This window comes from Erwinia sp. JH02 (assembly GCF_013074405.1).
Classification (GTDB): domain Bacteria; phylum Pseudomonadota; class Gammaproteobacteria; order Enterobacterales; family Enterobacteriaceae; genus Erwinia; species Erwinia rhapontici.
Genome location: NZ_JABANZ010000009.1, coordinates 115,343 through 166,998 on the forward strand (window position 1 = coordinate 115,343; position 51,656 = coordinate 166,998).

Sequence of the window (51,656 nt, forward strand, 5' to 3'; positions counted from 1 at the left end):
CAGCGTATGCGCTGATTTTTTGCCTTTCAAATCTTCGAAGGATTTGATACTGGTGTTATCGCTGCGCACAATCAGCACGCCTTTTGAGGCGATGTAGGGTACAGAGAAATCATATTTCTGCTGACGCTCCGGAGTGATAGACACCTGGTTAATCACTGCTTCATAACGCCTGGCATCCAGCCCTGCGATCAGACCATCCCACTTCCCTTCCACGAATTCCGCTTTCACGTTCAGGCGTTTAGCCACTTCGCGGCCGATCTCGACATCAAAGCCGGTTAACGCGCCGGAAGCATCGTGGTAAGTAAACGGTGGATAGGTTCCTTCCGTACCAATTTTCAGCACGCCGGCCGACTGAATCTTAGCGAGATCAGTTTCTGCCAGTGCGGCAGAGGAGAAGCTCAGCTGGACCAGGCCTGCCAATAACAACGTTGCGATCTTTTTCATTAAAAACTCCTGAATGCTGTCTGTGATGGGGTCTTAAATTATATTTCCCAGGAATCGGGCAGGGTGTCGGTCAGGGTCGAGATAAAGGCTTTCGTTCTGGGTTTCTCGGCGCGGGTAAACAGATCGCGGGAGGTTCCCGTCTCCACGATCTCCCCCGCTTCGAGAAACACCACGTGGTTAGCAATATTGGCGGCCAGACGCAGGTCGTGCGTTGCCATCAGCATGGTCATTCCTTCTTTTGCCAGATCCTTCAGCACCGCAACAACTTCAAGCGACAGCTCCGGGTCCAGCGCCGATGTGGGTTCATCACAAAGCAGCACCTTGGGTGACGGCGCCAGTGCGCGGGCAATCGCCACGCGCTGCTGCTGACCACCGGACAGGGTGGCAGGCCAGGCATCGCGCTTGTGGATCATGCCCACTTTCTTCAGCAGCGCTTCGGCACGTTCGCGAGCCTGAGCGGGATGCTGTTTATGGACGGTAATCAACCCTTCCATAATGTTTTCAATGACGGTCAGATGTGGAAACAGCTGAAAGTTTTGGAATACCATGCCGGTTTGCTGGCAAATACGACGGATATCTTTTCGGGCAACACGTTGGCTGCCGGAAAATACAATATGTTCGTTACCGATGGTTAACTCGCCCGCCTGCGGTATTTCCAGCAGGTTGATGCAGCGTAATAATGTGCTCTTGCCGCTACCTGAAGGGCCGATAAGTGCCGTCACGCTACCTTCATTAATTGTCAGGTCGATATTCTTTAAAACCGGATTGCCATCAAATTGTTTTTCAATGTTGGATAATTTTATCATTATCTCTTTCCTTTACCGTGCTATTGCTGGCGAGCTTATTTTCCAGTCTGGTCTGTAATGCAGATAAAACAGAACTGATTAATAAATAAATAATGGCGGCTTCGGTATACAGTATTAATGGCTGATAGGTGACGGCCGCAATACGCTGTGCGGCAAGGAACATCTCGGGGACGGTAATGACCGAGGCCAGAGAGGTATCTTTGACCAGCGAAATAAAGGTATTGGATAACGGCGGGACGGCAATGCGTGCAGCCTGTGGAATAATGATGCGACGCAGTGCCTGAACCCAGCTCATACTGATGGAGTGCGCCGCTTCCCACTGACCTTTTGGCACAGAAAGCAACGTGGCGCGGATCACTTCAGAAGTATAGGCACCAATATTCAGCGTGAAGCCAATAACCGCAGCCGGAAAAGCATCAAGCGTAATGCCTACGCCAGGAAGTGCATAGAAAATCAGAAAGAGCTGTACCAATAATGGCGTGCCACGAATAAGCCAGACATAAAATCGCACAATATATTGCAGGGGCTTAGGCCCATATAATCGTGCCAGTGCAACGATAAAACCCAGCGATAAACCCAGTGCAAAAGAGACCAGCGTTAAAGGGATGGTAAATGTCACACCGGCGTACAGCATCGGCCAGAATGAATCAATTGCTAACGTAAGCCATGCTGGCATTGTTCACCCATCTTAAAAAAATAAATATCGATTTTTGTTCTGTGGCGAGAGAATATCACGGTGGTGTAAGGAGCGCTTATATCTTGAAATGATATAATATATTCTCTAAGAATATATATTTAATTCATAAGCTTTTCTGAAAAACGCATATAGACCGAAAATAATTCGAGGTGCATGAAGGCAGCTTGAAGTATGACGGGTATAGAAAAGCAGGCCTGATTGACAGGCCTGTCTGGCAATCAACCGCGATAGACGCAGCCAGCGGTGCAGGTCTCTTTCACCAGTACGGCGCTTAACAGTGGCAGAACCGGCTTCATCTGTTGCCAGATCCACTCTGCCAGCACTTCGCTGGTCGGGTTTTCAAGCCCAGGGATGTCGTTGAGATAATAATGGTCCAGACGATCATAAACGGGTTTGAACGCCGCCTTGATCTCTGAAAAATCCATTACCCAGCCCGTATGCGCATCCACTTCGCCAGTAATTTCCAGACGAACCATAAAGGAATGCCCGTGCAGGCGGCCGCATTTGTGCCCTGCTGGCACATTCGGTAAATGGTGCGCGGCTTCGAATTGAAAATCTTTAAACAGCGTAGTCGCCATAGTGACAGTCTCAGTCTTTATCAATAAAACCGCCGCAGGATACCGGAAAACAGCTTTTTTCGCACCCGTTTCCCGGCTAAACGCGATAAAGGGAAATACCTGTTAAAGGTGTTGTTTTTAACTAATTGAATAGTATGAAAATAATTAACCTGTTTTGTCGCTAATGCTTACCATAAAAACCGTTTAGTCATTTTGGTTATTAATTATTTCCAACCCTTATTTAAGGGTTATTATGCTTGCCCTTACCCTGTTGTTAATAGCTCTCTGACTGTGGAATTTTCAACGTAATGACGACTCAGGCACCCTCTAACATGCTTCCGTTAAATCCGGACCAGCTTGCCCGCTTACAGGCAGCCACCGGTGATTATTCCCCCACCCAGCTGGCGTGGCTTTCCGGTTATTTCTGGGGCATGGTCAATCAGACGCCGGGTACGGCAGTCGCCAGCGCTCCCGCTGCGGTTGAGGTGCCAACCGTCACTATTCTCTCTGCGTCACAAACCGGGAATGCACGCCGTCTCTCTGAACAGCTGCGTGATGACCTGCTGGCCGTGAAACTGAACGTTAACCTGGTGAATGCCGGTGATTACAAATTCAAGCAGATTGGGCAGGAGAAGCTACTGGTCGTGGTGACCTCCACGCAGGGCGAGGGGGAGCCGCCGGAAGAAGCCGTTGCGCTGCATAAATTCCTGATGTCGAAGAAAGCGCCAAAAATGGACGGCAGCGCCTTTGCGGTGTTTGGTCTGGGGGATACGTCTTACGAATTTTTCAGCCAGGCCGGAAAAGATTTTGACAACAAACTGGCTGAACTGGGCGGGGAGCGTCTGCTCGATCGCGTTGATGCTGACGTGGAGTACGCGCAACAGGCCGAAGCCTGGCGTAAGCAGGTGGTGGATGTTCTTAAAGCTCGTGTGCCGGATGCCAGCGCGGGTCAGATTGCCGCAGCGGCAACAGGTAGCGTGAATGAAATTCACAGCAGCCCCTACACCAAAGAAACTCCGCTGACCGCCAGCTTTGCGGTCAATCAGAAAATCACGGGCCGTGACTCCGATAAAGATGTGCGCCATATTGAAATTGATCTGGGTGATTCCGGGTTGCGTTATCAGCCGGGCGATGCACTCGGCGTATGGTTCGAAAATGACCCGCTGTTAGTCAAAGAGCTGCTTGAACTGCTGTGGCTGAAAGGCGACGAGACAGTCACCGTGAACGGCGAGACGTTACCACTGGCAGAGGCTCTGCAAAAACATTATGAACTGACGGTCAATACCCCGCAGATCGTCGAGCAGTATGCCCAGCTTTCCCGTAATGAAGCGTTACTGGCGCAGATTGACGAGAAAGCCAAACTTCACCATTACGCGCAGAACACGCCGATTGTTGATATGGCGCGTTACGCCCCGACTGAGCTGAACGCTGAGCAGTTACTCGGCTTGCTGCGTCCGCTGACGCCGCGCCTCTATTCGATTGCTTCTTCGCAGGCTGAGAATGAAACCGAAGTGCATATCACCGTTGGTGCTGTGCGCTTTGAGATTGAAGGCCGTGCGCGTGCTGGCGGGGCTTCCAGCTATCTTGCTGATCGTCTGGAGGAGGATGCAGAAATCCGTGTCTTCATTGAGCACAACGATAATTTCCGTCTGCCAGCCAATCCGGATGCACCGGTGATTATGATTGGCCCGGGCACCGGGATTGCACCGTTCCGCGCCTTTATGCAGCAGCGTGATACGGAAGGGGCTGGCGGTAAAAACTGGCTGTTCTTCGGTAATCCACACTTTACCGAAGACTTCCTGTATCAGGTTGAGTGGCAGCGTTACGTGAAAGACGGTTTGCTGACAAACATTGATTTAGCCTGGTCCCGCGACCAGGATCATAAAGTGTACGTACAAGATAAAATCCGTGCGAAAGGTGCGGAACTGTGGCGCTGGATCGAAGAGGGCGCGCACATTTACGTCTGTGGCGATGCAAATCGTATGGCTAAAGACGTTGAGCAGGCATTACTGGAAGTGGTAGCCGAATTCGGTGCAATGGACACCGAAACGGCGGATGAATTTTTAAGTGAGCTGCGCATTGAGCGCCGTTATCAGCGAGATGTGTACTAATGAGCAATGAAAAATACCCAGGGCCGCTGGTGGTCGAAGGCAAGCTGGTCGACGCTGAACGCCTGAAAAAACAGAGTAACTATCTGCGTGGTGGCATTGCCGAAGACCTGCACGACGGGCTGACCGGCGGCTTCAACGGCGATAACTTCCTGCTGATCCGTTTCCACGGTATGTACCAGCAGGATGACCGTGATATCCGTGCTGAACGCACAGAGCAGAAACTGGACGCACGCCATGCGATGATGCTGCGCTGCCGTTTGCCGGGCGGTATCATGACGCCGAAACAGTGGCTGGCGATCGACAAGTTCGCCACCGATAACACGATTTACGGCAGTATTCGTCTGACCAACCGTCAGACTTTCCAGTTTCACGGCATTCTGAAAGGCAACGTTAAACCGGCGCATCAGATGCTGCATGAAGTGGGTCTGGATGCGCTGGCGACCGCCAATGACGTGAACCGTAATGTGCTGTGCAGCTCAAACCCGATTGAGTCTGAACTGCATCAGGAAGCGTACGAGTGGGCCAAAAAGCTGTCTGAGCATCTGCTGCCACAGACCCGCGCTTACGCCGAAATCTGGCTGGATCAGGAAAAAGTGGCCACCACTGACGTTGAGCCGATCCTGGGTGAAACCTATCTGCCGCGTAAGTTCAAAACGACCGTAGTGGTGCCGCCGCATAATGACGTCGATTTGCACGCCAACGACCTGAACTTTATTGCGATTGCCGAGAATGGCAAGCTGGTGGGCTTTAACCTGTTGGTGGGCGGCGGATTGTCTATCGACCACGGGAATAAAGCCACTTACGCACGCACCGCCAGTGAGTTCGGTTATCTGCCGCTGGAAAAAATTCTCGATGTGGCCGAAGCCGTCGTCACCACTCAGCGTGACTGGGGTAATCGTACCGACCGTAAGAACGCAAAAACTAAATACACGCTGGAGCGCGTTGGCCCGGATGTGTTTAAAGCGGAGGTGGAGCGCCGTGCAGGGCTGACCTTCGAGCCGACCCGTCCATACGAATTCACCACACGTGGCGATCGTTTTGGCTGGGTTAAGGGCATTGATAATCAATGGCACCTGACGCTGTTTATCGAAAATGGTCGTTTGCTGGACTACCCAGGCCGGCCGCTGAAAACCGGTCTGGCCGAGATCGCTAAGATCCATCAGGGCGACTTCCGCCTGACGGCGAATCAGAACCTGATTGTTGCCGGGGTGCCGGAGTCAGAGAAAGAGAAGATTGAACAGCTTGCGGTGTCACACAGTCTGATGGAAAACGTCAGTCATCAGCGTGAAAACTCGATGGCCTGCGTGGCCTTCCCGACCTGCCCACTGGCAATGGCTGAAGCGGAGCGTTTCCTGCCAGAGTTTGTGACGCGTGTTGAAGGCATCATGAATAAGCACGGCGTGGGTGATGAGCATATTGTCCTGCGCGTAACGGGTTGCCCGAATGGCTGTGGCCGTGCGCTGCTGGCTGAGGTGGGCCTGGTCGGCAAGGCGCCGGGGCGTTACAACCTGCATCTGGGCGGTAACCGCGTGGGTACACGCATTCCGCGTATGCACAGTGAAAACATCAATGAAGAGCAGATTCTGGCAACGCTGGATGAGCTGGTTGGCCGTTGGGCGAAAGAGCGCGAAGCTGACGAAGGTTTCGGTGATTTCACCATCCGTGCCGGGATCGTCCGGCCGGTACTCGATCCGGCCCGTGATTTCTGGGAATGATGGAGGCGTGATATGGCAGTTCTCGATCTGACGACACTGAACGCATTACCGAAGGTGGAGCGCGTCATGGCGCTCGCCGAAATCAACAACACGCTGGATAAACTGTCTGCCGAAGACCGGGTGATCTGGGGTCTGGAGAACCTGCCGGGCGAGGCCGTGCTGACCTCCAGTTTTGGCATTCAGGCGGCGGTCAGTCTGCATCTGGTTGCGCGTCAGAAGCCGGATATTCCGGTGATCCTGACGGATACCGGCTATCTGTTCCCAGAAACCTATCAGTTTATCGATCAACTGACGGAGAAGCTGGATCTCAACTTACAGGTGTTCCGCGCAGAGCACAGCCCGGCGTGGCAGGAAGCGCGTTATGGCAAGCTGTGGGAGCAGGGCGTAGAGGGCATTGAGCGTTACAACCAGATCAACAAGGTTGAACCCATGAACCGTGCGCTGGAGACGCTGAACGCCCAGACATGGTTTGCCGGCCTGCGCCGCGATCAGTCCGGGAGCCGGGCGCATTTGCCGGTGCTGGCGATCAAGAAAGGCGTCTTTAAGCTGTTGCCGATCATCGACTGGGATAATCGTCAGGTATATCAGTATCTGCAACAGCATGGCCTGAGCTACCACCCGCTGTGGGAGCAGGGTTATCTCTCGGTGGGGGATACCCACACCACGCGTAAATGGGAGCCGGGGATGGCAGAAGAAGAGACGCGTTTCTTTGGCCTGAAGCGCGAGTGCGGCCTGCACGAGTAGTGTTACTTGTTACCAAATTAGCGTCGTGGCCTGGTTTCTTTAAGCATCTGTAGTGGCCGACCTTCTTTTCCGGTCGGCCAGTTAAGATGACTATAAAAATTTATTTTTTCCATTCCTGTTTTGCTGGTTCGCTTAATCTTCCCACTCATTATCGATGTGGTAGAAATATTTTCTACTCCCTTGGGTGAAGTCCACCCATCCAAGCCCACTGGAGTGAATTCTCTACTCGCCTGAACAAATACAGGGAAAAGTAATGAAAACCAAAAAATCACTTTTCTTATTCCCATTTCTTGTATTCGATCCCGTTTGTCCCCTCATTTTTTGACAGGAAACTTACAGTTTTCATTCATCTTCCCATTTGTTATTCAGATAAAGGAATAACCTCTTCTTCCCTGCGTTCACTTTATCCTCAAAATATACAGAGCCAAGGCCGCTATCGTGCAGTCCCCAAACCCCATAAGATCCATCTTTAAATGTAACAGTGCCAGAAGCGATACAAGGAGAGTAGTATTCGTGAACCCATCCTACGCCAAATTCGTCCTCCCTGGCCTTGGCAAAGTAATCGATTAATTCCTTTTTTGTGGGGTTGAAAAGCTTACACCATTTAGAATATCCCTCTGTATCTTCAACACTAGAAGCATAGTGACCACCCTCTAATATTTCAATATGATCCACCTCCCTGCCCGCATGAGTGTATAAAGTTAAAAATAGCAGGGGGTAGAATAAATTTTTTTTTATTCCCATTTTGCTGTACTCGCTTCCGTGTTGTTTTTTCTGCCTACATTGGGATGTCTATGGATTTCAGTCATAGGAACGTTAAATGTTGAAGTAAGCTCTGCAACGAGCCATTTAAGAGACTCGTTCTGCTTATCTGTAACAGTCTCGTAAACTTCATTACCTTTAGGGCCTGCGGCCTTTCCAACTATTTCAATGCCTATGCTATCGGTGTTATTTGGAAAACGCTCCGGGAAGTTCTTTTCTCTTTCTATATCAGATATTTCCTTGGATATTTTTCGTTCCCAAAATTTTTTAGTGTGCAATGCTATTAAACGAACTTCGGTAGGTTGACATGTTTTTTTTAAGAAGCATTTAGATTGCATCAAACCAACATGCCAGGTTGTTTTAAATAACGACGCTGTTTGATAAACCTTGCCATCTTTATCTATTAGAAAATGTGCTCCATTAGCAGCCTTGTTGGCATAACTGTTAAAAGTACTTTGAGCTGACGAACTATCAGTTTGATGCACGACAATACCATTAACGCTATCGAGACTCCCTCTCTCAATCGTTTTAAATATCTTTCTCTCGATGCGGTCATCATAAATATAACCGTCTTCATCTATATACATATTATCTTCCTTTATAAATGCACTAAGAGCCTATCCCATTAGGATCTAAATAGTCGCGTTAGCTTTAATGTCATAACCCATTGCTACCATGCCCATTATCTTCCCCTCTGCACTCTGTGGTAAGTATTCGAATTTCACTCTTGAAAAACAAAGACCTACTTTCTCTATTGGTATTGGCATATGGACCATGCCAATCGGCTCGACACAAGTAATAATCAGTTCTTGCAATGTTATTTTTAAGAAGTCTAATGGAGAACCACCGGCTTTTCTGACGGTCAGAACAGCCTCCGGGATATGTTTTCCCGTCAGGCAATATTGAATGAGATTTGTCGAGGATCTATCAATGTAATGTTTGAAATATAAATCGTGTACGGTTGATTTTCCTGCACCTCCGCCACTTCCAGAGTGCATATTAGCTGGCTGAGCGACTGACCAGTTCCACCTCAAGACTTCGATTTCCCCTTTATGAGAAAAATCCAGTGACTCACCTTCAACGCCATTGATTTTTATAAACATATCCTGAGCCATACATTCTCCTTGTTATGGGCATTCAGTGATAACGTGCTGCCTTCCTCTGTTATGGTGCCGCAAGCGAAGCCTAAAAGGCCCCATAAAAGAAATGGGGACCCTATCAGTTATCTGCTGCAACATCAGTAGTGAATTTACCTGGATTATCAGAAGTCTCGGCGCGATCGCATTCAGGATTGTACTATCCCCATAATCAGCACCACCAAAATGATCACAGCCAAAAATGGCCATTGCGGGCTGAACGGCTGTCGTTGCCAGGCCGAGGATCACAGCGACTACTTGAAATTGACGTATCCTTCCGTGGGATTTTCGCCTTTTCTGGCCGCGATGCTGTTGCCAGAGAGGTGAACGTGATGGGACAGGTTAGCCAGGTCTCTGCGGCATGGATGCCGCAGCGAAGCCCCCAGGGAAGGGTTTACGGCGTCCTGGCGTTCTGCCCATTGCGGTCACCGGTGCTCTGTATTAAAGCGGGGTAGCTGTTGGTATCGGGACCATCAAATCCCGGTCAGTGCCGCAAACTTATCCGCAGAGCGGGTGATATTCACTTTTGTCACTTCGTAGCTGGCGACTTTCTGGAACGGATCTTCCGCCAGGATAACGTCCAGCTGCTTTCTGTCCATTTCTTTCACCATGATCATGCCGCCGGTGCGCGGATCTTTACGCCCGGCGCTGATAAAGGCCCCGGCGGTAAAGTAACGATTAATCCAGGCAACGTGAGGTTCCAGCAGCGCTTCCACTTCTTCCATGGGACGGGTGTAGGTCAGAAAGACGATATACATTCATCACTCCAAAACATTAAGGATTAGCCAGTTCGCGAATCAAGGGCAGCAGCACCGCCACCGAATCATGTGCTCGGTGGGTGATACGCCCCGGTAACCAGCGGTCAATATAGGTCAGATTATCACGCTGTGCCTGATGGCGCAGCGCAACAGGGAAGTGCTGGGCGATACTACGCGGCAGCTTGCCGGATGGCGCATCGCTGGCGTTGACCGACAGCAGCGGGAAGCCGGCGCGGTCGAAGGGGGTCTCTTCACTCGCTGTCTGTGCCGAACTTTTGATGCCCAGATGACGGGCCAGTGTCATGGCGCGATCGCGCGTCTGCCGGGCCACGGCTTTGGGGGTTTTGCTGCCGCTGGTAAACGTCAGATGGCTGCCGATAATCAGGCTGTCGAGATTAATTACCAGCAGCGTATTGTGTTTCTCTTCGGGGGTCATACGCGAAAGGTAGTCTTCGCTGCCCTGATGACCAATCTCTTCGCCGCTCAGGGCAACGAAACGCAAACTGTAATGCAGCGGCTGAGTACCGAGCCGCTGTGCCAGTTCCAGCATTACCCCCAGGCCGGAGGCATTGTCATCCACGCCCTGATTGGTGAGCCCACCGAGGTTATTTTGCATCTCGCTATCATTGTGCGGCGTCCAGCTGTCGCTGTGGGCGATAATCACAATCTGCTGTGCGACCTGACCTTCCCGGGCCGCAATCACCGAGGTTGCATTGACGTTGCGCCATGTCACATCACCGCTCTGATGTTGATAGGCATAACGCGTGGTGAAACGACGCTGGTTGCTGTGATAGCCAAGCTGGGTGAACTGCTGCTGCAGATAATCGGCGGTCAGCATATCCGCCGGGCTGCCCGCCATTCTGCCGGGAAAATAGGTGGCAATATGCCGCAGTTGCTGTTCGGCGATACTGCCTGTCTTTATACTGACGGCATTCGTACTGAAATTGATGCCGCAAATGAGCAGTGCTGCCAGCATCCCCTGGCGCAGAAGGGTTACCATGGATCATTCCTTAAAACCTGTCGCATCAGGCTATTTTACTTGCCATTTTGAACCTGGGCAGTGCTCAAAATCCTCACGTACTGCGTGTACGCTGCGGGATTGAGCGCTGTCCGGGTCCAAACTGGCTGCGACAATTACGCCTAATCATTTAGGCATTGATACGTCGTCAGTGACGATACGTACGAAAATTTTTGCGCAGTTAGTATGAAATTGTGACGGCCGTTAAACAATTTTAATCTCTCTGAAAGGTGCGAAATATCATCTGTTAAGCACATTTTGTTCTCAGCTTTACCGGGGCGTTATTCCATTCGGTAACTACTCATTCCAATTAGTAATTTCATAAGCCTTAAGCGCGGGACGTATAGTCCCCTTAACAATAGTGATATAGACAGGGTTCACGTGGATTATCTCCCTCTTTTTGCTGATATCAGACACAAGCCGGTGCTGGTGGTTGGCGGTGGCGATGTCGCTGCACGCAAAATCGAACTGCTGCGCCGCGCCGGTGCGCATGTGCTGGTCGTGTCACACCATCTGTGTGAAGAACTGGCCGCATTGCATGACAGCGGCAGTATCGAATGGCTGGCAAAGGATTATCAGGCCACTCAGCTTGATCAGGTGTTCCTGGTGATTGCCGCCACCGATGATGGCGAACTCAATGGTCAGGTCTATCTGGATGCCACTGCGCGCCGTCTGCTGGCCAACGTGGTTGATGACCAGCCAAAATGCTCCTTTATTTTTCCTTCTATTGTTGATCGTTCCCCGCTGGTGGTCGCGATCTCCTCCAGCGGCACTGCGCCCGTACTGGCACGCCTGCTGCGTGAAAAACTGGAATCGCTGCTGCCTGCGAACCTGGGACAGATGGCGCATATTGCCGGCCAGTGGCGCGGGAAGGTGAAAGCCCGCTTCAACAAGATGTCCGACCGCCGCCGTTTTTGGGAAAAAGCCTTCAACGGCTTATTCGCCAATCAGGTCGCCTCCGGCAATCTTGAAGGGGCTAAACGCACGCTGGACCAGCAGTTGACTGACCCGGAAGCCCCGCAGGGAGAGATTATTCTGGTGGGTGCCGGGCCTGGCGACAGTGGCCTGCTGACCCTGCGTGGCTTGCAGGTGATGCAACTAGCTGATGTGGTGCTGTATGACCATCTGGTCAGCGATGAAATTCTGGATTTAGTGCGCCGCGATGCTGACCGCATCTGCGTGGGTAAGCGCGCTAACGCCCACAGTGTTCCGCAGGAGGAAACCAACCGCCTGCTGGTAAAACTGGCGAAGCAGGGCAAACGCGTTGTGCGCCTGAAGGGCGGTGACCCGTTTATCTTTGGCCGGGGGGGCGAAGAGCTTCAGGCCGCCGTGGCCGCTGGCATTCCCTTCCAGGTAGTGCCGGGCGTGACCGCAGCAGCAGGGGCGACCGCCTACGCGGGCATCCCACTGACTCACCGTGACCATGCACAAAGCGTTCTGTTCGTCACCGGACAATGCCGTGCGGATGGCAACGGTACCGACTGGCCATCGCTGGCCCGTTCACGTCAGACGCTGGCTATTTATATGGGGGCCATGGCGGCAGGCGACATTGCCAGCCAACTGATGGCGCACGGGCGCGATCCGGCCACCCCGGCTGCGGTGATTAGCCGCGGCACCCGTCAGGATCAGCAGGTACTGACCGGGACCTTACAACAACTTGAAGAACTGGCACGAAACGCCCCAACTCCGGCGCTGTTAGTGATTGGCGAAGTGGTCAAACTGCATGACGAGTTGGCATGGTTTCAACATTCAGCGCAGCAGGACGGACGCGAGTCCCCTGTTGTGAATTTGGCTTGAGGAAAAGATATGGATCAGAAACGACTCACTCATCTGCGTCAACTGGAGGCGGAAAGCATCCATATTATCCGCGAAGTGGCCGCAGAGTTCGGCAACCCGGTGATGATGTACTCTATCGGCAAAGACTCATCGGTGATGCTGCACCTGGCGCGTAAAGCCTTCTATCCGGGAACACTGCCGTTCCCGCTGCTGCATGTTGATACTGGCTGGAAATTCCGCGAAATGTACGAATTCCGCGATCGCATGGTGAAAAATATTGGTGCAGAGCTGCTGATCCACCGCAATCCGGAAGGCGTGGCGATGGGCATTAACCCGTTCGTTCACGGCAGTGCCAAACACACCGACATTATGAAAACTGAAGGGCTGAAGCAGGCGCTGAATAAGTACGGTTTTGATGCGGCCTTCGGTGGCGCACGCCGTGATGAAGAGAAATCTCGTGCGAAAGAGCGCATTTATTCCTTCCGTGACCGCTTTCATCGCTGGGACCCGAAAAATCAGCGGCCTGAGCTTTGGCACAACTATAACGGTCAGATTAACAAAGGCGAAAGCATCCGTGTTTTCCCGCTGTCCAACTGGACAGAGCTGGATATCTGGCAGTACATCTTCCTGGAAAATATCGAGATTGTGCCACTGTATCTGGCCGCGGAACGCCCGGTGCTGGAGCGTGACGGTATGCTGATGATGATCGACGACGATCGCATTGACCTGCAACCGGGCGAAGTGATCGAGCAACGTATGGTGCGTTTCCGTACCCTCGGCTGCTGGCCACTGACCGGCGCCGTCGAGTCCGAAGCGCAAACGCTGCCTGGGATCATCGAAGAGATGCTGGTTTCCACCACCAGTGAGCGCCAGGGGCGCATGATTGACCGCGATCAGGCCGGCTCAATGGAGCTGAAAAAACGCCAGGGCTACTTCTAAGGAACCGTCATGAATACAGTAATTGCACAACAGATTGCCGACCAGGGCGGCGTGGAAGCCTGGCTGCACACCCAGCAACATAAAAGCCTGCTGCGCTTTCTTACCTGCGGCAGCGTGGACGATGGCAAAAGTACGCTGATTGGGCGTCTGCTGCACGACACACGTCAGATTTACGAAGATCAGCTCTCGTCACTGCACAACGACAGTAAACGTCATGGCACCCAGGGCGAAAAACTGGATCTCGCGCTGCTGGTTGATGGTTTACAGGCTGAACGTGAGCAGGGCATTACCATTGACGTGGCCTATCGCTACTTCTCCACCGAGAAGCGTAAATTCATTATCGCCGACACGCCGGGCCATGAGCAGTACACGCGCAACATGGCGACCGGCGCTTCAACCTGCGATCTGGCGATCCTGCTGATCGATGCGCGCAAAGGCGTGCTCGATCAGACCCGTCGCCACAGCTTTATCTCCACTCTGCTGGGTATCAAGCATCTGATCGTCGCCATCAACAAGATGGATCTGGTGGAGTACAGCCAGGAGACCTTCGAGCAGATCAAACAGGATTACCTGGATTTTGCCGGGCAGTTGCCAGGCGATCTTGATATCCGCTTTGTGCCGCTGTCGGCGCTGGAGGGCGAAAACGTCGCCTCCCCGAGCGACGCGATGAACTGGTACAGCGGCCCAACGCTGCTGGACGTTCTGGAAACCGTGGATGTACAACGCGTGGTGGAGCAGCAGCCAATGCGCTTCCCGGTACAGTATGTTAACCGCCCGAACCTCGACTTCCGCGGCTACGCCGGGACGCTGGCCTCCGGCATTATTCAGGTCGGACAGCGGGTGAAAGTGCTGCCATCTGGCGTGGAGTCTGCCGTTGCGCGCATCGTGACGTTCGATGGCGATCTGGAGCAGGCTGCCGCCGGGGAAGCGATTACTCTGGTGCTGAAAGACGAAATTGATATCAGTCGTGGCGACCTGCTGGTGGCCGCGGATGCTGACCTGACGCCGGTGCAGGCTGCGGCAGTGGATGTGGTCTGGATGGCGGAAAAACCGCTGGTGCCGGGCCAGAGTTTCGACGTGAAAATTGCCGGGAAGAAAACCCGTGCGCGCGTGGAGCGCATTCAGCATCAGGTGGAGATCAACAACCTGACGCAGCACAACACCGATGAATTGCCGCTGAACGGTATCGGGCTGGTGGATCTGATCTTCGATGAGCCAATGGTGCTGGATCCGTACCAGCAAAACCCGGTGACCGGCGGGATGATCTTTATCGATCGCCTGAGCAACGTGACCGTTGGCGCGGGTATGATCCGTCAGCCGCTGGACGATGTGCAACAGAGCAGCGGTGATTTCAGCGCCTTTGAACTGGAACTGAATGCACTGGTGCGTCGTCATTTCCCACACTGGAATGCACGCGACCTGCTGGGCGGTAAGTAATATGGCGCAGCATGATGAAAATGTGGTGTGGCACGCGCATCCGGTCAGCCGGGAACAGCGTGAGCAGCAGCATGGTCATCAGGGCGCAGTGCTGTGGTTTACCGGGCTGTCAGGTTCCGGTAAATCCACCGTCGCTGGCGCGCTGGAGCAGGCACTGCATCGGTTGAACGTCAGCAGCTATCTGCTGGACGGGGATAATGTGCGTCACGGCCTGTGCCGCGATCTCGGTTTCAGTGATGACGATCGTAAAGAGAATATTCGCCGCGTCGGTGAGGTGGCGAAGCTGATGGTGGATGCCGGGCTGGTGGTATTAACCGCCTTTATCTCCCCTCATCGTGCCGAGCGTCAGATGGTGCGCGACATGGTCGGGGAAGGGCGTTTTATTGAAGTCTTTGTCGACACGCCGCTGGCTATCTGTGAAGTACGCGATCCGAAGGGGTTATACAAAAAAGCCCGAGCCGGGGAGCTGCGAAATTTCACCGGTATCGATGCAGTGTATGAAGCCCCTGAACGAGCGGATATTCATCTGGATGGTGAACAATTGGTAACACATTTAACCCGCCAGTTATTAGACGTGCTGCGCCAGCGAGATATTATCAAACCCTGAGAGAGCTTCGGCTAACGCCCGTTTGCGGGCAGTTATCAGGCGGAGGCAGTTTGGCCTCCGCCTAAGCATCAACGGGAAGTCTATGCAAAACGTTACCCCCATGCTGGCAGGTAAAGACGAACGCGAGCGGGAAGAGCCGTCATGGGCCATCCCTGGTGGCGCGATGGGCTTTGTTTCATGGTGGGTCGCGCTGGCGATCCCTTTCCTGCTGTATGGTTCCACTACCCTGTTTTTTTTCCTCTACACCTGGCCTTTCTTCCTGGCACTGTTACCGGTGTCGGTGCTGGTGGGAATCGCCGCGACTATGCTGCTGCGTGAGCATTTTGTCTGGGCTGCGCTGGCGACGGTGCTGCTGGTGATCGCCCTTTTCTGGCTGTTATTTACGCTTCTCACCGGCTGGTGACCCGTCAGTGAGATGTGCAAATACATCGCAACGTTACAAAATCTATCAGTGCAGGGCGTTTTAATGCTCTTTTTTGCTGTTTTTTAACGCGTATTGACGCCGTATTCTGAGAAAGTGGTTCTATTTCATCGACGGAGTGGAGTCATACCAAAAGTTATGGGATGATTGAGCCGTTTTTCAGGGGGCGGGGATGGGCAAACTTACGTTGCTGTTACTTGTACTTCTCGGCTGGCTGCAGTATTCGCTCTGGCTGGGCAAGAACGGCATTCATGATTATACACGCGTTAATGAGGATGTTGCTCAGCAACAGGCCAATAACGCCAAGCTTAAAGCGCGTAACGATCAGCTTTTTGCCGAAATCGACGATTTAAACGGCGGTTCGGAAGCGATCGAGGAACGCGCACGCAATGAGCTGGGGATGATTAAACCCGGCGAGACCTTCTATCGCCTTGTGCCGGATCAAAACAAACGAAACGCGCAGCAGCGAACAGCCAGTCAGTAACCATCACCATGAGCATCATGAATAACGCCGAATCCTCTCCGGAGATCATCGCCATCGTCCCCGCTGCGGGGATCGGTAGCCGTATGCTCTCCGAGTGCCCCAAGCAATATCTCACCATTGGTGAAAAAACCATTCTGGAACACAGCATCGATGCGCTGCTGGCTCATCCGGCTGTCAGCCGGGTGATCGTGGCGCTCAGCCCGCAGGATATCCATTTTCGCCAGTTGCCGGTGGCCGCGGATGTGCGTGTGACGACGGTGGTCGGCGGCGGACTGCGCGCTGATTCGGTACTGGCAGGTTTGCAGGCGGCAAAAGAGGCGCAATGGGTGCTGGTGCATGATGCGGCTCGGCCCTGCCTGCATCTCAGCGATTTGACCCGACTGCTGGCACTGACCGCCACCAGCGAAGTGGGCGGTATTCTTGCCGCCCCGGTGCGCGATACGATGAAACGCGCCATCGGGGGCCGCAGCAATATTGATCATACCGTTGAGCGCGAAGCGCTGTGGCATGCGCTGACACCGCAACTTTTCCCGCAGGCGTTATTGCATGACTGCCTGCTGCGTGCGCTGAATGAAGGCGCCACGATCACGGATGAAGCCTCTGCGCTGGAATATTGTGGCTACCACCCTGAGCTGGTGAGCGGGCGCAGTGATAACCTGAAGGTGACAAGGCCGGAAGACCTGGCGCTGGCGCAATTTTATCTGACCCAAATACAACGTTAGGAGAACACATAATGCGTATCGGTCACGGTTTTGATGTCCATGCCTTCGGTGGCGAAGGCCCGCTGATTATTGGCGGCGTACGAATCCCTTATGAAAAAGGGTTACTGGCGCATTCTGATGGTGATGTTGCCCTGCATGCGCTGACAGATGCACTGCTGGGTGCGGCGGCACTGGGCGATATTGGCAAACTGTTCCCGGACACCGATGAGGCTTATAAAGGCGCGGACAGCCGCGAACTGCTGCGCGAAGCGATGCGCCAGATCGCCAAAAAAGGCTATCGCGTGGGCAACGTCGATGTGACGATTATTGCTCAGGCACCGAAAATGCTGCCCCATGCGCCGCAGATGCGCATCAATATTGCTGAAGATCTCGGGATCCATATGGATGAGGTCAATGTGAAAGCGACCACCACCGAAAGACTCGGTTTTACCGGGCGCGGTGAAGGCATCGCTTGTGAAGCCGTTGCCCTGTTGATGAAGGTGTAACCGATGGATTTAACCCAACAGGGCTGGCTGCACGGTCAGCCGGTTGCCAGCGGTGTGCTGAAGGCTCACGCGGAAGATTTCGTTGTGATCGAAGACCTCGGCTACGCCCCGGACGGTGACGGCGAACAGCTGCTGGTGCGTATTCGCAAAAATGGCTGCAATACCCGTTTTGTTGCCGAAGCGCTGGCAAAGTTTGTTGGCATTCATCCGCGTGACGTCAGTTTTGCCGGGATGAAGGATCGCCATGCGGTGACCGAGCAGTGGTTCTGCCTGCGTGTACCGGGCAAAGTCACTCCGGACCTCAGCGCGTTTGAGCTGACAGGCGTTGAGGTGCTGGAAAGCGCCCGCCATCGCCGCAAGCTGCGTACCGGGGCGTTACAGGGCAATGCCTTTGCGTTGGTACTGCGCCAGATTTCTGACCGTGATGCGGTGGAACAGCGCCTGCAATTGATTGCTCGTGACGGCGTACCCAACTACTTTGGCAGCCAGCGTTTCGGCCATGAGGGTAACAATCTGACGATGGCGCAGCGCTGGGCGGCAGATGAAATCCGCGTGCGTGAGCGCAATAAACGCAGCTTTATTCTGTCGGCTGCCCGCAGCGCCATGTTTAATCAGGTGGTCAGTGACCGTCTGGCGCAGCAGGGCTCACTGTGTAAGGTGCTGCCGGGCGATGCCTTGCAGCTGACCGGGCGCGGCAGTTGGTTTGTGGCTGAGGTTGCGGAGCTGGATACCCTGCAGCAGCGCGTTGATGCCAGTGAACTGCGCATTACTGCACCGCTGCCGGGCAGCGGCGAGTGGGGTACGCGTGACGAAGCGCTGGCTTTTGAGCAAAACAGCCTGGCCGGTGAAGCTGCGCTGCTCGCGCTGATGGATCGTGAACGTGTGGATGCCGCACGTCGTGCAATGCTGGTGATCCCGCGCGATCTCCGCTGGAACTGGCTGGATGACGTCACGCTGGAGATGAACTTCTGGCTCCCGGCGGGCAGCTTTGCCACCAGCGTGGTGCGCGAACTGCTGTTGACCCAGGGCAGCGCAGCCGAGGTTGACGAGTAATTCCCCTTGCAGCAGAGCCTGATTCTCAGCAGGCTCTGCTGATTTATCCGCTTAAGTCAGTCGTTCCTTTCACTGTTTTCTCCCCGCTATCTTCTTCTTTTCTGGCGATTTTGCGAGAACCCGTACTTCCGTTACAATGCGCAATAATTTAACAATTTTGTTAATGGGAATACGGATGAACCAACCCCATCTGCCAGTGCCGGATAGCACAACGGCTTTCGTGCCTTTGAAGATTATTGCCAGCGGTGTGGCCCTGCCTCCCGGCTGCGTCACCTCAGCGATGCTCGACGAACGTCTGGGTATGAAACCCGGCTATGTTGAAAAACGCTCGGGTATCGCTCATCGCTTTCATGCCGATCACCAGGCCAGTCAGGCGCAACTGGGCGCCGATGCGCTGGCCGCTGCACTAAGTGCACAACATATCGACCCGGCTTCCATTGATTTGCTCATCTTCGCCTCGGCCATCGCCGTCCAGGCATTGCCATGCAGTGCCATACAGGTGCTCAAGCTGTCGCCTCTGACGCCGGGCACCGCGGTGTTTGATATTAACAGCAGCTGCGTCAGCTTTATTTCGGCGTTGCAGGTGGCGGGGGGATTAGTGAACTGCGGTGCCTATCGGCGCATTGCTATTGTGTCGACTGAGCTGGCGTCACGCGGTATTGACTGGGAGCATGAAGAGTCATCGCTGATCTTCGGCGACGGCGCGGCCTGCGCCATCGTGGAACGCGGTGACGGGCAAAGCGGCATTCTCTCCTGCCTGATGGAGAGCTGGCCGGATGGCAGTGAACTCTGTGAGATCCGTGCCGGAGGCACGCGCTGCAACCCGCGTGCGGGCATGCGCGACAGCGATTTTCTGTTCCATATGCAGGGCAAAAAACTGTTCCGTCAGGCCTCGGGGCTGATCGAAGATTATCTGGCGCGCCTGCTGGCGATGGCCGGATTGACTCTGGCACAGATCGCCACGGTGGTGCCGCATCAGGCCAGCCACCTGTCGCTGGAACATATGCGTAAACGGCTGAACGTCAGCAGTGATGCGCTGGTGGATATTTACCGTTATCGCGGAAACCAGGTGGCGGCATCGATTCCCAGCGCGCTGCATGAAGCGATGGTCACCGATCGTTTCCAAAAAGGCCCGGTGATGCTGATTGGTACCGCCGCCGGGTTAACCCTGGGTGGCATGGTGCTGCTGCCGTGAAGGTTCTGGTCACCGGAGCCACCAGTGGTCTGGGGCGCAACGCCGTTGAGTGGCTGCTGGCGGCCGGGCATCAGGTGCTGGCAACCGGGCGTGATGATGCGGTGGGAGAGATACTGCGGCAGTGCGGGGCGCAGTTTACCGCCCTGGATCTGGCCCGGGCTTCGGCTGCCGATTGCGCTGACCTGGTCGGCGAGGCTGAGGCCGTGTGGCACTGCGCTGCCAAGTCCTCGCCCTGGGGGCCGCGTGACGATTTCTGGCAGGCCAATGTTACGGCCACTGAGCGTCTGACGGCTGCCGCCGGGCAGCGGGGCGTTCGGCGTTTTATTCATATCTCCACGCCCTCAATCTATTTCGATTATTCCCCTCATCACGATATTGATGAAACCTTCCGCGCCCGGCGTTTTGCCAATCACTATGCTGCCAGCAAATATGCCGCCGAGCAGGTGCTGTTGCAGCGGGTGGCACAGCACCCTGCCACCACCTTTGTCATGCTGCGTCCGCGTGCGCTGTTTGGTCCACACGATCGGGTGATTGTGCCGCGCCTGCTGGCACAGATTCAGCGTGATAATGGCGTGCTGCGGCTGCCCAACGGCGGGAATACGCTGCTCGATCTGACCTTTGTACTCAACGTGGTGCAGGCAATGTGGCTGGCGACCGATGTACCCGACCTGGCTTCTGGCGCGGTGTATAACGTGACCAATCAGCAGCCGGTAACGCTGGCGGAGGTGTTGCGCCCGTTGCTTAACCAGCAGCTTGGGTTGAACTGCGCGATCCGCTCACTGCCTGCCAGCCTGCTTTACGGTGTGGCGGCATTGATGGAGGGGGCGGCGTTACTGACGCGGCGTGAGCCGTTACTGACCCGCTACAGCGTCGGCGCGGTGAGCCTGGATATGACCCTCAGCCAGCAGCGTGTCATCGATGAACTGGGTTATCGCCCGCATTATTCTATGGATGAGGCGATTGCGCTGACCGGGGCATGGTGGCGGCAGCAGGGAGTGGGTCAGCGTGGCTAAACTGACGACGTTCGAAGCGGGTTACTGCACTCACCGTGGCTGCATGGCACTGCGCGGTGCCGGGCTGCGCGTCTGCCAGTTTCCTGCCCGAGCCTGGTTGCTGGAGGCCAATAACCGTCGCTGGATATGGGATACCGGCTACGCCAGCCACTTTATTGATCACACCCGTCAAGGCATTTTCCGTCTCTATGCACAGCTGACCCCGGTCTATTTCTCGCCAGAGCAGGCGCTGGTGGCGCAGCTCGGCCAGGCCGGATATCAACCTGATGATATCCAGGGGCTGATTATTTCCCATTTCCACGGCGACCATATTGCCGGTCTGCACGATTTTCCGGGCGTTCCAATGATCGCCTCCGGGGAGGGCTGGCAGAAAACCCGCAGCCTGAAAGGTGTGCGCGCGCTGAAAAATGCTTTTGTGCCGGGACTGATCCCGGCCGATTTTGAGTCACGCCTGCATTTTGTTGAGCGCTTCGACGTTGTCGATCTTCCCGCTGAACTTCATCCTTTTGAGCGCGGCTGGCAACTGCCGGACAGCAACGGCGAAATTGTGCTGGTCGCGCTGCCGGGCCATGCTGCCGGGCATCTTGGCGCGTTTATCCTGCAGGATGATGGCTGGACGCTGCTGGCCAGCGATGCCGCCTGGTGCCCGGATAACTACCAGAAATTGCGCGGCCCCTCACGGCTGGCCAGTCTGATTATGGATGACAGCGCCGCCTATTACCGCACGCTCACCCAGCTGCACCAGCTCTGGCGTGGCGGCAAAGTGCGTATTCTGCTGTGTCACGAGGGGGATTTATGATCCCGGTACGTATGCTGTGGCACTACTTCCGTGCGCGGCGGCTGCGGTTTCGCGATCGCGCCGCGCTTGAGCGGTGGCAGGCCAGGCAGTTGCAACGTTTTGCCCGTCAGGTGATGGCGAAAAGTCCGTTCTATGCCCCGTTCTGTCATCTGCCGTTGTCGTCATGGCCGCTGAGTGACAAAGCGCAGATGATGACCCATTTTGATCAGATGAATACCGCCGGGCTGCAGGTCGATACGCTGCTCCAGTGTGCCCTGAAAAGTGAACAAGACCGCGATTTTGCGCCGAAAGTCGGGCGCTTCAGCGTGGGCTTATCGTCCGGCACATCCGGGCGGCGCGGCGTGTTTGTGGTGAGTCCACGGGAGCAGCGCATCTGGGCAGGCGGTATGCTGGCGAAGATGCTGCCACGCGGGCTGCTCTCCGGTGAACGTGTGGCGCTGTTTCTGCGTGCCGATAATCATCTCTATCACAGCGTGAATACCCGCTGGCTGAGCCTGGCGTTCTTTGATCTGTTCGCACCGTTCAGTGAGCATTTGCGTACGCTGCCAGCGTTTGCGCCGACGATTATTGTGGCGCCAGCGCAGGTCTTGCGGGCGCTGGCACTGGCCGTGCAGGGTGGGCAACTTAAACTGAGCGTCAGCCGGGTGATCTCTGTAGCGGAAGTGCTGGAACCGCAGGATCGCCAGCTGCTAGAAACGGTGTTCGGCGATGTGGCCGAGGTCTATCAGGCCACCGAGGGGTTTCTCGCGGCCAGCTGTTCTCATGGGCGCCTGCATCTTAATGAAGAATTTATCCATGTGGAGCCGGAGTGGATTGATGAGCGGCGCTTTACGCCGGTGATTACGGATTTCAGTCGCCGCACTCAGCCCGTGATTCGCTACCGGCTGGACGATGTGCTGGTCGCCGCAAATGAACCTTGCCCTTGCGGGCAGCCGACCCGGGTGTTGGAGGCTATAGAAGGACGTCGCGATGACCAGCTTCTGCTACCTGATATGAAGGGTGACGTGCAGGCCGTCTTTGCCGATGTGTGCAGCCGCGCGATTGCCCGTTCCCTGCCGCTGACCAGTGATTACCGGCTGGTGCAGACGGGGATGCATGATGTGCAGCTGATTAGCGATGCGGATGAAGCGTCGCTGGTCGCCTGCCAGCAGGCGCTGATTGCGCTGTTCGCACAGCAGGGGATCGCCACGGAGAGACTGTGCTGGCAGCTCAGTGTACAGCCGCTGATGCCGCAGTTTGACCGCAAGCGGCGGCGTATTATTCGCCAAAAAGGAGAGGGCGTATGAATCTGTTACGTCGCTTAGTGGCAATGCTGTTGGGCTGGGGCAGTGTCGGCGTGATCTACACGTTCAGCGATCGCTGGCAGGGGCCCGGCACGGTGATGCACCCCGGTTTCGTTGACCGGATGATTCCGTTCAGTGCCGATGGCATCTGGCTCTACCTCTCTTTTTTCCTGCTGATCCCCGCGGGTTATCTGTTCTGCCGTCCGGAGAAACTGCGCTGGTTAACGGGCTCAATGATCCTCACCGCGCTGGTATGCGGTGCGGTGTATTTGCTGTGGCCCACCACGCTGGTCTATCCCATCGATCACGGTCAGGGGCTGAGTTCGCATCTGCTGGCGCAGCTGGTGGCCGCCGACTCAACACAGAACTGTTTGCCCTCGCTGCATATGGCGCTGTCGCTGTTGGCGGTCTGGGCGCTGTATCAGCCTGAACAACGCTGGCGCAGCGGGCTATTGTTATTGTGGGGGGCGCTGATCGCGGTATCGATTCTGCAACTGCGCCGCCACCTGTTTATTGACCTGGTCAGCGGTGCGCTGGTGGCGCTGGTCTGCGGCTGGATCTGCCTGCGGGCAGCACAGACGTTTCCTTATTCATGGAGAGAGCGGCAATGAGTGATCTGGTCGTGCCGATTGTGGCGATGGTCTTGCTGGTGATGGCCGAGGCGCTGGTGCTGAACCGTCAGGATAAGCAGCGGGTCAACTGGCATGATGTGGTGTTTAACCTCAACTCCGGCCATATCATGCTGTGGCTGTTTCGTGGCCTTGAGGTGACCTGTTACGGCTATGTGGCGCTGCACTTCAGCCAGCACTGGCTGGATGTGCTGCCGACCTGGGGACTGTGGCTGTTTGCGCTGCTGGCCTGGGATTTTGCCTTTTACTGGCTGCACCGCCTGCATCATCGTTTCAGTCTGCTGTGGGCCGTGCACGTCGTCCATCACCAGGGCGAGCACTTTAATCTGTCGCTGGGGGTGCGTAACTCCTGGTACTCTTCACTGACCTCGATTCCCTTTTTCCTGCTGCTGGCGATAGCCGGTGTGCCGCTGTCGGTGTTTATCACCGTATCGATTTTCCACTATAGCGTGCAGTTGTTTAACCACAACGCGCTGACGCCGAAGCTGGGCTGGCTGGAATATATTCTGGTGACGCCGAATCATCACCGTGTCCATCACGTTTGCGATCGCGCTTATTCCGATAAGAACTTTGGCGGCAGCTTTATTTTCTGGGACAAAATGTTTGGGACGTTTGCCCGCCTGCCAGAAACAGAGTATCGCTTCGGCACCGGTGGGGAGCGCTCATCCCGTAACCCGTTCTGGGCCAGTAACCGGCCATTTTTCCGGCTGCTTAAACTGCCATTTTCTCCGGCGAAAAGCGCGGCAACGTTTCATTGCCGCGCCCGCGCACTGACCAGCGGTATGCTGCTGTTATTTGTGCTGGTGGCGAGTTATGTCTGGATATATGGCTACGGCTATCAAAATATCGGCCGGGAGCAGGTGGCGCTGTTTGTTTTACTGGCGCTCGGGGCGGTGGCATTAGGTGGGTTGTCGGAAGGACGGCGCTGGAGCCCGCTGCTGTGGCTGGTGGTGGGGCTGGCGTATCCGGCGTGGTTTATCCTGTGCCGCGAGTCGGTTGAGATCTGGCTGGCCGGTGCACTGCTGGTGATGGTGCACAGCATCGCGCTGGCGGCGGGGTGGGGGCGTCAGGTGCTGATCCCGGAGGCCGAAAATGGCTAATTCACTGCCACCGCTGCGTTATCCTCCGGATGGCGAACAGGCTTTCCACCAGGCGTTGCAGCGTGCAGCGCATCAGTATCTTTCCGCATCCAAAGATCATCGTTTCGCCGGGCGCGGCGACTGGCTGAAAGCAGGGGTGTTACTGATACTTTGTGTCTCCTGCTATGGGCTGAGCCTGCTTCAGTCCAGCAGCGGTGGATTTGTTCTCTGCTATCTCCTGTTTATGCTGATGGCAATGCTGCTTAATATTGTGGTTAACCATGATGCCAGCCACGGTGTCTTCAGCCGTTCGCCGCGTGTTAATCGTCTTATCAGCCGCCTGGTGACGTTGCCGCTGGGGCTGGACCCGGATTACTGGCGCGTGCGCCATGTCCATTTTCATCATGTTTACGCCAATATCGAACATTACGATCTCGATACCGAAGAGAACGGTTTCTTCCGGCAAACCCCGTATCAGCGTTGGCGACCATGGATGCGCTGGCAGCATCTTTACTGGCCACTGGTGGCCGCACTGTCGCTGCCGTATCTGGCCTGGGTGTTTGACTGGGCCGACCGCTGCGGAAAAACGCCGCTGGCGGGAAGGCACGTGATGCCGGGTGTCCGCGGCTGGCTACTGTTTTGCGGCTGTAAGGTGCTGCATCTGCTGCTGGTTCTCGCTGTACCGCTGTGGGCTGCAGAACAGAATGGCATCGCGATGTCCGTGGTGCTGGGTGCCTGGCTGTGTAGCCAGATGGTAGCTTCTTTGCTGGTGGTATTCCTGTTGCTGGGCACCCACTGGGCTGAGGCGGAGTTTTTCGAGGTCGGGCCTGACGGGAAGCTGCCGCAAGGCTGGTATCGCCATAACTTCGCCACCGCCTGCGACTGGCTGCCTTCGCCTGCCTGGATCGGGCATTTCACTGGCGGGCTAAATATGCACCTGACGCACCATCTGTTTCCCGGATGGCATCACCGGCATTATCCGGCACTGGCGGAGAGACTTGCCCGGCTTGCCAGCGAACACGGCATGAATTACCGCTGTATCAGTTATTGCGAACTGCTGCGGCGTCAGCAGACATTTTTACGCCGGATGGGACAGCCGGAGGAGGTTGCATGAACCCGCCACCGCTGCGTTTTTCCCGTGAAAATCTGCAATTTCACCGCGAGTTGACGCGAGCCACTCAGGCGTGGCTCGATCAGCACGGCGACCACCGTTTTGCCAACGGGGCGATGATCGCCAAAGCGGTGCTGCTGGCCTTACTGGCTGCCGGTTGCGGCTGGCTTGGCCTGCAGCAGACTCACTGGACGGGCTGGGCGGCTTGCCAGGCCGGGGTCAGTTTCTTTGCCATGCTGCTGACGATCAACGTGGTACATGATGCCTCGCATCAGGCTTTTTTCAGGTCAAAATCGGCCAATCGCTGGCTGAATGTGCTGGCTACCATTCCGCTGGGGCTGGACCCGGAGTGCTGGCGTGTGCGCCATGTGCTGATGCATCACACCGGAAATAATGTCATCGGGTATGACCCGGATATGGAAGAGAATGGCATTCTTCGCCAGTCGCGTTTTCAGCGCCTGCGCCCGCTAATGCGCTATCAGCGCTATTACTGGCCGCTGGTGGCTGCTCTGACGTTTCCCTATTATATCTGGCTGTTTGACTGGCTGGATCGCGCCGGGCAGACACGCGTAGGGGCGAAAATGCGCTTGCAGGGTATTAAAGGCTGGGCGGCTTTTTTACTGGTAAAAGTGGGCCATTTTTTACTGGTGCTGGCGCTGCCCTTATGGCTGTTGCCGCCTTCATTAGGCATCGGCACAATCGTGCTGGTTTATCTTTCCTGTCAGATGCTGGCATCGCTGGTTTTTGTCATGCTGATTATCGGTACTCACTGGGCGAAAGGAAACAGCTACCAGCCCACCGAACAGGGGAAATTGCCCCACAGCCGCTACAGTCACCTGTTTGCGACAACCTGCGACTGGACGACGCGGCCGCACTGGCTGGGTTACTGGCTGGGCGGAATGAATCTGCACTTAACGCATCATCTGTTCCCCCACTGGAACCATCGTCACTACCCGATGCTGGCGGGGATCATTGCGCAGATCGCCGCACGTTATGGTTATGATTATCAGTGCCTGACGCTCACTCAACTGATGAGTTCGCAGCAACGTTTTTTACAGGAACTGGGGGAAGACAAGGCCGAAAGCTGATCGGCCCGCCCTGCGATGGCTCACTGGCATCCTTTATTTACCAGATATTTACACCTACCACTCCCTGGCGCATCCAGCTAAAATGTTTTCAGCCGCATCCGACGCCCCGGGAACACGAGTCAGTTTTCGGGGGAGGGTGAACAAAATTTATCAACAGGTTAGGTCTCAATGCGCATTTTACTGAGTAACGATGACGGTATCCATGCGCCAGGCATACAGACGCTGGCAAAAGCGCTGCGTGAGTTTGCTGAGGTGCAGGTTGTCGCGCCCGATCGTAATCGTAGTGGAGCGTCGAACTCGCTGACGCTGGAAACCCCTCTGCGTACCTTTAACTATCCTAACGGGGATATTGCGGTGCAGATGGGCACGCCGACTGACTGCGTCTACCTCGGGGTGAATACCCTGATGCGTCCTAAGCCGGATATCGTGGTGTCAGGAATTAATGCGGGCCCCAATCTGGGCGATGATGTGATTTATTCAGGCACGGTAGCCGCTGCGATGGAAGGACGTCATCTGGGCCTGCCTGCGCTGGCGGTCTCCCTTGACGGGCATGTGCATTACGACACCGCCGCTGCCGTCACCTGTTCAATCCTGAAAGCGTTACTGCGCGAGCCACTGCGCACCGGGCGTATTTTGAATATTAATGTGCCAGATTTGCCGCTCGATCAAATCAAAGGGATTCGCGTCACCCGTTGTGGCAGCCGCCATCCCAGCGATCAGGCCATCCCCCAGCAGGACCCGCGCGGTAATACGATGTACTGGATTGGGCCGCCGGGTGAAAAGCTTGATGCCGGCCCGGACACGGATTTTGCCGCTGTTGATGAGGGTTATGTCTCGGTGACCGCACTGCATGTTGACCTGACTGCTCATGCCGCGCAGGAGGTCGTCTCTTCCTGGTTAGCCAATGTTGAGGTCAATCGCGAATGGTGAGTGGGCGGATAGATACACTGTTGGCACAATTGCGGCAACAGGGTATTGATGATGAACGGCTGCTGAAAGCCATTGAAGATGTGCCGCGTGAACGCTTTGTTGATGAGGCTTTTGAACATAAAGCCTGGGAAAATACAGCGTTGCCGATAGGGTCAGGGCAGACGATTTCCCAGCCTTACATGGTCGCAAAAATGACGTCCCTGCTGGCCCTGACGCCGGAGTCACGCGTGCTGGAAATCGGCACGGGCTCCGGTTATCAGACCGCCATTCTGGCCAATCTGGTGGAACATGTTTTCTCCGTCGAGCGGATTAAAGGTTTGCAGTGGCAGGCCAAGCGCCGCCTGAAGCAGCTGGATCTGCATAATGTCTCTACCCGTCATGGTGATGGCTGGCTTGGCTGGCCGTCGCGTGGGCCGTTTGATGCAATTATTGTCACGGCAGCACCGCCCGAAATTCCTGAAGCATTGATGTCGCAGCTTGATGAGGGCGGTATCATGGTGTTGCCTGTGGGGGAAGAGCAGCAGGTTTTGCAGCGCATTCGCCGTAAAGGTGACGAATTTATCATCGATACCGTGGAGGCCGTCCGTTTTGTCCCACTGGTAAAAGGTGATCTTGCCTGATATCCGCAACAACCAGGATATTTCTATACAACTGTTTCATGGCACGCAGTCATTGATATTGCTAGTATCTGACTAAATTTGCGCATGCGGGCTTAATGCCGTCGGTCGTGCAGCTGTTATGTTGTTTATATTTTTTTCGTCAAAGCATTGCCGTAATGGGGGATTGAATGAGCACGGGAAGCCCAGTATTTAAGTTACGCCGTCTTGCGGCCGTTTCATTGGTAGGATTTTGGCTGGCAGGTTGTACCAGCAGCGATAACGCGCAGGCCCCCATCAGCTCTGTTGGCGGAAATGACTCCGGCATGATGAGCAGCAATTCTGGCAACCCGGGCATGAACAGCAGCTCCGGTGGCAGCAACGGCGGGTTTATCCGCCCGGCTCGCCCTCCGGCGTCGGGTGGGGGAATGATTTCCTCCTCTTCTGCCAGCGCGAGCCAGAATCAGAATGTGGTTACCGAAAACGGTCGAATTGTGTACAACCGTAGTTATGGGAATATTCCTAAAGGTAGTTATGGCGGCGATACCTACACCGTAAAACGGGGTGATACGCTGTTCTATATTGCCTGGATTACCGGTAACGATTTCCGTGATCTTGCCCAGCGCAATAACGTTGCCGCGCCTTATGGGCTCAACGTTGGCCAGCAATTACAGGTAGCTAACGGCTCTGGTACCCCAATCACTGGGGGCAACGCAGTCACGGCAGCAGATGCGAATGCGGGTGGCGTGACCACGGCCTCTTCCGGTTCACAAATGAACACCGGAACGGTTGCACACCAACCGGTAATTACGTATTCTGAGGATTCAGGTACACCAAGTGAAGGCAAAATGTTGCCTTCGTCCGGGAAAACTGCTGCAACGACAACAGTTCCGGTTACCGCCCCGACCGTCAGTAGTACAACAGACAGCGCTACCCCTGTGGGAAGCTGGCGTTGGCCGACAGACGGTAAGATAATCGATAACTTCTCTGCTTCCGAAGGGGGCAATAAAGGCATCGATATCGCGGGTTCGCGCGGTCAGTCCGTCATCTCCACCGCCTCTGGCCGTGTGGTTTATGCCGGTAACGCTCTGCGTGGCTACGGTAATTTGATTATCATCAAACATAATGATGACTACCTGAGTGCGTATGCCCACAACGATTCCATGCTGGTCCGTGAACAACAAGAAGTGAAAGCGGGTCAGAAGATCGCCACAATGGGTAGTACCGGCACGAGTTCGGTTAGATTGCACTTTGAAATTCGTTACAAGGGGAAATCCGTAAATCCGTTGCGCTATTTACCGCAACGTTAATCCGGCAGAACCTTGGTGTTCTGCCCTGAGATCACGGGTAGGAGCCGCTTATGAGCCAGAATACGCTGAAAGTTAACGAGTTAAATGAAGACGCGGAATTCGACGAAAACGGAGCTGAGGTTTTTGACGAGAAGGCACTTGTCGGAAATGAACCTGGTGATAACGACTTAGCAGAAGAAGAGCTGTTATCACAGGGCGCAACCCAGCGCGTACTGGATGCAACGCAGCTCTACTTAGGAGAGATTGGTTATTCTCCGTTGCTTACGGCAGAGGAAGAAGTGTTCTTCGCTCGTCGTGCACTCCGTGGTGACATTCCTTCTCGTCGTCGCATGATCGAAAGTAACCTGCGTCTGGTGGTGAAGATCGCCCGTCGCTACAGCAATCGTGGTCTGGCACTGCTGGACTTGATTGAAGAAGGTAACCTCGGTCTGATCCGCGCCGTAGAGAAGTTTGACCCGGAAAGAGGCTTCCGCTTCTCAACGTATGCCACATGGTGGATTCGTCAGACGATTGAACGGGCGATAATGAATCAAACCCGTACTATCCGCCTGCCGATTCATATCGTGAAAGAATTGAATGTTTATCTGCGTACCGCGCGTGAACTTTCCCATAAGCTCGACCATGAGCCCAGTGCGGAAGAGATTGCCGAGAAGTTAGATAAACCTGTTGATGATGTCAGCCGGATGCTGCGTCTCAACGAACGCATTACCTCAGTTGATACGCCTCTGGGCGGTGATTCTGAAAAAGCGCTGCTGGACATCCTGGCCGATGAGAAAGAGAACGGCCCGGAAGACACCACGCAGGACGATGATATGAAACAAAGCATCGTTAAATGGTTGTTCGAACTGAACGCCAAGCAGCGTGAAGTGCTGGCACGTCGTTTCGGCCTGTTGGGCTATGAAGCGGCAACACTGGAAGATGTGGGTCGTGAAATTGGGTTGACCCGCGAGCGTGTACGCCAGATTCAGGTTGAAGGTTTACGCCGCCTGCGTGAGATCCTGCAGGCTCAGGGGCTGAACATTGAAGCCCTGTTTCGTGAATAATTAAGCGGGACAGGTTGCGCAACCGCCTGATGAATAAAGTAATGTGAGAAACGGTGACTTCGGTCACCGTTTTTTTTTGCCTGCAGGTTATCTCACACCTCTCCGCATTGAAGTGCCCAGACGGCGGCCTCGACGCGGGATTTCATATTCAGTTTTTTCAACAGATGTTTGACATGCACCTTCACAGTACTTTCACTGATCCCCAGTCTGCGGGCAATCAGCTTATTACTCATGCCCTGGGCGATTAACCGGAGAACATCGCGCTCGCGTGTGGTGAAGTCCGGTTTTTCGGCCAGTGGTGGGGCGCGTTGCTGGCGAAGACTGGCGGCCAGCAAAGAGGGCAGGGTATGACTCAATACCAGCTCCCCGGCAGCAGCCCGATGCAGGCACTCCAACAGGCTTTCAGGCTCCATATCTTTCAACAGGTAGCCATCAGCCCCACGTTTCAATGCATTGATCACATCATCTTCATAATCTGACACGCTGAAAACCACAATGTGACCGCAGGCATCAATAGCCCGCAGCTGTTCCAGTGTGTCCAGACCATTCATGCCGGGCATATTCAGATCGAGCAGGATCAAATCCGCTTCAAGCTGTTCTGCCAGCGCCACACCATCTGCCCCGTTACTGGCTTCCCCTACTACGCACAGACGTGAATCGAGACCGATAAGTTGCTTAAGCCCGTTACGGATCATCGGATGATCGTCGATCAATAATACACTGGCGGGTTTGTTGGAGAGCAATTGCGTAAGCTGGGTTGTCATCCTGTCTTCCTGCTGGTGGCCGATTCGCGGAATGCTATCTCTTCAGATGAAGTGGCAGCGGAGGATTGTCACCGATTGGCCCTTCTATTCCCATACCTATTTTGTGGTAATACTAAATATCTGTATTTTGGTGGTTCAGCAAATAAAACAATATAATGATATTAACTAACTGATTATATTCATCTTAATATCCTACCCCCTCCACATTAACCGACATACTCCCTCTGCATGGGCATGTTCTCACCTGCAACCTGATTGATACACGTCAATTTAAACAATGCCTGAGATGCCCAGGATAGGCTGATAAATACACAGTCAGTGAGAAAATTATGTCGAAAATTAACGCATCGCCAGGGACGGAAAATCGTGCGCTTATTCAGGACTGGCAGCCTGAGAACGTCGTTTTCTGGCAACAAACTGGTAAACGGATTGCCAGCCGCAATTTGTGGATTTCTGTGTTCTGCCTGTTACTCGCCTTCTGCGTCTGGATGCTGTTTAGCACCGTTGCAGTCAATCTCAATAAAGTCGGTTTCAACTTCACTACCGATCAACTGTTCCTGCTGACCGCGCTGCCGTCGGTTTCCGGTGCGCTGCTGCGAGTCCCCTATTCGTTTGTGGTCCCGGTATTTGGTGGCCGTCGCTGGACGGCGTTCAGCACTGCTCTAATGCTGGTGCCCTGCATCTGGCTGGGTTTTGCCGTGCAAAACCCAGCCACGCCCTTTGCCGTATTTGTGGTGATCTCTCTGCTGTGCGGTTTTGCCGGGGCTAACTTCGCTTCCAGCATGGGCAACATCAGCTTCTTCTTCCCGAAGGCCCGTCAGGGTGCCGCGCTGGGCATTAATGGCGGGTTAGGTAACCTGGGTGTCAGCGTGATGCAGTTGTTTGCGCCCATCGCTATCTCGGTAGCCTTGTTTAGCTGGTTTAGCGGCCCGTCTTCTCATGCAGAAAATGGGCTGTGGTTAGAAAATGCGGCCTGGATGTGGGTGCCGTTCTTGCTCATCGCCACGTTCGCCGCCTGGTTTGGTATGAACGATCTGGCTGCGGCGAAAAGTTCTCTGCGCCAGCAACTGCCCGTGCTGAAACGCGGGCATCTGTGGATTCTGTCGCTGTTGTACCTTGCAACGTTCGGATCGTTTATCGGTTTCTCTGCCGGTTTTGCCATGCTGTCCAAAACACAATTCCCCGATGTGGTCATCATGCATTACGCCTTCTTTGGTCCCTTTATTGGGGCACTGGCACGCTCTGCGGGTGGCATCGTCTCCGATCGCCTTGGTGGCGTGCGCGTATCGCTGTTCACCTTCATTCTGATGGCGGTATTTACCGCACTGCTGTTCCTGACGCTTCCGGGTGAAGGCCAGTCAGGTTCATTTATCGCCTTTTATGGCGTGTTTATGGTGCTGTTCTTCGCGGCGGGCCTGGGGAGTGGTTCCACCTTCCAGATGATTGCCGTCATCTTCCGCAAAATCACCATTGATCGGGTTAAGGCAGCAGGCGGAAGCGATGAAGCCGCCCAGCACGAAGCCGTTACCGATACCAGTGCCGCACTCGGTTTTATCTCGGCAATTGGCGCACTGGGTGGGTTCTTTATCCCGCAAACTTTCGGAATGTCACTGTCACTCAGCGGTTCACCCGCCGGAGCGATGAAGGTGTTCCTGGTGTTTTATCTGATCTGTATCGCGATTACCTGGCTGGTTTACGGCCGTAAAAAAACGAAATAAACGCGAGCATCCTTTTAGTGTTTTTGGAGCATGTCGAATGAGCAAGTTTCTTGATCGGTTACGTTATTTTAAACAGTTGGGTGAGCCGTTCTCCGGCCAGCACGGGCAAACACTGAACACCAACCGTGACTGGGAGGATGGTTACCGCAGCCGCTGGCAGCATGACAAAATCGTCCGCTCTACTCACGGTGTGAACTGCACCGGTTCGTGCAGCTGGAAGATCTATGTCAAAAATGGTCTGGTGACCTGGGAAACCCAGCAAACGGACTACCCGCGTACCCGACCCGACCTGCCTAACCACGAGCCGCGCGGTTGTCCGCGTGGTGCCAGTTACTCCTGGTATCTGTACAGCGCCAACCGCCTGAAATACCCGCTGGTGCGCAAACGCCTGGTCAGTCTTTGGCGCGCGGCAAAAGCGCAGCACAGTGACCCGGTCCTCGCCTGGCAGTCGATTGTGGAAAATACGGAGCAGGCAAAAAGCTATAAAGAGGCTCGTGGGCGCGGCGGTTTTGTTCGTGCCGACTGGCAAGAAGTGAATGAACTGATTGCCGCCGCCAATATCTATACGGCTAAAGCGTTCGGGCCTGACCGTATTATCGGGTTCTCGCCTATTCCGGCGATGTCGATGGTGTCCTATGCGGCCGGTTCACGCTATCTCTCACTGATTGGCGGCATCTGTCTGAGCTTTTATGACTGGTACTGCGACCTGCCACCCGCATCACCCATGACGTGGGGTGAGCAGACCGATGTTCCCGAGTCGGCTGACTGGTATAACTCTGCGTATATTCTTGCCTGGGGCAGTAACGTGCCGCAGACGCGAACCCCGGATGCACACTTCTTTACCGAAGTCCGCTATAAAGGCACCAAAACCGTTGCGATCACCCCGGACTACGCCGAAATTGCCAAGCTGTGCGATCACTGGTTGAGCCCGAAGCAGGGTACTGACAGCGCGCTGGCGCTGGCGTTCGGTCATGTGATCCTGACCGAGTTCCACCAGCAGCGTGAGGTGGAGTATTTTCGCAACTATGTGCGCCAGTACAGCGATATGCCGATGCTGGTGCTGCTGGAGGAGCGCGAAGGCGGCTTTTACGCAGCCGGACGTATGCTGCGCGCCAGCGATCTGGTGGACGGGTTGGGGCAGGAGAATAACCCGCAGTGGAAAACCATCGCCATTAACCAGAAAAACGGTGAACTGGTGGCCCCGCAGGGGTCAATTGGTTTCCGCTGGGGTGAGAAAGGCAAATGGAACCTTGAGCAGCGTGAAGGTAAAAACCAGCAGGAAGTGGAGCTGCAACTGAGCCTGCTGGGCCAGTATGACGAGCTGGTCGATGTCGGCTTCCCTTACTTTGGTGCAATAGATAACCCGAATTTCAACCGCGTGCAGTTGGATGAAATTCTGCTGCACAGGCTGCCGGTAAAACGGCTGCAACTGGCCGATGGATCGAGTGCCCTTGTCACCAGCGTGTATGATCTGACGCTGGCAAACTACGGCGTAGATCGCGGGCTGGATGATGCTAACTGTGCCGCCAGCTATGACGAAGTGAAAGCATATTCCCCGGCCTGGGCAGAACAGATCACTGGCGTATCCCGCCAGAATATTGTGCGTATAGCGCGTGAATTTGCAGAAACCGCCGAAAAAACCCGTGGACGTTCGATGATTATCGTCGGTGCCGGCCTGAACCACTGGTATCACATGGACATGAACTACCGGGGTTTGATCAATATGCTGGTGTTCTGTGGCTGCGTGGGGCAGAGCGGCGGCGGTTGGGCGCACTATGTTGGTCAGGAGAAGCTCCGTCCGCAAACGGGCTGGTTGCCGCTGGCCTTCGGCCTTGACTGGCAGCGTCCACCGCGCCAGATGAACGGCACCTCATTCTTCTACAACCACTCCAGCCAGTGGCGCTATGAAACATTGCGCACTGATGAGTTGCTGTCACCGCTGGCCGATAAATCGCGCTACGGCGGCAGCCTGATTGACTTTAACGTGCGTTCCGAACGCATGGGCTGGCTGCCTTCCGCCCCGCAATTAAATACCAATCCGCTGCACCTTGCTGCGCAGGCACAGGCTGCAGGTAAAACACCGCTGGATTTCACCGTCGACGGTTTGAAAGAGGGTAGCCTGCGCTTTGCCGCTGAACAGCCGGATAATGAGCAGAACTTCCCGCGTAACCTGTTTGTCTGGCGATCCAACCTGCTGGGGTCATCCGGTAAGGGGCATGAATACCTGCTGAAATATCTGCTGGGGACGGAAAATGGTATTCAGGGGAGCGACCTGGGTGCGCAGGGGGCTGTCAAACCGCAGGAGGTTGAGTGGCAGGATAATCCGGGCACAGGAAAACTCGATCTGGTGGTGACCCTCGATTTCCGTATGTCCAGCACCTGCCTCTATTCCGATATTGTTCTGCCAACCGCCACCTGGTATGAAAAAGACGATATGAATACTTCGGATATGCATCCGTTTATTCATCCCCTGTCGGCGGCGGTCGATCCGGCCTGGGAATCCCGCAGTGACTGGGAGATCTACAAAGGCATTGCCAAAACTTTCTCTGAACTTTGCATCGGTCATCTGGGTAAAGAAACCGATGTGGTGCTCCAACCGATTCAGCATGACTCGGCTGCGGAACTGGCGCAGCCGTTGGGGGTACAGGACTGGCACCGCGGCGAGTGCGATCTGATTCCTGGGAAAACCGCACCCCATATTGTCACCGTCGAGCGCGACTATCCGGCGACCTGGGAACGCTTTACCTCGCTGGGCCCGCTGCTGGATACGCTGGGCAATGGCGGTAAAGGCATCAGCTGGAATACCCAGACGGAAGTCGATTTCCTGAAAAAACTCAACTACGTCAAGGCAGAAGGCCCGGCAGCCGGCCGTCCGAACATCAACAGCGCGATTGATGCTGCCGAGGTCATCCTGTCGCTGGCACCGGAAACCAATGGTCAGGTCGCGGTAAAAGCCTGGCAGGCACTGGGCGAGTTTACCGGACGCGATCACACCCATCTGGCGCTGAATAAAGAAGATGAAAAGATCCGCTTCCGCGATATTCAGGCGCAGCCGCGCAAAATTATCTCCAGCCCGACCTGGTCAGGCCTGGAAGATGAACACGTCTCTTATAACGCAGGCTATACCAACGTCCATGAACTGATCCCGTGGCGTACCCTAAGTGGCCGCCAGCAGCTGTATCAGGATCATCAGTGGATGCGTGACTTTGGTGAAAGCCTGCTGGTCTATCGTCCGCCGATTGATACCCGCACGGTGCAGCCGCTGCTGAACAAAAAGCCGAACGGTAACCCGGAAAGAGCGCTGAACTTCCTGACGCCGCACCAGAAATGGGGCATTCACTCCACGTACAGCGACAACCTGTTGATGCTGACGCTGTCTCGCGGCGGGCCGATTGTCTGGATGAGTGAGGAGGATGCGCAGGCGCTGGGGATCGTCGATAACGACTGGATCGAGGCATTTAACGCCAACGGTGCACTGACCGCCCGTGCGGTTGTCAGCCAGCGCGTCCCGGCGGGCATGACCATGATGTATCACGCTCAGGAACGCATCGTGAATATTCCCGGGTCGGAGATCACCAGCCAGCGCGGTGGTATCCATAACTCCGTCACGCGCGTGTGCCCTAAACCGACTCATATGATTGGCGGCTATGCGCAACTGGCTTACAGCTTTAACTATTACGGCACCGTCGGTTCCAACCGGGATGAGTTCGTGATCGTGAGAAAAATGAATCAGATTAACTGGTTAGATGGTGAAGGCAACGATGATTGCCAGGGTAGTCAGCAGGAGGCAGGCCAATGAAAATTCGTTCTCAGGTCGGGATGGTGCTCAATCTCGACAAATGTATTGGCTGTCACACCTGTTCGGTGACCTGTAAAAACGTCTGGACCAGCCGTGAAGGTATGGAATATGCCTGGTTCAATAACGTTGAAAGCAAACCGGGTGTGGGCTTCCCTCATGCCTGGGAAGATCAGGAAAAATGGAAGGGGGGATGGATCCGTAAGATCAACGGCAGGCTGGTGCCACGTATGGGGAACCGTGTGGGCGTGCTGTCGAAAATCTTTGCCAACCCCGATGTCCCCGGGCTGGATGATTACTACGAGCCGTTCGACTTTGATTATCAGCATCTGCACAACGCCCCTGCCGGGAAACATCAGCCGATTGCCCGCCCGCGATCGCTGATCACCGGCAAACGCATGAAGAAGATCGAAAATGGCCCGAACTGGGAGGAGATCCTCGGCGGCGAATTTTCAAAACGCTCACAGGATAAAAACTTCGACAACATGCAGAAGGAGATGTACGGACAGTTCGAAAACACCTTCATGATGTATCTGCCACGATTGTGTGAGCACTGTCTGAATCCGACCTGTGTGGCAACCTGTCCGAGTGGAGCGATCTATAAGCGTGAGGAAGATGGCATCGTGCTGATCGACCAGGATAAGTGTCGCGGCTGGCGCATGTGCATTACCGGCTGCCCTTACAAAAAGATCTACTTCAACTGGAAAAGTGGCAAGTCGGAAAAATGCATTTTCTGCTATCCGCGTATCGAATCCGGCCAGCCGACCGTGTGCTCGGAAACCTGCGTCGGCCGTATTCGCTATCTCGGTGTGCTGCTGTATGACGCTGACCGTATTGAGCAGGCTGCTGCGGTAGAGAACGAAAAAGATCTCTACCAAAGTCAGCTGGATGTGTTCCTCGATCCCCACGATCCGGCAGTGATTGCTCAGGCGCTGAAAGATGGCGTTCCCCAAAATGTCATCGATGCGGCGCAACAGTCCCCGGTCTACAAAATGGCGATGGACTGGAAGCTGGCGCTGCCGCTGCATCCTGAATATCGCACGTTACCGATGGTGTGGTACGTCCCGCCGCTGTCACCGATTCAGTCGGTATCGGATGCCGGAATGCTGGCGCACAGCGGTGTACTGCCGGACGTGGAGAGCCTGCGTATTCCGGTGCAGTACCTCGCTAATCTGCTGACGGCCGGAGACACTGCACCGGTACTGCAGGCACTCAATCGCCTGATGGCGATGCGTCACTACAAGCGCGCAGAAACCGTTGACGGCGTTCATGATGTCCGTGCGCTGGAGCAGGTGGGTCTGACGGAAGCACAGGCGCAGGAAATGTATCGCTATCTGGCGATTGCCAACTACGAAGACCGCTTTGTCATCCCGAGCAGTCATCGCGAAATGGCGCGTGAGGCGTTCCCGGAAAGCAAAGGTTGCGGTTTTAGTTTTGGTGATGGCTGCCACGGCAGTGACGTTAAATTTAACCTGTTTAACAGCCGCCGTATTGATGCGATCGATGTATCGAAGAAAACCCCTTATGACGCGGAGAACAAATCATGATCGCTCTGCGTATTATTGCCCGTTTGCTTGATTACCCACAGCAGGACTTTCTCGACCACCAGGATGAGGTGCTTGCCGCCCTGGCACAGGCTGAAGAACTGGATGCTGAGCAGCAGAAGTTGTTGGTCAGTCTGATCCAGAAATCAGCCTCCCGGCCACTGCTGGACAGGCAGGCAGAGTACTGCGAGCTGTTTGATCGTGGCCGGGCGACATCGCCGCTGCTGTTTGAACATGTGCACGGCGAATCGCGCGATCGCGGCCAGGCAATGGTGGATCTGTTGGCGCAATACCGTGCTGATGGACTGGAGCTGAATGCGAAAGAGTTACCGGACTTTTTACCGCTGTACCTGGAATATCTGGCGCAAGGAGATCGGGCTCGCATCCGGCGAGGCCTTCAGGATGTCGCGCCGATTCTGGCGCTGCTGGCGGCAAGACTGGGGGAGCGACAGAGTGATTTTGCGCCGCTGTTTTCCCTACTGCTGGCGCTGTCTGGCAGCAGTGCGAACCCTGCATTGCTCCAGGAGCAGGTGGCTCAGGAAGCGCGCGATGATACGCCCGCTGCGCTGGATGCCGTATGGGAAGAGGAGCAGGTGGCGTTTATCGCTCAGATGAATCCGGGCGGTAGTGGCTGCGAACCTGCGCAGCAACCGCGTTCTTCTGCGGCAGTGATGCCACAGTATCTCGATATTTCAGCGTCAAGCCAGACGGCGAGAGGAGAGTAAATCATGGCATTTTTAAATCAGTTCTTCTTTGATATTTATCCTTATCTCGCCGGGACCGTATTTCTGGTGGGTAGCTGGCTGCGTTACGACTACGGGCAATACAGCTGGCGCGCAGGCTCCAGCCAGATGTTAAGTAAGAAAGGAATGAGGCTGGCATCGAACCTGTTTCACGTGGGGATTATCGGGATCCTGCTGGGGCATTTCGTGGGCCTGCTGACCCCACACTGGGTCTACGAGCCTTTTCTGTCCGCGGCGCATAAACAGTTGCTGGCGATGATTGCGGGCGGGATTTTTGGTGCGATGACGCTGATTGGCGGGGGATTGTTGCTTAAACGCCGTCTGACCGATGCGCGGGTCCGTGCCACCAGTAGTGCTGCTGATATTATGATTATGACGCTGCTGGTGCTGCAGGCGTTGCTGGGGCTGACCACCATTCACTTCTCGGCTCAGCATATGGACGGCAGCGAGATGCTGAAGCTGACAAGCTGGGCGCAGAGTATCGTGACGTTCCAGGGCGGGGCATCACACCATCTTGATGGTGTGGCGGTAATTTTCCGTCTGCATATGGTACTGGGAATGACGCTGTTCTTACTGTTCCCGTTCTGCCGTCTGGTGCATATCTGGAGTGCGCCAGTTGAATACCTTACGCGCCGCTACCAACTGGTGCGTAACCGTCGCTGATGATCTCAGTGCAATTCACCATCCGAGGGCCAGGCATGCCTGGCCCCTACGATATACCTTTGATATTGGCGTAGGGGCGGGCCATGTCCGCTCCTACGATATACCTTTGATATTGGCGTAGGGGCGGGCCATGACCCGCTACAACGATATACCTTTGATATTGGCGTAGGGGCGGGCCATGTCCGCTCCTACGATATACCTTTGATATTAGCGTAGGGGCGGGTCATGACCCGCCCTGGCTGTGTTACACCAGAGACTTCAACCGATAGATCCACTCCAGCGCCTGGCGCGGTGAGAGTGAATCCGGGTCCAGCGCTTCAAGGGCTTCTAATGCCGGTGAAGTCTCCTCCACCAGCAACGGAAGCTGCGATCCGTCGGCTTTCGTCGCTGCCGCGCTGCCTGATAACGCTTCCAGCTCTTTCAGCTTCTGGCGCGCACGTTTAATCACCTCTTTTGGCACACCGGCCAGTGCAGCGACGGCGAGCCCGTAGCTTTTACTGGCTGCTCCCTCCTGCACGCTGTGCATAAAGGCGATGGTATCGCCATGTTCCACGGCATCCAGATGCACGTTCGCCACGCCTTCAATCTGTTCCGGCAGTGTGGTCAGTTCGAAATAGTGAGTGGCAAACAACGTCATCGCCTTGATGCGGCTGGCCAGACTTTCGGCACAGGCCCAGGCCAGTGACAGACCATCATAGGTTGAGGTTCCGCGCCCAATCTCATCCATCAATACCAGGCTGAATTCGGTGGCGTTATGCAGGATATTGGCGGTTTCCGTCATCTCGACCATAAAGGTTGAACGGCCTGAAGCCAGATCGTCGGCTGCACCGACGCGGGTAAATATACGGTCCACCGGGCCAATCACGGCCTGGGTTGCAGGCACAAAGCTGCCGATGTATGCCATCAGGGTGATCAGCGCGGCCTGACGCATATAGGTACTTTTACCGCCCATGTTAGGCCCGGTTACCACCAGCATGCGACGCTGAGGAGAGAGCGACAGTGGGTTGGCGATAAACGGCTCTTTCAGGACCTGTTCCACCACCGGATGACGGCCGCCAGTCAGTTTAATCCCCGGTTTATCAGTCAGAGTCGGGCAGCTGTAGTTCAACGTCCAGGCGCGTTCTGCCAGGTTACTTAACACATCCAGTTCGGCCAGCGCAGCCGCACTGTCCTGCAGGGCTTCCAGATGCGGCAGCAGCATATCGAGCAGCTGGTCGTATAACGCTTTCTCCAGCGACAGCGCCTTCCCTTTGGAGGTCAGCACCTTATCTTCATATTCTTTCAGCTCAGGAATAATGTAGCGTTCGGCATTTTTCAGCGTCTGACGGCGTACATAGTGGATAGGTACCAGATGACTCTGTCCGCGACTGACCTGGATGTAATAGCCGTGAACGCCATTAAAGCCGACCTTCAGCGTATCCAGCCCCAGTTTTTCGCGTTCGCGGATCTCCAGACGATCCAGATAGTCGGTCGCACCGTCTGCCAGCGCACGCCATTCGTCCAGTTCGTCATTGTAGCCGGGGGCAATCACACCGCCATCGCGCACCAGCACAGGCGGTGCCTCAATAATGGCGCGTTCCAGCAGCTCGCGCAGTTCGGTAAATTCACCCATTTGACCACGCAGGGTTTGCAGGTGCGCAATCTCGGTATTTTCCAACTCGCGGTTCAGTAAAGGTAATTGCTGGAAAGCGTGGCGCATACGCGCCAGGTCGCGTGGACGTGCCGTGCGCAGTGCCAGACGTGCCAGAATTCGCTCGAGATCGCCGACCTGACGCAGCAATGGCGTCAGGCCCTCATGGCGATCCTGCAACGCACTGATGCTCTGCTGGCGTTGGCTAATGATCTGGGTATCGCGCACCGGCATATGCAGCCAGCGTTTCAGCATACGGCTGCCCATCGGCGTCACGGTTTTATCCAACACCGAGGCGAGGGTGTTCTCAATGCCCCCCGAGAGGTTCTGAGTGATCTCCAGATTACGGCGGGTGGCGGCATCCATAATAATGCCATCCTGCTGGCGCTCCATCGTCAACGCGCGGATATGCGGCAGCGAGGTGCGCTGAGTATCTTTGACGTACTGCAACAGGCAGCCCGCGGCGCGCAGGGCATGATACGCCTGTTCGACGCCAAAGCCGCTGAGATCGCGGGTGGCGAACTGCAGATTCAGCTGCTGGCGCGCGGTGTCCAGCTCATATTCCCACAGCGGACGACGGCGCAGGCCACGACGGTTTTCAATCAACGCCATCGCGGCGAAGTCTTCCGGGTACAGCAGCTCTGCCGGGTTGGTACGTTGCAGTTCGGCTGCCATGGTTTCAAGATCGGTTGGTTCAGCCAGGCGGAAACGGCCGGAGCTGATATCGAGTGTGGCATAACCAAAGCCGCGCTGGCTTTGCCAGATCGCCGCGAGCAGGTTGTCCTGACGTTCATTCAGCAGGGCTTCGTCGCTGATGGTGCCAGGGGTGACAATGCGCACCACTTTACGCTCAACCGGACCTTTGCTTAATGCCGGATCACCGATCTGTTCGCAAATCGCCACCGATTCGCCCAGCTGTACCAGCTTCGCCAGGTAGTTTTCCAGTGAATGATAAGGCACGCCCGCCATCGGGATCGGTTCACCGGCCGAGGCACCGCGTTTGGTCAGGGAGATTTCCAGCAGCTGAGAGGCGCGTTTTGCATCGTCATAGAACAGTTCGTAGAAGTCGCCCATACGATAGAACAGCAGAATCTCCGGATGGTCAGCCTTGAGGCGAAGATACTGCTGCATCATTGGGGTGTGTGAACCTAAATTCACGTTGTCATTCAGTGACATAATTAATTTATTCCATTGAATTTAAAGTAAATTGTGATTTTTGTTATTCTCATTAGATATCACGTTGTCTCATAAAAAATCACCAAATCCCACTTGTAAGTGTAGGTCAAAGTGTAGGTTGTTATGTAGGTTATGGTATAATTGCACTCAATAAACGCACAACCTACACTTGGAAAGAAAAGCTGGGTTACAGCCTCAATAAATCAAGTGGTTAGCCATAAAATGGATCTTATATGACGGATAAACCAGCAGGCAAACCTTTGTCATCCAAAGCGGTTGAAATGATGAAGCCTGGGGACAAAAACAAGGCTGATACGGGTGAGAACCGAGGCTTGCGTGTGACTTGCGGAGCTTCTGGTATCAAGACCTTTTTCTACCGCTATACTAGCCCAGTGACCAATAAGCTGTCACAGGTAAAAATTGGAAGCTTCCCACAAACCTCGCTCGCAATGGCCCGCATGAAGTTGCAAGAACTCAAACTAATCAGAAGTGAAGGGCGCTGTCCGGCGTCTGAGCTGAAAGATGAGAAGCAACGGTTACTAGAAGAGAGTCAAAAACCGAAAGCGGCAGTGCTGACGGTTGAAGGGGTTGTTGAGCTGTACCTGACTGAACGGATAGAAGACCGTAAAAGTACTGATGGAAAAATCATTCCAGGAGCGCGTAAAAAGAAAGGGCAAAAGGAAGTACGTCGTACTCTGGAGAATGATGCGGTTGCCAAACTAGGTACGCGCGTTGCAGCAGAAATCACCCGTAAAGATATCGTCAAACTGGTTAATGGAGTGATTGAACGTGGTGCCAAAGTTCAGGCAGGAAATCTGTTGCGTGAACTATCCTCTGCCTATGAATTTGCAATTGGCTTAGGGCGCTTCGATGACAATTTTGCTAACCCGGCACTGTTAGCTAAATCCAGTTTACGCCAGACCAATATCAAACTGACCTGTGAACGTGGCACTCGAATACTGAGTGAGAAAGAATTAGCTAAATTCCTCCACTGGCTTCCCGGCTCAGCTTATACGCCAACGATTAAAAACGTGCTGCGGTTGACACTCTGGACAGGATGCCGAACAGGTGAAGTCTGCAACATGGCCTGGGATGATGTTGATCTTGAAAAGGGCACCATTCATCTGCGGGAAACCAAATCAGGGGTTGAACGCTACGTTCAGTTATCGGATCAGGCGATCGACTTTCTTAAAATTCTGCGCCTCACCTCCGATAAATACCTATTCCCTTCACAGGCCACGAAGAAGCCGATCCAGCAGAAGTACCTAACTGAAAACTCATGGCGTTTACGTGAAAGCGGTCAAATGCTTGATATACTTCATTGGACGCCGCACGATCTGCGTCGTACTGTGCGAACAGGGCTGTCGCGTTTGCAATGCCCGAATGAAGTTGCAGAGGCCGTATTGGGGCATATACGCGGTGGTGTTGAGGGGATTTATAATCTGTATAAATATGATGCTGAGTGTCGGAAGTGGTTGCAGGTTTGGGCTGATTATTTGGATAGCTTGCTTGCTGCTAAACACGACATTACCCATTAACTCAGAGTTGTATTGCCTCAGACTTAATCTGATATCGTTACTACTCTGGGTACAATCAGTTCCGACAGTCAGCTCTGAATCGCCACGGGTTTAACAGACACCTCGGAGTCATTTAAGATGACTTAAAGAGAGGTGCCCATGAGCGGTAAGCGTTATCCCGAAGAGTTTAAAATTGAAGCAGTCAAACAGGTTGTTGATCGCGGTCATTCTGTTTCCAGCGTTGCAATACGTCTCGATATCACCACCCACAGCCATTACGCCTGGATAAAGAAGTACGGCCCGGACTCATCCACTCATAAAGAACAGTCAGATGCTCAGGCCGAGATCCGCCGTCTCCAGAAAGAGCTGAAGCGGGTTACCGACGAACGGGACATATTAAAAAAAGCCGCTGTAGATTCAATCTGTCAACGCAACACCCCTTTCAATTATCTCTTTCGGTGTTTTGAACTTCAGTGTCTTTCTCGGTCTGTTGTTTAGCTGAGCTGCAACCTGATCCAGCTCATGTTGAGTATATTGGGCAAGGCATGTCTTTTTGGGAAGGTACTGTCGAATTAGCCCATTAGTGTTCTCGTTTGTTCCCCGCTGCCAGGGACTCTGAGGATCGCAGAAGTAAACTTTAACTCCGGTTCTGCCAGTAAATTCCAGATGCCTGGCCAGCTCCATTCCTCTGTCCCATGTCAGTGATTGCCGGAGTTCAGACGGCAAGCTCAGAAATTTTTCGGTAAGAGCCTGATTCACTGAGAAAGAATCTTTGCCCCTAAGTCTAAGGATGATCGTATAACGTGATTTTCGGTCTACAAGTGTGGCTATATGCGAGTTTTTTGTGCCTGATACTAAATCGCCTTCCCAGTGCCCCAGAGAGCGTCTGTTATCGATATGTCGGGAGCGTTCGTGAATTGGTGTTCCGTTCACTATGTTAATCGTACCTCTTTCACCTTTGCGGGTATGGCGTCTGCCATGGCGAAGGCTATGCGACCGGCGCAGATGCTGTACATTCAGGTGGTGTAGCGCTTCGCGGCTACGAAAATAGAGCGTTTTATAAATTGTATCAGGTGATATTCGCAGTGTTTTTTTGACGCGGTTTCGTTCGCCTTAACCATCCTGATATTTGCTCTGGAGACCACTTCATCTCCAGCTTTTCCAGAACAAGCTCTCACAACGGTAAATTCTGATCCAGCAAGCACGGTTTTGGTCTTTTCGCAATCCTGCTGGCCCGGTTATTAGCATCAACAGCTTTGTAATAGCGCCTGCCTCGATTACGCTGAACTTCACGTGAGATCGTCGAAGGACTACGATTCAGCGCAGTAGCTATCGCACGAATGCTCATTTTGGCTGACAAACCGGCTCGTATTTCCTCGCGCTCTGACAGTGTCAGGTGAGCTACAGCCCGCTTGCGCTCATTAGGTTTTATGCCGCCAGTATCTCTTAACATAGTGAAGATCGTTCCTGGTTTCGAACCCAGAATATTAGCTATTTTACTGAAGCCTGTTCCGTTCTTCCACAGTTAAAAACAGATGCTTTTTCCTTTGCTGTAAATGTCCGTCTCATTCAAAAACCCTCCGCAACCCCATGTTTTCACATGACTGTTGCGTTGACCAATTGAATCTACAGCGGCGTACTTCGCAAAGCTGTCCGACTGAGGTACGCCTTTATCCGTGACAACGCCCGTTGCTGGCCTGTTCGCCTGCTCTGTCGGGTGCTGGATGTTCATCCCAGTGGCTTTTACGCCTGGCTTCAGCAGCCGCATTCACAGCGCCATCAGACAGACCTGAGACTGACAGGACAGATTAAACAGTTCTGGCTGGAATCGGGATGCGTCTATGGTTATCGCAAGATCCATCTGGATCTGCGGGACAGCGGGCAACAGTGCGGAGTCAACAGAGTCTGGCGGCTGATGAAACGTGTCGGGATAAAGGCTCAGGTCGGATACCGGAGCCCGCGGGCACGTAAAGGCGAGGTCAGTATCGTATCGCCCAACAGGCTCCAGCGACAGTTCAATCCGGATGCTCCGGATGAGCGTTGGGTAACCGACATAACCTATATCAGGACCCACGAAGGCTGGCTGTATCTTGCCGTGGTTGTTAATCTGTTCTCACGCAAAATTATCGGCTGGTCCATGCAATCGCGGATGACAAAGGATATTGTCCTGAACGCACTGCTGATGGCTGTATGGAGGCGTAATCCCCAAAAACAGGTGTTGGTTCATTCGGATCAGGGCAGTCAGTACACCAGCCATGAGTGGCAGTCGTTCCTGAAATCACACGGCCTGGAGGGCAGCATGAGCCGCCGCGGTAACTGCCACGATAATGCGGTTGCAGAAAGCTTTTTCCAGTTGTTGAAACGCGAACGGATAAAGAAAAAGATCTACGGAACGCGGGAAGAAGCCCGCAGCGATATTTTTGATTACATCGAAATGTTTTATAACAGTAAGCGTCGGCATGGTTCTAGCGATCAGATGTCACCGACAGAATATGAAAACCAGTATTATCAACGGCTCGGAAGTGTCTAGATTATCCGTGGCGATTCAATTTAGGCTGGAGGCAAAGCTGATGATTAGATATCTCATTTAACTTATGTTGTGTTTGAATCTAGTTCATAAGAAGAATTTTAAATATCTCATTGTTTTTAATGGATATTTATAATGAAAAGATTAACTGATTTACAAAGAGATTCATGAACCAACTAACAATACGCATTTTATAATGCATTTTCTGACAACTTGCTCTAACTCAGTTCATAAATCATGCCCCATCGCAATCGCATAACCAAATATATTAAACTTTAAGGGTTATCTGATTGCCTTCTTGGAAAGTTTAAGGATATTTGGTAATATTTCGACACATTAATGCTTAATCAGGACTGATGTTTCTGATGACGGTAGCGTTGTCAAAGCTGGCTAGGTTTACCTAATGGATATTGTATCGGTCGGGTAAGATCCATCCTGGTCGAGGGGCGTGAGGCGAGCATCAATGGCATGTAGGTGCAGTTTGTAAGGATTTATGCATAGCGATCTTCTGCTTAGAGCAAATTCGGCAGGCACGTATGCCCTTACGGATATGGTTTAGTCGGCGAACATGAAGGACCTACTAAACAGCTAAAACAAATTATTTGTACGATAACTGTATGGAGCTAGTATGCCTAACCTTGCTGAATTGTTTGTTGATAGTGATAAACACTATATTTATATACTTCCCGTAGTCGGCCTAACCATCCCAGAGGCTTACAGTTTTGGTGATGTTTCGATACATCCAGCAAATACGTTAGACCTTAATGATATATTTCAAAATACATTTGATATGTTTGAGGAAAGATCCAAAAAAAAGCACGTTCTTTTATCCGCTATTCTTTCCAGTACAACGATCGTTGTCCGTGATGATGCATATGCCGAAATATTATTTAACGAAGGGTCGAATACTGAAATATTGCGTAAAGCTATTCGAAAAGCAAGGCCAATTGTGGATTTTATTCGTCTGAATTACGGCTCTATACTTGATAAAAAACTGATGACAGGAAGGGTGGGGCAGCTTGAGAGTGGAGACACCGTAGCATTAGTCACCGATGAATATGGAGGGCTGCCGAGAATTGCTTCAGCAGATATTTACGGCAATGTATTGAATGTTCCTCATGGAATTGAGCTCTTATCTGCCTCTGTTCTTGATCAGCTTTCGATTTACAAATCAGATATCAATGATACCGGGAACATCGTATTACACGCGATGCGTTTATATTCTGCGGCGCTGGAAAGTTCTGGCCCGACGGAAAAATTCGTTGAATTCATGCGTATTTTTGAGTTTATAGCTTTCCCGGATAATTACGAGAAATTTCAGAGAGTTAGGGCTAAAATCACTCAGCATTTGGCCCGCAACAGTTACGATGAAACTCGATTGGAAGCGGAGTTCCGTTCATATACGGGGGGGAACGCGAACGATGGGTTGCGAACAAAAATCATACACATGGGAATGCAATTAGACGATTTGCTCAATGCAGAGGAAATTAATTCATTATTGAGTCGATTACAGCTTTATGCCACTTGCTGTATTAACGATCTGTTGCGGCTTTATAATATGCCTTGGCAAGCCGTAGAGACGTTTCGCGATAATAATATGCAGGCGGCCAGAGCTAATAAAAATAATGAACCCCTCCATTTGCCATCTCGTTCAGTTGTCTTTATTGACCTTGACTTTTTGTTGGAAGAACTTGCTGATACGTACGATTTTTATGAGGGTCTATACCCTGCTAAAACGTTGAGAGAACCGGCTATCGAGGATATCATCCTGACTTGCTATTCCAATTTACGCATTGATAACCCGGATACATTGCACGATTTTATTATCTACACCGCATATAATGTACTGGATATAGCACCTGATACGGAGCTGGGTTTTGACGTAGGAACAAAACGTTTCATGGGGACCGTAAAGGTGTGCAGCGACACGCAAGAGATGTATGCCGAAATTAATGCCGATGCACAGCAAGCCTTTATGTATCTCAGTGAGAGTGGGCCACCACAAAATCAGATTGGTTTTGTGATGAATGACAACGTCCTTAATCAGCAAGTTTCAGTACTGATTATGTCAGAACGTCGTACAGTTAACTTCATCAAAAATCAGAATCATAGTCATAAATTGTTGACGAATTTCGTAACAGCTTCACAAGTCTTGGGAATGCTAATTGGGGTGTCAGCCAGTGAATTGTGAGGAACTAGGGAGTGTATGACCATTGTTGCCAAACGATTAAAGATAAACAAACCGGATAGGATCTAATGAAAAATGTCTGGCAATTGAGGTTGATACTTCATTGCCTAACACTCTGCCGTAAGCACGCCATCTTCTACACATGGCGTAAAAAGTTTGGCTGTATGGAAGTTAAGCGTCTGAAGACCCTCGAAGAAGATAACATCCGTCTGAAGAAGCTGCTTGCTGAAACAATGCTGGACAAGGAGGCGCTTCAGCTGGATCAGTGGACATTTGAATAAGGCATAGAACTGAGGCTTAATCATCCGGGTAAGCCGACACAGAACGGATTTATTGAGAGCTTTAACGGGCGCTTTCGTGATGAATGTCTTAATGAGCACTGGTTCAGTGATATCATTCTCGCCAGACCAATCATTAATGACTGGCGGCAGAACTATAACGAATACAGGCCCCATTCAGCACCGACTTATCAGACGCCATCAGAATTTGCAGCAGGCTGGCGAAACGAGAAATTTGAAGGTAAACAAACCGATGTTACTAACTGAGGGGGTATCTAATGTTGGGAGCAGGTCAATAGTGTCAACTAATGTCTATGATTTTATGCGAACCATCTCGCTTGGGGTAACAGATCTATCCTCAATAAACTCTCCGAAGATACTCTAGATGTTTCAAATAGGCAAAGCATCAGCAGAAATACTGCGAGGTTATGCAATGTTTCTGAACGCACTGTTATAGGTGTATTAAAAATGCAAACTACAAATTAATAATTAATGTATGGGTTTTAAATGAAAAAATTTGAAAAAAGTATATACGGCGCCATTTGTTATTTTGTGAAAAAATCCCCTTCATTTTTCAATGAAAATTTAAAAGAATCCAGCAAAGCGTATTATTACTGGATAGATAAATTGAATGAAGAGAACAAAGATTTAGAAAAAAATGCCATTAACAAATATAGTCTCTTAGATCCGTCAATTGAATGGCATTTTACTTCAGTTAATAATCTATGTGCTTTAACATTTGAACAAGTAAAAAAAATAATCAAATGGAAAAATGATAGTGATCTTTGGAGTTCCAGCAATAATGAAATTTTTGTTGAAAAAACCATATATTTAGGTGAGGTTTTCTTTAATACCGAAATCGAAAACCTTCATTCTTCCAAAAATATCAAGGCCCCAAGTGAATTTATTACCCATTGTTTTTTAACACTTAAATTATCAAAAGATGGTTTTTTTTATTTGTTAGTAAACTGGTATCTGAAGCCTCAAGTTAAGATTTTATTTCAGAATGTTGATGTTGATCATATCCCGCTACAGAAAATGAAATATAAAACATGTAACCCTTTTAAATTCAATTTTTCTGCTGCTACGATAGAAAATAGGGAAAGTTTAAGTAAGGAGTTAATTTTAGATAATATTAATACACTTTATGATGAAATACATAATTTGGAATTACGATTATTTGACAGATTAGGTGTTGATGCCCCGAGTAGTGGGTGCTACTCCTTGTCTGCATATAATTCTATAAATAAAAATTATTTCAATAAAAAAAATTACAGTAAACATTATCTAGTCCAAAAATACGCTGATAATAATATATTGTACCAAGGTGAAGATAATAGTAAGTATTGCACTGTCACTAATAAGATACTTTTGAACTGTAAAATACCTCACATTTCTGTAATTTCTCTCGATCCAGAATTAGGTATTAATTATTCTAAAATAGAAAATTTTGATGTAGATAATATAAATATTTTCCTTTATGTTATTTTGATATCGAATTTTTTTGATAAGTCAAATGATAAGTATAATGAATATGTTAATTCTAATCACATAAAACCAACTGAAAGATACGAGTACATATATGATTATTATCTAGAGCTTATTGATTTGATACATAGAACTAAAAATATTAATTTTGAATCAAAATATTCACTTGGTAATCACACAAAAGTGTTTGAAAAGGCAAATTATTTAACGTCAAAAATGATTGAAAAGTACACGGCCATAGAAAAAGAAATATTATTGAAGAAGAATGTTTGTAGTGAGAAAGTGTCAAACTCAAATTTAATTTATCAAAAAAGAATGGCTGCACTAGTTGTAGCTTTAGCTGTTGTTCAAATAATAATTGCACTATTAGGATTAAAGTAAACCTTTTGCTTTATAGATAATTCTCTTTTGTCACTATAAAGGGTTTGAAGCCCCGGTAATCCCCCCTAAAAATCGGTGTGTTCATAAGTAGAATTTTCCACTAACCTGATTTCAGGGGGATTCCTATGAAAAAATCACGTTTTACTGACAGTCAGAACATTGCCATTCTTAAACAAGCTGAAGCTGGAACACCGGTCCCTGAACTTTGCCGTGAGCACGGCATCAGCAGCGCCAGTTTTTATAAGTGGCGTTCAAAGTTCGGCGTAATGGACGCCGCCCTCATGTCCCGGCTGAAAGAACTGGAAGAGGAAAACCGTCGCCTCAAAAAGATGTATGCCGAAGAGCGACTGAAGTCTGAAATCATTCAGGAAGCGATGGCAAAAAAGTGGTGAAGCCGTCATGTAAGTATCCCGGCAAAACGGCCCATTCACTTTTAGAGATCTTCCGACATACTGATTATGTCACCTGTGGAGATAGCTATGCGTAAGATCCGAT

Annotated in this window: 43 protein-coding genes and 5 pseudogenes (1 of these 48 cut by a window edge); 36 read left to right on the forward strand and 12 right to left on the reverse strand. The window is 52.8% G+C overall.

Going from position 1 to position 51,656, the window contains the following annotated elements; genetic code table 11:
- The 4 genes from HHI26_RS20000 to queD form a co-directional block, all read right to left on the reverse strand.
- Positions 1-444, reverse strand: the 5' portion of a protein-coding gene (locus tag HHI26_RS20000; protein ID WP_171149564.1) for an amino acid ABC transporter substrate-binding protein. 330 nt of this gene lie to the left of the window's left edge; 444 of the gene's 774 nt are visible here — the first part of the coding sequence; its start codon is at positions 442-444; its stop codon lies beyond the left edge, outside the window.
- Between the two features lie 38 nt (positions 445-482).
- Entirely contained in the window at positions 483-1,250 is a 768-nt protein-coding gene (locus HHI26_RS20005; protein WP_159337942.1) for an amino acid ABC transporter ATP-binding protein, read from the reverse strand.
- Positions 1,228-1,926, reverse strand: a complete 699-nt coding sequence (locus HHI26_RS20010) for an amino acid ABC transporter permease (protein ID WP_133846040.1) — start codon at positions 1,924-1,926, stop codon at positions 1,228-1,230. Before HHI26_RS20010 ends, HHI26_RS20005 begins: the two co-directional genes overlap by 23 nt.
- Before the next feature lie 239 nt (positions 1,927-2,165).
- Entirely contained in the window at positions 2,166-2,525 is a 360-nt protein-coding gene (gene queD, locus HHI26_RS20015) for a 6-carboxytetrahydropterin synthase QueD (RefSeq protein WP_133846039.1), read from the reverse strand.
- Between the two features lie 287 nt (positions 2,526-2,812).
- Between queD and cysJ the strand changes: the two genes are divergently transcribed.
- The 3 genes from cysJ to HHI26_RS20030 are packed head-to-tail and all read left to right on the forward strand — an operon-like array spanning position 2,813 to position 7,074.
- Entirely contained in the window at positions 2,813-4,615 is a 1,803-nt protein-coding gene (cysJ, locus tag HHI26_RS20020) for an NADPH-dependent assimilatory sulfite reductase flavoprotein subunit (protein ID WP_159337943.1), read from the forward strand.
- On the forward strand, positions 4,615-6,330 hold the full coding sequence (gene cysI, locus HHI26_RS20025) for an assimilatory sulfite reductase (NADPH) hemoprotein subunit (protein ID WP_133846037.1): 1,716 nt from the start codon (positions 4,615-4,617) through the stop codon (positions 6,328-6,330). Before cysJ ends, cysI begins: the two co-directional genes overlap by 1 nt.
- 12 nt (positions 6,331-6,342) lie before the next feature.
- Entirely contained in the window at positions 6,343-7,074 is a 732-nt protein-coding gene (locus HHI26_RS20030) for a phosphoadenylyl-sulfate reductase (RefSeq protein WP_133846036.1), read from the forward strand.
- Positions 7,075-7,416: 342 nt separating this feature from the next.
- On the opposite strand, the gene HHI26_RS20035 is transcribed toward HHI26_RS20030, so the two are convergent.
- The 5 genes from HHI26_RS20035 to HHI26_RS20055 all read right to left on the reverse strand — a co-directional run bounded on the left by HHI26_RS20035 (position 7,417) and on the right by HHI26_RS20055 (position 10,730).
- Complete coding sequence (locus HHI26_RS20035; RefSeq protein WP_159337944.1) at positions 7,417-7,749, reverse strand: hypothetical protein; 333 nt, start codon at positions 7,747-7,749, stop codon at positions 7,417-7,419.
- Between the two features lie 59 nt (positions 7,750-7,808).
- Complete coding sequence (locus tag HHI26_RS20040; RefSeq protein ID WP_159337945.1) at positions 7,809-8,423, reverse strand: peptidoglycan recognition family protein; 615 nt, start codon at positions 8,421-8,423, stop codon at positions 7,809-7,811.
- Between the two features lie 45 nt (positions 8,424-8,468).
- Positions 8,469-8,951 (reverse strand): type VI secretion system tube protein Hcp, encoded by a 483-nt coding sequence (locus tag HHI26_RS20045; protein WP_167863277.1) that lies wholly within the window; start codon positions 8,949-8,951, stop codon positions 8,469-8,471.
- A gap of 494 nt (positions 8,952-9,445) precedes the next feature.
- Positions 9,446-9,730: a YciI family protein gene (locus HHI26_RS20050; protein WP_159337947.1), complete on the reverse strand. Its 285-nt coding sequence runs from the start codon at positions 9,728-9,730 to the stop codon at positions 9,446-9,448.
- Positions 9,731-9,746: 16 nt separating this feature from the next.
- Positions 9,747-10,730: an aminopeptidase gene (locus HHI26_RS20055; RefSeq protein ID WP_167863276.1), complete on the reverse strand. Its 984-nt coding sequence runs from the start codon at positions 10,728-10,730 to the stop codon at positions 9,747-9,749.
- A 399-nt stretch (positions 10,731-11,129) separates the two neighbouring features.
- Here HHI26_RS20055 and cysG point away from each other — a divergent pair, with 399 nt between their 5' ends.
- The 21 genes from cysG (at position 11,130) to rpoS (ending at position 30,748) form a co-directional block, all read left to right on the forward strand.
- Positions 11,130-12,545 carry a siroheme synthase CysG gene (cysG, locus tag HHI26_RS20060; RefSeq protein WP_133846032.1) on the forward strand — a complete coding sequence of 472 codons (1,416 nt, stop codon included), beginning with the start codon at positions 11,130-11,132 and terminating at the stop codon, positions 12,543-12,545.
- A 9-nt stretch (positions 12,546-12,554) separates the two neighbouring features.
- Positions 12,555-13,463, forward strand: coding sequence for a sulfate adenylyltransferase subunit CysD (cysD, locus tag HHI26_RS20065; RefSeq protein ID WP_133846031.1), 909 nt, complete (start codon positions 12,555-12,557; stop codon positions 13,461-13,463).
- A gap of 9 nt (positions 13,464-13,472) precedes the next feature.
- A complete protein-coding gene (gene cysN, locus HHI26_RS20070; RefSeq protein ID WP_133846030.1) occupies positions 13,473-14,900 on the forward strand; it encodes a sulfate adenylyltransferase subunit CysN in 1,428 nt (475 codons plus the stop codon).
- A gap of 1 nt (position 14,901) precedes the next feature.
- Positions 14,902-15,507 carry an adenylyl-sulfate kinase gene (gene cysC, locus HHI26_RS20075; protein ID WP_167863274.1) on the forward strand — a complete coding sequence of 202 codons (606 nt, stop codon included), beginning with the start codon at positions 14,902-14,904 and terminating at the stop codon, positions 15,505-15,507.
- 82 nt (positions 15,508-15,589) lie between these two features.
- A complete protein-coding gene (locus HHI26_RS20080) occupies positions 15,590-15,910 on the forward strand; it encodes a DUF3561 family protein (protein WP_133846028.1) in 321 nt (106 codons plus the stop codon).
- Positions 15,911-16,100: 190 nt separating this feature from the next.
- On the forward strand, positions 16,101-16,412 hold the full coding sequence (gene ftsB, locus HHI26_RS20085) for a cell division protein FtsB (RefSeq protein WP_133846027.1): 312 nt from the start codon (positions 16,101-16,103) through the stop codon (positions 16,410-16,412).
- Positions 16,413-16,429: 17 nt separating this feature from the next.
- Positions 16,430-17,134 carry a 2-C-methyl-D-erythritol 4-phosphate cytidylyltransferase gene (gene ispD, locus HHI26_RS20090; RefSeq protein ID WP_133846026.1) on the forward strand — a complete coding sequence of 235 codons (705 nt, stop codon included), beginning with the start codon at positions 16,430-16,432 and terminating at the stop codon, positions 17,132-17,134.
- Positions 17,135-17,145: 11 nt separating this feature from the next.
- A complete protein-coding gene (gene ispF, locus HHI26_RS20095) occupies positions 17,146-17,619 on the forward strand; it encodes a 2-C-methyl-D-erythritol 2,4-cyclodiphosphate synthase (protein ID WP_133846025.1) in 474 nt (157 codons plus the stop codon).
- 3 nt (positions 17,620-17,622) lie between these two features.
- Positions 17,623-18,672 (forward strand): tRNA pseudouridine(13) synthase TruD, encoded by a 1,050-nt coding sequence (gene truD, locus HHI26_RS20100; RefSeq protein ID WP_171149565.1) that lies wholly within the window; start codon positions 17,623-17,625, stop codon positions 18,670-18,672.
- Positions 18,673-18,847: 175 nt separating this feature from the next.
- Positions 18,848-19,867: a 3-oxoacyl-[acyl-carrier-protein] synthase III C-terminal domain-containing protein gene (locus tag HHI26_RS20105; RefSeq protein WP_133846023.1), complete on the forward strand. Its 1,020-nt coding sequence runs from the start codon at positions 18,848-18,850 to the stop codon at positions 19,865-19,867.
- Positions 19,864-20,880 (forward strand): NAD(P)-dependent oxidoreductase, encoded by a 1,017-nt coding sequence (locus HHI26_RS20110; protein ID WP_171149566.1) that lies wholly within the window; start codon positions 19,864-19,866, stop codon positions 20,878-20,880. The genes HHI26_RS20105 and HHI26_RS20110 overlap by 4 nt, the downstream gene beginning before the upstream one ends.
- Positions 20,873-21,679 (forward strand): MBL fold metallo-hydrolase, encoded by an 807-nt coding sequence (locus HHI26_RS20115; RefSeq protein WP_133846021.1) that lies wholly within the window; start codon positions 20,873-20,875, stop codon positions 21,677-21,679. The genes HHI26_RS20110 and HHI26_RS20115 overlap by 8 nt, the downstream gene beginning before the upstream one ends.
- Complete coding sequence (locus tag HHI26_RS20120; protein ID WP_167863270.1) at positions 21,676-22,965, forward strand: F390 synthetase-related protein; 1,290 nt, start codon at positions 21,676-21,678, stop codon at positions 22,963-22,965. Before HHI26_RS20115 ends, HHI26_RS20120 begins: the two co-directional genes overlap by 4 nt.
- Positions 22,962-23,573 carry a phosphatase PAP2 family protein gene (locus HHI26_RS20125; RefSeq protein ID WP_227534984.1) on the forward strand — a complete coding sequence of 204 codons (612 nt, stop codon included), beginning with the start codon at positions 22,962-22,964 and terminating at the stop codon, positions 23,571-23,573. Before HHI26_RS20120 ends, HHI26_RS20125 begins: the two co-directional genes overlap by 4 nt.
- Positions 23,570-24,691, forward strand: coding sequence for a sterol desaturase family protein (locus HHI26_RS20130; protein WP_159337952.1), 1,122 nt, complete (start codon positions 23,570-23,572; stop codon positions 24,689-24,691). The genes HHI26_RS20125 and HHI26_RS20130 overlap by 4 nt, the downstream gene beginning before the upstream one ends.
- Positions 24,684-25,784, forward strand: a complete 1,101-nt coding sequence (locus HHI26_RS20135; protein WP_171149567.1) for an acyl-CoA desaturase — start codon at positions 24,684-24,686, stop codon at positions 25,782-25,784. The genes HHI26_RS20130 and HHI26_RS20135 overlap by 8 nt, the downstream gene beginning before the upstream one ends.
- Positions 25,781-26,869: an acyl-CoA desaturase gene (locus HHI26_RS20140; protein WP_133846017.1), complete on the forward strand. Its 1,089-nt coding sequence runs from the start codon at positions 25,781-25,783 to the stop codon at positions 26,867-26,869. The genes HHI26_RS20135 and HHI26_RS20140 overlap by 4 nt, the downstream gene beginning before the upstream one ends.
- A 168-nt stretch (positions 26,870-27,037) precedes the next feature.
- The gene (gene surE, locus HHI26_RS20145; RefSeq protein ID WP_133846016.1) at positions 27,038-27,799 is read left to right on the forward strand and encodes a 5'/3'-nucleotidase SurE; all 762 of its coding nucleotides are present in this window, start codon (positions 27,038-27,040) and stop codon (positions 27,797-27,799) included.
- Positions 27,793-28,419: a protein-L-isoaspartate(D-aspartate) O-methyltransferase gene (locus HHI26_RS20150; RefSeq protein ID WP_133846015.1), complete on the forward strand. Its 627-nt coding sequence runs from the start codon at positions 27,793-27,795 to the stop codon at positions 28,417-28,419. Before surE ends, HHI26_RS20150 begins: the two co-directional genes overlap by 7 nt.
- Positions 28,420-28,586: 167 nt before the next feature.
- A complete protein-coding gene (nlpD, locus tag HHI26_RS20155) occupies positions 28,587-29,705 on the forward strand; it encodes a murein hydrolase activator NlpD (RefSeq protein ID WP_133846014.1) in 1,119 nt (372 codons plus the stop codon).
- A gap of 50 nt (positions 29,706-29,755) precedes the next feature.
- Positions 29,756-30,748: an RNA polymerase sigma factor RpoS gene (rpoS, locus tag HHI26_RS20160; protein ID WP_133846013.1), complete on the forward strand. Its 993-nt coding sequence runs from the start codon at positions 29,756-29,758 to the stop codon at positions 30,746-30,748.
- Positions 30,749-30,840: 92 nt separating this feature from the next.
- Here rpoS and narL read toward each other — a convergent pair whose 3' ends face one another.
- Entirely contained in the window at positions 30,841-31,512 is a 672-nt protein-coding gene (gene narL / locus HHI26_RS20165; RefSeq protein ID WP_133846012.1) for a two-component system response regulator NarL, read from the reverse strand.
- Between the two features lie 329 nt (positions 31,513-31,841).
- Here narL and HHI26_RS20170 point away from each other — a divergent pair, with 329 nt between their 5' ends.
- The 5 genes from HHI26_RS20170 to narI are packed head-to-tail and all read left to right on the forward strand — an operon-like array spanning position 31,842 to position 39,976.
- A complete protein-coding gene (locus HHI26_RS20170; RefSeq protein WP_133846011.1) occupies positions 31,842-33,230 on the forward strand; it encodes a NarK family nitrate/nitrite MFS transporter in 1,389 nt (462 codons plus the stop codon).
- Positions 33,231-33,267: 37 nt separating this feature from the next.
- Positions 33,268-37,029: a nitrate reductase subunit alpha gene (locus HHI26_RS20175; RefSeq protein WP_171149568.1), complete on the forward strand. Its 3,762-nt coding sequence runs from the start codon at positions 33,268-33,270 to the stop codon at positions 37,027-37,029.
- Complete coding sequence (gene narH, locus HHI26_RS20180; RefSeq protein WP_171149569.1) at positions 37,026-38,573, forward strand: nitrate reductase subunit beta; 1,548 nt, start codon at positions 37,026-37,028, stop codon at positions 38,571-38,573. The genes HHI26_RS20175 and narH overlap by 4 nt, the downstream gene beginning before the upstream one ends.
- On the forward strand, positions 38,570-39,295 hold the full coding sequence (narJ, locus tag HHI26_RS20185) for a nitrate reductase molybdenum cofactor assembly chaperone (RefSeq protein WP_171149570.1): 726 nt from the start codon (positions 38,570-38,572) through the stop codon (positions 39,293-39,295). Before narH ends, narJ begins: the two co-directional genes overlap by 4 nt.
- A gap of 3 nt (positions 39,296-39,298) precedes the next feature.
- The gene (narI, locus tag HHI26_RS20190; RefSeq protein ID WP_133846007.1) at positions 39,299-39,976 is read left to right on the forward strand and encodes a respiratory nitrate reductase subunit gamma; all 678 of its coding nucleotides are present in this window, start codon (positions 39,299-39,301) and stop codon (positions 39,974-39,976) included.
- Between the two features lie 244 nt (positions 39,977-40,220).
- Here the strand turns inward: narI and mutS are convergent, their stop codons facing one another.
- A complete protein-coding gene (gene mutS, locus HHI26_RS20195) occupies positions 40,221-42,782 on the reverse strand; it encodes a DNA mismatch repair protein MutS (RefSeq protein WP_171149571.1) in 2,562 nt (853 codons plus the stop codon).
- 233 nt (positions 42,783-43,015) lie between these two features.
- On the opposite strand from mutS, the gene HHI26_RS20200 reads away from it, so the two are divergent.
- On the forward strand, positions 43,016-44,320 hold the full coding sequence (locus HHI26_RS20200; protein WP_171149572.1) for a site-specific integrase: 1,305 nt from the start codon (positions 43,016-43,018) through the stop codon (positions 44,318-44,320).
- Between the two features lie 138 nt (positions 44,321-44,458).
- A pseudogene (locus tag HHI26_RS20205) lies at positions 44,459-44,707 on the forward strand (transposase); the annotation flags it as partial.
- Between the two features lie 9 nt (positions 44,708-44,716).
- On the opposite strand, the pseudogene HHI26_RS20210 reads toward HHI26_RS20205, so the two are convergent.
- Positions 44,717-45,868: pseudogene (locus HHI26_RS20210) on the reverse strand (IS30 family transposase).
- A 67-nt stretch (positions 45,869-45,935) separates the two neighbouring features.
- Between HHI26_RS20210 and HHI26_RS20215 the strand changes: the two are divergent.
- The 5 genes and pseudogenes from HHI26_RS20215 to HHI26_RS20235 form a co-directional block, all read left to right on the forward strand.
- Positions 45,936-46,829: pseudogene (locus tag HHI26_RS20215) on the forward strand (IS3 family transposase); the annotation flags it as partial.
- Positions 46,830-47,454: 625 nt separating this feature from the next.
- Positions 47,455-49,017 (forward strand): hypothetical protein, encoded by a 1,563-nt coding sequence (locus HHI26_RS20220; protein ID WP_171149573.1) that lies wholly within the window; start codon positions 47,455-47,457, stop codon positions 49,015-49,017.
- Positions 49,018-49,127: 110 nt separating this feature from the next.
- Positions 49,128-49,559: pseudogene (locus HHI26_RS20225) on the forward strand (integrase core domain-containing protein); the annotation flags it as partial.
- 240 nt (positions 49,560-49,799) lie between these two features.
- A complete protein-coding gene (locus HHI26_RS20230) occupies positions 49,800-51,161 on the forward strand; it encodes a hypothetical protein (RefSeq protein ID WP_171149574.1) in 1,362 nt (453 codons plus the stop codon).
- A 125-nt stretch (positions 51,162-51,286) separates the two neighbouring features.
- A pseudogene (locus tag HHI26_RS20235) lies at positions 51,287-51,547 on the forward strand (transposase); the annotation flags it as partial.
- Between the last annotated feature and the right edge of the window lie 109 nt (positions 51,548-51,656).

What these genes read in the sequence shown, in the direction of transcription:
- HHI26_RS20005 (WP_159337942.1), bottom strand. Translation starts at nt 1,250, where the DNA reads ATGATAAAATTATCCAACATTGAAAAACAATTTGATGGCAATCCGGTT.
- HHI26_RS20010 (WP_133846040.1), bottom strand. Translation starts at nt 1,926, where the DNA reads ATGCCAGCATGGCTTACGTTAGCAATTGATTCATTCTGGCCGATGCTG.
- queD (WP_133846039.1), bottom strand. Translation starts at nt 2,525, where the DNA reads ATGGCGACTACGCTGTTTAAAGATTTTCAATTCGAAGCCGCGCACCAT.
- cysJ (WP_159337943.1), top strand. Translation starts at nt 2,813, where the DNA reads ATGACGACTCAGGCACCCTCTAACATGCTTCCGTTAAATCCGGACCAG.
- cysI (WP_133846037.1), top strand. Translation starts at nt 4,615, where the DNA reads ATGAGCAATGAAAAATACCCAGGGCCGCTGGTGGTCGAAGGCAAGCTG.
- HHI26_RS20030 (WP_133846036.1), top strand. Translation starts at nt 6,343, where the DNA reads ATGGCAGTTCTCGATCTGACGACACTGAACGCATTACCGAAGGTGGAG.
- HHI26_RS20040 (WP_159337945.1), bottom strand. Translation starts at nt 8,423, where the DNA reads ATGTATATAGATGAAGACGGTTATATTTATGATGACCGCATCGAGAGA.
- HHI26_RS20045 (WP_167863277.1), bottom strand. Translation starts at nt 8,951, where the DNA reads ATGGCTCAGGATATGTTTATAAAAATCAATGGCGTTGAAGGTGAGTCA.
- HHI26_RS20050 (WP_159337947.1), bottom strand. Translation starts at nt 9,730, where the DNA reads ATGTATATCGTCTTTCTGACCTACACCCGTCCCATGGAAGAAGTGGAA.
- HHI26_RS20055 (WP_167863276.1), bottom strand. Translation starts at nt 10,730, where the DNA reads ATGGTAACCCTTCTGCGCCAGGGGATGCTGGCAGCACTGCTCATTTGC.
- cysD (WP_133846031.1), top strand. Translation starts at nt 12,555, where the DNA reads ATGGATCAGAAACGACTCACTCATCTGCGTCAACTGGAGGCGGAAAGC.
- cysN (WP_133846030.1), top strand. Translation starts at nt 13,473, where the DNA reads ATGAATACAGTAATTGCACAACAGATTGCCGACCAGGGCGGCGTGGAA.
- cysC (WP_167863274.1), top strand. Translation starts at nt 14,902, where the DNA reads ATGGCGCAGCATGATGAAAATGTGGTGTGGCACGCGCATCCGGTCAGC.
- HHI26_RS20080 (WP_133846028.1), top strand. Translation starts at nt 15,590, where the DNA reads ATGCAAAACGTTACCCCCATGCTGGCAGGTAAAGACGAACGCGAGCGG.
- ftsB (WP_133846027.1), top strand. Translation starts at nt 16,101, where the DNA reads ATGGGCAAACTTACGTTGCTGTTACTTGTACTTCTCGGCTGGCTGCAG.
- ispD (WP_133846026.1), top strand. Translation starts at nt 16,430, where the DNA reads ATGAATAACGCCGAATCCTCTCCGGAGATCATCGCCATCGTCCCCGCT.
- ispF (WP_133846025.1), top strand. Translation starts at nt 17,146, where the DNA reads ATGCGTATCGGTCACGGTTTTGATGTCCATGCCTTCGGTGGCGAAGGC.
- truD (WP_171149565.1), top strand. Translation starts at nt 17,623, where the DNA reads ATGGATTTAACCCAACAGGGCTGGCTGCACGGTCAGCCGGTTGCCAGC.
- HHI26_RS20105 (WP_133846023.1), top strand. Translation starts at nt 18,848, where the DNA reads ATGAACCAACCCCATCTGCCAGTGCCGGATAGCACAACGGCTTTCGTG.
- HHI26_RS20120 (WP_167863270.1), top strand. Translation starts at nt 21,676, where the DNA reads ATGATCCCGGTACGTATGCTGTGGCACTACTTCCGTGCGCGGCGGCTG.
- HHI26_RS20125 (WP_227534984.1), top strand. Translation starts at nt 22,962, where the DNA reads ATGAATCTGTTACGTCGCTTAGTGGCAATGCTGTTGGGCTGGGGCAGT.
- HHI26_RS20130 (WP_159337952.1), top strand. Translation starts at nt 23,570, where the DNA reads ATGAGTGATCTGGTCGTGCCGATTGTGGCGATGGTCTTGCTGGTGATG.
- HHI26_RS20135 (WP_171149567.1), top strand. Translation starts at nt 24,684, where the DNA reads ATGGCTAATTCACTGCCACCGCTGCGTTATCCTCCGGATGGCGAACAG.
- HHI26_RS20140 (WP_133846017.1), top strand. Translation starts at nt 25,781, where the DNA reads ATGAACCCGCCACCGCTGCGTTTTTCCCGTGAAAATCTGCAATTTCAC.
- surE (WP_133846016.1), top strand. Translation starts at nt 27,038, where the DNA reads ATGCGCATTTTACTGAGTAACGATGACGGTATCCATGCGCCAGGCATA.
- HHI26_RS20150 (WP_133846015.1), top strand. Translation starts at nt 27,793, where the DNA reads ATGGTGAGTGGGCGGATAGATACACTGTTGGCACAATTGCGGCAACAG.
- nlpD (WP_133846014.1), top strand. Translation starts at nt 28,587, where the DNA reads ATGAGCACGGGAAGCCCAGTATTTAAGTTACGCCGTCTTGCGGCCGTT.
- rpoS (WP_133846013.1), top strand. Translation starts at nt 29,756, where the DNA reads ATGAGCCAGAATACGCTGAAAGTTAACGAGTTAAATGAAGACGCGGAA.
- narL (WP_133846012.1), bottom strand. Translation starts at nt 31,512, where the DNA reads ATGACAACCCAGCTTACGCAATTGCTCTCCAACAAACCCGCCAGTGTA.
- HHI26_RS20170 (WP_133846011.1), top strand. Translation starts at nt 31,842, where the DNA reads ATGTCGAAAATTAACGCATCGCCAGGGACGGAAAATCGTGCGCTTATT.
- HHI26_RS20175 (WP_171149568.1), top strand. Translation starts at nt 33,268, where the DNA reads ATGAGCAAGTTTCTTGATCGGTTACGTTATTTTAAACAGTTGGGTGAG.
- narH (WP_171149569.1), top strand. Translation starts at nt 37,026, where the DNA reads ATGAAAATTCGTTCTCAGGTCGGGATGGTGCTCAATCTCGACAAATGT.
- narJ (WP_171149570.1), top strand. Translation starts at nt 38,570, where the DNA reads ATGATCGCTCTGCGTATTATTGCCCGTTTGCTTGATTACCCACAGCAG.
- narI (WP_133846007.1), top strand. Translation starts at nt 39,299, where the DNA reads ATGGCATTTTTAAATCAGTTCTTCTTTGATATTTATCCTTATCTCGCC.
- mutS (WP_171149571.1), bottom strand. Translation starts at nt 42,782, where the DNA reads ATGTCACTGAATGACAACGTGAATTTAGGTTCACACACCCCAATGATG.
- HHI26_RS20200 (WP_171149572.1), top strand. Translation starts at nt 43,016, where the DNA reads ATGACGGATAAACCAGCAGGCAAACCTTTGTCATCCAAAGCGGTTGAA.
- HHI26_RS20220 (WP_171149573.1), top strand. Translation starts at nt 47,455, where the DNA reads ATGCCTAACCTTGCTGAATTGTTTGTTGATAGTGATAAACACTATATT.
- HHI26_RS20230 (WP_171149574.1), top strand. Translation starts at nt 49,800, where the DNA reads ATGAAAAAATTTGAAAAAAGTATATACGGCGCCATTTGTTATTTTGTG.